Origin of the sequence: Granulicella tundricola MP5ACTX9 (assembly GCF_000178975.2) — a bacterium.
In the GTDB taxonomy this organism is placed as follows: Bacteria; Acidobacteriota; Terriglobia; order Terriglobales; family Acidobacteriaceae; genus Edaphobacter; species Edaphobacter tundricola.
The window spans coordinates 515,859-572,619 of record NC_015064.1 but is presented as its reverse complement, the minus strand read 5'-3'; the positions used below and the strand labels follow the sequence as shown (position 1 = coordinate 572,619).

Below are 56,761 nucleotides of genomic sequence, written 5' to 3'. Positions count from 1 at the left end.
CACTGCTGCCCTCGGGCGAGGTGACGATCTTGTAGCTGAACCAGCGCTCCGGGTCGAACCATCGATCCAGACCAAGGCGCGCCGAAATGCAGCAGATGTCCTGCAGCAGCAGCTTCGGATTAGCGGCTGCGGCCTTGGCAAACTCCACGTTCAGAGCCGTGATGAAACGCACATGCCCACCGCTGACGACGGCGTCGAGATTGCCCAGAATGGCGTAGGGGGGGAACTCGAAATTGTTCTGGATGACGAGACAGCCAAGCTTTTCCTCGAGCGATTTCCATATCTCCCGGAAGCGCCCCAGCTCGGCCTGCACCTGCTCGTCGAACTCACGTTCCGAGCAGCCTACGGGAGCAAATCGCTCAATGTTGATCGCCGACGTATGGACGTACACGATGTCCGGTTTGAACTCGACCAGGGCATCGGTATCGTGGACCGCATCGACATAAAATCGGCCGTATTCAGACTGGTGAATAAAGGGGAGAAAACCGGCTTCGAGCAGCCATAACTCCAGCAGCTCGACCGTTTCATTGGTCGTGCTGCCGCCCAGCACAGCCAGGCGAAGGGGCCGTAAATTCTGGCGTGCACTGAGCCTGCGCTTCAGCGCTTTCCTCTTCATCAGGACGTCGTCCAGAGAGAGGCTTGCAAGATCGATTCCATCTGGTTGAGCCATACTTCAAGAATAACGCAGCAGGCACCAGCTCAGAATTGGAAGTAGAGGAACCGGGTGCTGGCATCCAGCAGCAGGATCGCGATGCAGAAGATCATGGCAAGCCCCAGACTCCAGGACGTTGTCGGTTTCCAGGACAACCGCGGAAGCAGGCTGGGCTTGCGTTTTTGATCAGGCCCCAGCTGGCCCAGAATCTCCTGCGTATTGGGCATTCCCCAAACGATGAAGAAGCATACCCCCAGCGCCAGGAGAGCCGAAGGAAGGCTTCGTAAGAACTTGGAGATGGAGGGAATTTCTGCGAGATAGGGAAAGCTGTTGAACGAAAGGTGGCGGCCATGCGCGCCCGCCATGGTACCCAGGATATAAAGCGCATCATGCACATTGGCCGAACGGAAGAAAACCAGGCTTATGACGAAACACACAAAGCTCAGCAGGATCATCAGCGGCGCCGGCACCCTGCGGTGAAAACGATGTCCTTCCGGGGTGAAAATGCGCCACGCATGATTGATCGTGAGATATGTTCCATGCAGAACGCCGAAGATCAGAAATTGCAGTCCGGCACCATGCCAGATACCGGCAAGGAACATGGTCGTCATCACCGGAAGGGCAACCATGCTGCTGAACCCTTCCAGCGTGGCGGTTGCCTTGCGCGTCACCTTCTTGCCGGCATCCATGCGCCGGCCGTTGATCGAGCGCGAAATCGGCGTGTACAGATATTCGTTCAGGTAGCGCGAAAGCGTCATGTGCCAGCGCTGCCAGAACTCGATAATTCCCTGTGCCTTATAAGGCGAATTGAAGTTCACCGGAAATTCAATCGAGAACATCCGGGCGATGCCGAGCGCCATATCGGAGTAACCCGAAAAGTCGAAATAAAGCTGCATCGCATAGGCCACGGAACCCAGCCAGCCAAGCGAAAACCCGGCGCTGGCCGGGTGCGCGAAAAGAATATCCGCAAGCGGAGAAATCCGGTCGGCGATCAGAACTTTTTTGGCCAGGCCCAGGATGAACCAGCTGAGGCCGAGCGAAAGATCCGCGGCCTTCAGTCCCCGCAGGCGGCCTTCAAGCTGCGGCATCATCTCGCGAGGATGTATGACCGGGCCAGCGATCAGGTGCGGGAAAAAAGTCACGAAAACCGAGTAGGACAGCAAGCCCTGGCGTTTGGCAATCATCTGCCGAAGGTCGATCAGGTACGCGATCTGGGTAAACGTAAAAAAGGAAATTCCCAGCGGCAGCATGACCTCTTGAAAGCCATGGCTCACGATGCCATGTGCGTGGAAGAAGTTCAGCAGCGGAAACAGGTACTTGTAATACATCAGCAATGCGAGGTTGGCGGCGATCGCGGCGACGAGCCACCGGCTCTGGCTGGCGTCCGGGCGGCCTTCCCCAAGCATTCTGGCAAACAGGAAGTTCATGACAATCGAGCCCAGCAGAAGCAACAGATACGCAGGATTCCAATACCCGTAAAAAAACAGCGACGTCATCGCCAGCCAGGAGAGCATCGCGGTGCGGCCGAAGCGGCTGAGAATCTGATATCCGATCAGGCTCGCCGGCAGGAAGAGGAAAATAAACGTTCCGGAGGAAAACAGCATTGCTCAGCGAACTCCTGGCGTAAGGGCGGACATGCGTTGCGAGATCTGGTTCGCGACCATGTTTGAAAGCAGCAGCGAGCCCGCCGCGTTGACGTGCAATCTTCCATCCTGGGTGAAGGAGTCAAGCGGCATGGACTGGATGCCGTTGTCCACAAGGGCCGACAGGTTCGTCTGGAAATAAGCGAACTTGGGGTCGCAGGTCGGCATGGGAGTGGAGTCGATCAGCACGGTCGTTCCATCGCGGCTGTACTTGTCGCGCAGACCGGAGATCCACGCCCGGTCCGGAGTACTGTCGGGCCGATTCATGCCCTCGCAGTTGGTGACGGTGGGTGCGTTGCTGGCGAGCTGGCCACCATGCTGCTCGCGCCAGTGGGCGCGGTCGGGCGAAAACGGCTTCGTAAGGAGGTGCATCGCGGCCAGCCGCAGCCCCGGCCCGGCCCAGCCGAAGAACTGCTCCGGATGCTTCATCATGGAAGCCGCGTAGGCCAGTTTATGGCGGCTGCCCGAAGCGCCACGTCAGACCTTCGAACATGCCCACCATGGCGCGCTGGCTCTCCGGCTGGAAATCTTCAGGGGTGTAAAGAAACACGAGATACTTCGGCCGCTGGTTCTGCGCCAGGTACTGGTCGACGATCATGGTTCCGTTGAGGATCGTCATCCCTTCGAACTCGGCGATATTGCAGGCGCTCAGGCCGGTGCGCTCGCGCAGGACTGCGGGGTCAATCCCTACCATGGCCGTTGAGTCGCCGTACACCACGATCTGGCAGTCCGCATGATGCAGGGTAGCGCCATAGCCCAGGTTGGCCAGATAGGTGTTCCCCGAACGTACCGCAAGCCAGCGGGAAGGAACGAGAAAGAGGGCGATCAACAGCAGCAGATACGGCACAAGGATGAGCGGTAGAAGATAAAGAACAAGAGAACGCCGGCGGGAAGAGGACGCTGGGAAAGCCTCTTCTTTCGCTCCGTGTTTGTTGTCCGAAGTGACCATGAATCTCGTTCCTTAGTCTAGGCAGCAGAAAGTTTCTGAAGGTTGACTCCAGTTTAGATGAAGTGCAAAGAAGCCGTTCTGACGCTGGACGGCTGAATGCTCCGCATCCCATTCCTGAGGCCTAAATCGTAGGTTTCCATGTTCAGCATCCAGCGCCGAAGCAGTCTACCGTCCTTATTGAAAATGAAGGCTGTCCCTACTAAAACTGCGGTTTCCGTGAGTACAACACAGCCTGGACGTCCTCGGGCCGTTCAACAACAGACAGATGCGATGGATCAGAAATAGCTGCTTATCGAAAATTTGTCGCTGTGCAGGCCATACAGGGACTTCCTGAACCGCGACTGCTGAGCCCGATGGCATGTTCCAGAAAAATCAGGTAAGGCACATCTACGTAAGTAAAAGTAAAAACGGCGATAGATAAAGCCCCCTACGAACTCTTCGCTGTTAGAGAGTTTTATTACTTTCCTGACGAGGAAAAATCCACTTATCAGCCGGTAAAGGAGATCTGGGACTACGAAAGTTTGCGGTGCCCAATACCGTGGCCAGCAGTGTGAGCATTCAGCCTTGTGCCGCGGTGAGAGTCAGATCATCTCGCGTGAGCTTCAGGTTACCAAGGCTGGCAGGGATACGGATTTGAAGTTGGTAGGCGAGGCAGGGATCGAACCTGCAACCCCGAGCTTAGAAGGCTCGTGCTCTATCCAATTGAGCTACTCGCCCTTGCGGGCCATGTCCGGCGAACCAGCGTTGGCGAACCACGCCTTATTGTAGCGGTTCAGCGGGCCTTGCTGCGGGGATTGGTGCGATCGCTGTTACGGATGAGCGCTACAGCCGACTCCAGCGCCTCCGCCCAGTTGGCATAAGCCGAGGTGGCGTCCGGGCCGAGAGCCTTGAGGTAGAGGGTGACGGCGAAGCCCTCCTGGGGGCCGGTGAGGTCGACCAGCGCGGGACGTACGATGCACTCGAGGACGGCGTGCGGCAGGTCCAGAGGTTCGGCGCTGCGGATGAGGCTGTCCAGAAGTTGCTCATGACGATGGCGCGAGACGAAGAGCGAGCGCTCACGCCAGATGAGATCGATGTAACTGGCGAAGCCGTGGGCGGATTCGACGGGCTCCGTGGCCAGCGTCAGGGCCAGATGCTCAAGCTCCTCCGGCGACAAGGGCCATGCATCGCACTTCGCGGTAAAGACGGGAGAGCGGCCTGCGTTGAGGGCTCGGAGGGCCTGCAGGAGCGCGGGATGGTGCTCGGCCTCCTGGATCTGGTCGAGGTCGTAGGGGTTCTCACGCAGATCGATGAACTGCAGGGGTTGTGGGTTGGTGGGGTCTGATGAGTCCCCAGACCAGGGCACGACGAGGACTGGATCGTCCGTTCCACACTCTGCCGACCAATCTGCGTCCATCCAGACATTATCTCAGCAATGAGAGTGGATGAAGCGGAGGAGGGTGGACTCTGCCCAGTAGCCGTCGTCGTGATGGGCCGGATCAGGCGTGGCGAGGAAGGCGCAGTGGCCGCCGTGCGCGGGCTCAAGGAAGGTGATGGCGGGGTTGGCGGCGATGGCCGCATTGCTCTCCTGGGTGATGCGAACGAAGGGATCGTCCAGCGCGTGCAGGATGAGCGTGGGCACGGCGATGCGGCTGAGGACGCGGGCCGCGGAGGCTCGGAGGTAGTAGTCATCCGCGCTGCGGAAGCCGGAGTAGAGCGCGGTGATGCGGTCGTCGAAGTCGCGCAGCGAGGTCAGGCCATCGGCGCGGGCGGGGTCGTAGACGTGGGGAAAGAGCTGGGCCTTGCGGCGGAAGCGTTTGGTGAGGGCGCGGAGGAAGCGGCGCTCGTAGATGCGATTGAGCGGCGACTGGAGGGCGTCGGCCGAGGGACCGAGATCGAGCGCAGGGGATACGCCTACGACTGCATGGAGTTGAACTGGCGCCTGGTCGGCGAGATCGCCGGCCAGCTTGAGGACCAGGTTGCCGCCCATGGAATAACCCACGAGGGCGATGCGCTGAAGACCGTGCTGGGCGATGAAGAAGCGCATGACATGATCGACGTCAGCGGAGAGGCCGGAGTGATAAAGGGTGGGGCTGAGGGCCTCCGTACCGCCGCAGTTGCGCATGTTCATGCGGACGACGTTGAAGCCGGCCAGCCACATCTTATTGGCGTTGCCGACGACGTACTGGGAGTTCGCGGAGCCTTCCAGACCGTGCAGGATGATGACGGTCATGCGCTCGGCACGAACCTCCTCCGGCTGCCAGTGGCACTGGCAGAGGACCTGACTGGAGATATAGTCGCGCGTGGCGGGTGAGACCTCTACGAGCTGAGGCTCAGGCGGCGGAAGATGACTCGGACGCGGGAGGAAGTTGCCGACGATGGTCTGGAGGTGGCCGTTCGACAGGAAGCGGCGGGGATGAAAGTCCGTGGGCTCGAAGATCGGCATCAGGCCTTGGCTCCGGATGCGAGAGCAAGAAAAGCAGTGGCGTTGAGGGCTCCGGTGGGCTCGTCCTCATGCTTGAAGTAGGCGTAGACCTGGCGGTCTTTGGCAAGAGCCTTGAAGCGTATTGCGAAGACTGCGAGTTCTTCCGGGCTATAGCCACCGGCGCGGCGAAGACGGAATGACGTGTGGGTGGCGGAGGTGTGGACCTCCGGGGTGTTGAGGTCGTCGGTCTCCGCGATGCAGAGGGCCGCGTTGTGCGCGCGCAGGACGGCGTAGATCTCGTCTGAGAACCAGCTCTCGTGGCGGAACTCGAAGGCGATGGGCGGAGCGCCAATGAGCGCGGGGTCTGCGAGGAAGGTGGCGAGACGGGCTGGATCTGCTTTGAAGTTGGGTGGGAGTTGGAAGAGCAGCAGCCCGAGCTTGCCCGCATCAGCAGCGGGCTTCAGGGCAGCGATGAACTCGGTGAGTTGCTCGTGGCAATCGCGCAGGCGACTGAAGTGGGTGATGCGCTGGGGGGCCTTGAAGCTGAAGCGGAAGCCCTCGCCTGTCTGGGCGAGCCAGCCATTGAGTTGCGCCTCAGTAGGGAGCTTGCGGAAGGTGAAGTTCACCTCAACCGAGTTGAGCTGGGAGGCGTAGAAGCCGAGGAAGTTCTTAGCGGAGGTCTTGGCGGGATAGAACCCGGGCTTCCACGTGGGGTAGGCCCAGCCGGAGGTGCCGGCGAAGAGATTCGGAGTTGTAGGAGGTGTTTCCGGGAAGAGACCCGGCTTCGGGGAGGCAGACTCGGATGATTTGGAACGCGGCACGAGTCTGTCCGGGAGGGTTCTTGCTGGGATGAGGAAGATTTTGGGGCGGCTAGTGGGTTTCGAACCCACGACATCCGCTGCCACAGAGCGGCGTTCTGCCACTGAACTATAGCCGCCGTATTGAGTTCAGTATAGCATCGCACGCGGAAAATGCATCTATTCCCCTAAGAATCCGCTGCGATCCGCACGAAGAAAGGCCTGAAGATGGCCATCACCGCCAAACCCGAAGTGCTCTCTCCCCGGACGAAACGGGGCGGTAAGGCGTTCGACGACGAACACCTGGACCTCCTCTCGCACCTGCTGGATGACTTTATCCGGGTGCCTGGAACGCCCATCCGCTTTGGGCTGGACGGCATCGTCGGGTTCATTCCGGGGGTGGGAGATGTGCTGGGCGGGCTGGCGTCTTCGATCATCATTGTGGCGGCCTGGGTGCGGGGCGTGCCGCGCGTCACGGTGGCCCGAATGGTGCTCAATGTGGCGATCGAGACGGCGGTGGGATCGGTGCCGTTCCTGGGGAACCTCTTCGACATTGGCTGGAAGGCAAACCGGCGGAACTACAAGCTGCTGCGCGGATCGATCGACGCTCCGGAGCGGCATACGGGCATGAGTTGGCTGTTCATCGCGGGCGTGTGCGTGGTGCTTGCGGCACTCATGTTTGTGCCGCTGGTGCTGATCGGGTGGGGCCTGCATACGATCGGGATGGACCTGCACAAGCTAAGTGGACGGTAAGGCTCGGCTTACCGGGGGCGGATGGGGTAAACTTGAGAGAGTCGGGGCGTAGCGCAGTCTGGTAGCGCATCTGGTTTGGGACCAGAGGGTCGGGGGTTCGAATCCCTCCGCCCCGACCATTGATCTTCCCTGCTTCTCTCCCCCCTTTAAAATTTCTCATCATTACGCCTGGGCAAACGGTATACTTCGGCGGCACACCATAGTCCCCCTGCGGGATGACGCTCCACCCGGCCCCCCAAGAAAATCAAAGATGAAGAGGAAAACATGAAGAGCATTGTCCTCTGCGCGGACGGCACTTGGAACACGCCGCACGGCGATACCTCCACCGTCACCGATACCAACGTCCGCAAGCTCTACTGCGCCCTGACCAATGACCCGACTCAGTTGAAGTACTACGACAGCGGCGTGGGGACGGATGGCACGCCGCTCGACCACCTGGCAGGCGGTGCCATGGGCCAGGGACTCTTCCAGAAGGTGCAGGATTGCTACGCCTTCCTGGGCAACGTATACGATCCGGGCGACAGGATCTACCTCTTCGGCTTCAGCCGCGGCGCGTACACGGCGCGGAGCCTGGCGGGAATGATCGCGGCGTTTGGGGTGCCTTCGATCAACCTGGACAACTCCACCGTTCCGCGGATCTTTGCGGCGTACCGCGAGCCGGATGCAACGAAGAAAGCCGCGCTGAAGGCTGCCCTGGTGACGGCCTACGGGTTGGAAGAGGTGAAGATTCAGATGGTGGGGGTCTGGGATACGGTGGGGTCGCTGGGGATTCCGGGCATCTTCTTCAATATGTTCAACCAGAAGCAGTTCGGGTTCCTGGATACGAAGCTACATCCCTCCACGACGCAGGCCTATCACGCAGTCTCGATCGACGAGCGGCGAGCGCAGTTTCAGCCCACGCTGTGGACCAATGCCGACGGCAGCTATCGTCCAAACGACGCGAACCTGGAACAGGTGTTCTTCCCTGGGGTGCACTGCGATGTGGGCGGAAGCTATGAGGACAGCCGTCTCTCTGATATCCCCTTGAGCTGGATGATGCAGAAGGCCAAGGAAAACGGGCTGATCTTCTCCGCCGAAGCTGAGAAAACCTATCTGACTCCAGGGGCAGCCAACGCGACGGGCGATCCGCATGACGAGTGGAAGATCTTGCCATGGGGTCTGCCGGAGCACCGCACCATTCCGCCGAATGCCACGATCTCTAACTCCGTGCAGATGAGACTTGACGGCATAAAGGACTACCGACCGGAGAATGTCACGCTGAAAGATGGCAAGCTTTCGGGATACTCGGTGGCTGCGGTTCTGCCGTACACGAAGCCAGGCTGGGCTTGACCTGACTCGCTGTTGAGCCTGGCTGCGAATGACCCCGCCAGGCTCAAGGCATCCAGGTTTGCTTGTTTGGTGCGACGCATGGATTGTGCGTGCCGTTTTAGGAAAGCACGTTATCTTTGTGGGGACGAGGATTGCAATCCGAGAACTGGCGCGTCGTCGTACGGGTAAGGTGAAGCTGTTGCAAGTCCCACCAGTTGCGTTCTGCAGACTTGTCGTCTTGCGAGTAAGCGGCACGAAGTCCAGCTACTTTTACGCTTTCTAAGAATTATTTTCCGATCCCGGCCATTTACGTGCATTCTGCTCCAGATATGAGCTTCGGATACTGCCTTCCGGGACTCAGATACATCTCACTGTAGACCCCGGTGATATATCTCGCCGCCGCGCCATGTTCCAAGTTGGACATTTTCCCTCTATGGATTACAGAACCCTTTTTCTTGCGAATATTGCGTTCATGACGGTTTACACGGCGTTTGCCGTGCTGCTGGCCTTGCATAACCGCAAGATCAAGGGCCTGTCGCTGCTCTCGGCCGGCTTGGTCGTCGCGTTGTTGGAGACGATTCTGCAAGGGCTGGACGGCAGCATCTCCCCACTCTGGTCGTCGCTGGCGGCCAATGAGCTGTACCTGCTGACGTTCGTGTTGCAGATGCTGGGATTGCGCTGGTTTGTGACCAGGAGCTCGCTGCGGATGCGCTGGCCCATGGTCTGCATCGCCGTGATGATGGTCTCGTACGCGGGACTGTACGCCGCGCGCGTCGCTTATATCGGCAACCTGATCAACATCCCGGTCATCGTGCTGTGCGGCACGACGGCATGGATGCTGCTGCGGCGCGGACGCGGGCTGTACCTGCGTGTCTCACGTTGGACGACGGTCTTTCTGCTGGGCGAGATGGCAGTCGCGTTCTACCGTGCGCTGCTGACGAACCTGCACTACGCACTCCCGTGGGCGGTCGCCGCGGCCCGCCATGATTCACGCTGGCTCGATTCCCTGATTGCGGGGATGTTTGTCTCCAGTTGCGTGGTCATGTGCGACCTCTGGTTCTTTGTCACGGCGCTGGAGAGCGAGTTGATGGAGCAGGCACGGACCGACTCACTGACCGGCGCGCTGAACCGCCGTGCGCTCCGCGTGGAAGGTGCGCGAGAGGTGGCACGTACGCTCCGGTCCGGCCATACGCTCTGCCTGCTGCTGCTGGACGTGGATCACTTCAAGGAGTTGAACGATACCTTCGGTCACTCGGCTGGCGATGCTGCCCTGCAATATATGGTGCAGCAGGTGCGCGGCGTGCTGCGGACCCAGGACCTGCTGGCCCGGTCCGGCGGTGAGGAGTTCACGATCCTGCTTCCGGAAACGCCACTCGACCGCGGCGAACTGGTGGCGGAGCGTCTGCGGCTGGAAGTGGACAGTAAGGACTTTATCTATGAAGGCACCGCAATCCATCTCTCCGTAAGCGTGGGTGTAGCGACGCTGGACCCGCACTGCGCTGACTTTGAGGCCCTCATGCGTCGCGCGGACTCGGCGATGTACATGGCCAAGCGCATGGGACGGAACCGTGTGATGGCCTACGGCGCGGAAGCTTTAGTCGACGACCGGCAGATCAACATCGCCTGATTCAGCAGGAGCCACCCGGCGGGCCGCTGCGACCATAACGACCGCAACCGTGAAGGCGATGAGATAGTTCAGCCCCTTCGCCATGAAGACGGCAGCCAGCGGAAGAATCAGCAGAAGCGACGCGGCAAGCAGAGTCTTGTCGATGGGCCTCCGCGCGGGCAGGGCGATCTGTCCTTGGCGCATGAGCGCGCGGCGTTGAACCAGATCATCCGCCAGAAATGATAGTGGCAGCAGCAGCAGCACCAGATCGTGCGGCTGCATGTGATAGCTGACCAGCATCGCCGCAGGCAAGGCGACGAGCAGCGACGGCCTCTGACGCGCCGCGAAGATCAGGATGAGAACGCTGAGAACGGCATCAAGGATATTGCCCCAGTGCGCTCCGCGGGAAAGGCCGTACGAGAGCCCATGCAAATTGGGCATATCGACCGGAAACATGCCGAACCGCTGCTTGGCGAGGACGGCGTTCGTAGCGGTCTGCGCAGCGATGCCGGTGAGGCTGTTCTTGTAACTGAGCAGCCCGCCCCAACCCACGGTGGCGAAGGAGATCGCGGAGAGTCCGCAGCCCCCGGCGATGAAGCCTGAGACAACGGCCCAGTTTCGCCAGACCAGGAAGAGCAGGAAGACCGGCAGCGCAAGCTGGAACTTCATCAGCGCAAGCGACAGCAGAAGGCCGGCGACGAAGGGCTTCTGACGTTGCAGCATGATCCAGGCGCCGGAGAAGATGAGCAGCAGCAGAAACGAGATCTGCCCCTGCATAAGCGCAACCGACACGGCGAAGAGGCAGCCGTAGACGGTAGGCAGCGTGAGGCGGCCTTGATCGCGGAAGCTCGGCAGCCACGGCCGCAGGAGCTGTGCTGCAAGATACAGACACCCCAGGTTGAGAACGAGCAGCAGAAAGAATGCATTGCGATACGAGAGCAGGCTGAGCGGTACAAAGAGCAGCGCGGCGAAGGGTGGATAGAGAAAAGGCAACGCCGCATCACGCTGGCTCACGACAGCGTTCTGCACCTGCTGCTGGACGTTGTAGTCGTAAAGCTGCGCGGCGTGGCCGGTCCGGATCAGTGTGCCGGAGGCATAGAAAGGGCGGAAATCGACCTTGCCGCCAAGCGATGGTCCAGCTCCGGCGACGCACGCGCAGATCTGGCAGAAGAGCAGCAGCGCGACGATGAGCCGGAAGGCCGGTGGCAGACCTGCCTTGTGACGTGGGCCTACAGTGGGCGAGCCATGGACGTCCACTACCGCACCGCAGCAGCGCCTGGCAGCGCGTTGAGGCTGCCGGAAGAGAGTTCACGGGGGGAGAGCAGGATCGCGGCGCGGGCCGCCTCGACAGGCTTGCTGAACAGGAATCCCTGGAACTGGTCGCAGCCCATCTCCGCCAGCATCTGAAGCTGCTCCTCAGTCTCGACGCCTTCCGCAACCACGCCGAGATGAAGGGCGTGCGCCATGGAGATGATGGTGCGCACGATCGGTAGTGTGCCGTTCTGATCCAGCATCCGCGAGACGAAGGTCCGATCGATCTTGAGGACGGAGACCGGTAGCTTGTGCAGACGATCCAGCGACGAGAACCCCGTGCCGAAGTCGTCGATGGAGAAGCTGAAGCCGTTCGTCGCCAGCTTGACCATGTTCTCCAGCGCGAGCGAGTCGCGCGGCATGACGCTGCTCTCGGTCAGCTCAAAGTGGATGAACGACGGCTTGAGATCGAACTCTTCCAGGGCAACGTCGACATCTGTGCAGAAATTCGTCAGCACGATCTGCAGCGCAGAGACGTTGATGGCAATGGGTACCACCTGCAGGCCGTTAAGCTGCCAGGTCTTGAGCTGACGGCAGACCTCGCGGAGAACCCACCGCCCCAGCGGGATGATGAGCCCCGTGGACTCTGCGATGGGGATGCAGACGGCCGGGCTGACCATGGTGCCGTCCTCCTCGCGCAACCGGAGCAGAGCTTCAAAGGCGCAGAGCTTGCGGTTCGCGTCCAGCACGGGCTGGTAGTAAACCTCAAAGCCGCCGTACTGCAGGGCGCGGCGCATGACCGCTTCAATGCGGCTGTCTTCCTGCGCCTGCAGGCTATGCGTGCGCGAGAGCCGCACAACGCCTTCCACGCCGAGCTGGCGGCTGCGGGCCTGGGCGCGCGCCGCGTCTCGCCACAGGGAGACCGCATCGTCCGAGTCCTCCGGGAAGACCGCCAGGCCCATGTTCATGGCGACCTCGATGCTGTGTTCTTCGATCGTGAGCGGGTCGGCAAAGAGCTCAAGGATGTTCTGCGCGCGTCCTTCCGCATCCGCGCCGTTCAGAATGCCAGCCAGCACGATGGTGAACTCGCGGCCCCCGGTCCGTCCGATGGCATCAGTAGGCTTGAGGGCTGAGGAGAGAAGCTGCGTAACCTGCTTGAGAAGCGCATCGCCGACAGGATGGCCGTAGTTCTCGTTGATCTTCTCAAAGCGGTCGATCTGCAGGATAAGCACCGCGCAGCCCGGCGCGGCGGGCGTAATGGACGTCATCGCGCGGTCCAGCGCCTGAAGCAGTCGGTGGCGATTCGGAAGGCCGGTGAGCAGGTCGTGGTCAGCCTGGTAGATGAGCTGGGAGAGCATCTGCTCGCGCTCGGTCTGGTCTTCACCCAACGAGATGCGGGCCAGGCGTCCGCGGAACCGGACGTTGTAGGAGGTGACGTTCAGCGGGATCAGCGTGCCGTCGCTCCTGGCATGAAGGGAGCGATGGTTGGAACGGGGCTGCCCCGTGCGGATGTCGTCGAGAATCTCAGGAAGCGCGTCGCCTACGACGATGTCCGTCAGCTTCTTGCCGCGGAACTCGTCAGCGCTGTACCCATGCATCCTGGCCGAGGCTGAGTTGACGCTGAGGAAGCGGAGGGTTCTCAGGTCGTAGATATAGAGCGAATTGGGATTGTTGTTGAAGAGAACTTCGTACTCGTGCGCAAGCTCGCGCGATGCGGCGCCGTCCTCTTCAATGACGATCAGCGTCATGCCGATGGCGACGAGGAACTGCGGCAGATAGATGATGGAAGGAAACAGCGTGTCCAGGCTTCCGTTCTCGCGCCACGCAATCGTGAAGAAGGAGCTGCAGGCCCAGAGGATGAAGCCGGTGATCGTTGCCAGGTTGCCGGGGCTCTTGAGGGGGTAGTTCTGCAGGAAGAGCAGCGCATTGATCAGGAAGATCTCCGCCGGGATGCTGGCAAGAATAAGTTCTGACCTTCCGACGGTGAGAGCGCCGAGCATCCAGCCCGCGAAGAGAACGCAAAGGGTCATCAGCGGAACGAAACGCTGCAGCCGTTTGCCAGCGTACTTGTAGACCAGGAAGAATGTGACGGAGTGGGTGGCGACCAGCGAGAAACCGAGCGCCCAGCGATCGGCCGGGGAGAAAAGAATCAGCAGAACGGTGAACAGCGCGGGCAGAGTGCCAAAGACGGCTCCGCGAATCAGGCGTTGTTTGCTATTGATGATTGCCGCGTCAGAGAGGATGAAACACAGCCCGGCAAGGATCTCAAGGTACGCGATATGCGCCTGCCGCAATAGCAGCGAGACGCCCGGGGCCGGATGCCAGAGCAGGCTGATAAAGTGAACCAGTACCAGCAGCCATCCCAAAAACCAGCAACGAAATCGAAGGTCGGATCGGCCGCGGTTCATGGACCACAGCAGGAAAACCAGGAGTTCGGCCAAGATGATTACGAGTACGCCATCCTGCATAAATCGCCGCTCCTTTCTCAGTATGGGTCTGACGCCGGAGCGCTCTTACGTGTGTCTTGCTGAACTCTTGTGATGCGCTCGGTCGCTCTTCCGCATGAGTCCAGACCGGTTTACATGCGCCGGGTAGCGGAAAGACGATAATACTGTTTGCTCAGCACGCTTCAACGACGATCTGGTCGCCGTGCTCGATCTCGCACTCCTGAATGCGGCCCGCAGGCAGCTCCAGGACACTGCGAGTCTTCAGGCCGAGACCGCGAATCTTCCACGCAGGCGTGTTATGAGACAGTCCGACGACCCGCTGATTGCGGTCCAGGCTGACGATGTCGATGGGGAAGGACATTCCAAAGGTGTGAACGCCTGAGGATGGCTCGATGAGCAGCCCGGAGCCGGCGGCAAGACCTTTGCGGCCAAGCAAGCCGAACAGACGCGTCCGAAAAGTATTCGCCATGCTGCCGTTGGTGCAGATGACGTTGCCTTTGGTGCCGTCTTTGATGACAAGAACATTCGACTTCTTCTTGTGCTTCGAGTCCTGAAGTTGCATGGACACTCCTCTATCTACAGAGAAAATCATAGAGGGCGCCGGGGGACCGCCGATATCCCCCAAACTATGTAAATCTGGAACTAAAGTGCATTCGTCAGTGAGCTTCCAACGGAATTGAAGGCGGTCTTGACCTTCGTTGAGAAGCCGTTCATCGCAACGACGGCCCCCAGGCCGATCAGAGCGGCCACCAGCGCATACTCGATCAGGTCCTGGCCAGATTCGTCTTCCAGGAGGTCTGACAGCAGATCCTTACCACGGTTCATGACAAGCTCCATCGTACAAAAGTGAATTGCGGTTGAAGATCCCGCGACCGGTTCTCAATACTCCGAGTCTCTTCAACCGAAGTTCAGGGTCGCTTTCGTTCCGGGTAGCCTGCTCTGTTGCCCAGTGGTTGAATGACACCTTTGAAGGTGTGTTTATACGGCGCTCTTCTTGCGGCGCTTGACGATCACGTACAGCAGGCAGACGAACAGGAAGCCTGCGAAGATGGGAATGATATGTCCGGATACCATGATGAGCTCCTAAATGATCCACGAGCGTGGACCGCTGTGGGGGCCCGAAGGCGTTGGAGGGGTGATGCCGTTCCAGCTTGACCCAATGGTGAAACGGCAGAGGGTTACCGCGACGGGAGCCAGTCACCCGCAAAGAGAAGGAGAGCTGCAACCGAGACGGCGCAGAGTGTTGTTCCGAAAGTGAATTCCATAACGTCTCCTAATTCCTGGCTTGCGAGTGACCGGCGCGGCGGAGCTTAGACGGCGTTGGTGAGGGAGCTGCCGACCGAGTTGAACGAGCTCTGAATCTTGCCGGACAGGCCGGTCATGGCAACCACTGCGCCCAGACCGATGAGGCCTGCAACCAGTGCGTATTCGATAAGGTCCTGACCTGATTCATCCTGCAGCAGGTCGAAGAAGAAGCTCTTTGTCTTGTTCATTGTGATCTCCGTGTAGTTCGATTTTTGAGCACCAGGCGCAAGCGGCTTCACTTGCTCCGACCTCTTGATGCAAGAGTAGCGATTCACGGCAGAAGGGGGAACAAAATCCGCATTTCCCAAGGCACGTTTGTAATAGCTCGATTGTGTTACCCAAACAGCCGCGTCGGGGGAGTTCATTCCCCGGCTGGTGCAGCTTACACTACAGGTCTTGCGACAGGTCCAGCACATCGCCCTGTCGTATGCCTGACCGCTTTTTTACGACCTGCAAGACAGAGCGGCGTTTCGTATCAGAACTTGTTACAAACTCATAAATGAGTCTGTTCCACGCGCCTGAAGCGAAGCTGCTCAACCCAGGGAGCTCATGATTCACAAGGTGATTCTCGCCGACAACCAGTCCGTCTTCCGCACCGGTGCGGCCCGCATCCTCGCCATCGAGGAAGACTTTCGCATCATCGGTCAATGTGACGATCAGGCCCGCCTGTTCAAGGCCATGACCACCTCCAGCAATGCCACGGTCCTGTTTGCGGCCTCGCTGAACGTCGATCTCGCCGCCTTGGTCTCGACCGCTGAAGAGGCCGGAGCCAGGACCGTGGTGATTCTGGAAAACGACACCAGCCCGCAGTCTTACAGCCAGGCCGGCGTACGCGGCATTCTGCACCGCGACGTCTCCAACACCGATCTGCTGCGCTGCATGCGGCTGGTGGGTCGCGGCGAGCGTTACGTACAACAGCGTGCCGCCGTCAAGACCGCAGCCTTTGAGACCGACCTGGTCGCGGAGCGCGTGCGCGAACGGCTGACACCCAAGGAACTGAAGGTCGTCGCACTCATCCTCCAGGGCTACAAGAACCGTGACATCGCCGAAGAGCTGCATAACTCCGAGCAGGTCATCAAAAACTATCTACGGTCGATCTTCGACAAGACCGGCGTCTCCGATCGCCTGGAACTGGCGCTCTTCGCCATGCACCACAAGCTGCTGACGACCGCACCCGCACGCACCCCCATGCATGACGAAAGCGCGGCAAGGGTCGCTGTCTAGACCCTTACCGCGCTCCACCGCCTGGATCTCTCGACAAACCAACCGAGAACTGAGAACTAAAAAGGCGCCTCAAACAACGAGGCGCCTTGATTGCTTAAGCGATGCGACCTACATTGCGCCACTGGCCAGTCCGCGTGCAATGCTGATACCCGCCGGGCCAAGCAGCACGATGAACATGCTGGGAAAGATGAAGAGCACAAGCGGGAAGATGATCTTAACGGTCGTCTTGGCTGCGAGTTCCTCCGCGCGCTGCCTGCGCTTCTGCCGGATGTTATCGCCAAACGTGCTCAGGGCCCGGGCGATCGGCGTACCGAAGCGCTCATTCTGCATGAGCATGTTGACGAAGCCATCGATCTCCGGAAGCTGTGTTCGTTGTGCCATGGCCTGCCAGGACTCCAGCCGAAGCTTGCCCGCGCGTTGCTCGCGGTTGATCTGCATGATCTCTTCATAGATCTGCGGATGCGTGGTGCCAAGCTCCTGCCCGACGCGTAGCATGGCCTGGTCCATACCCAGACCGGCGTCCACGCAGATCACGAGCAGATCGATCATGTCCGGAATGCTGAGGCGGATCTTCTCGCGCCGGCCCTTGACCATGCGGCTGAGGATGATGTCCGGAGCAAGGTAAAGAATGCCGCCGACCATCATCATCCAGAAGACCTTGTTCTGCGGCATGATGATGCCGAAGACGATGGCGGCCGCGGGGCCGATGAGCCGGGCGGCGAAGTAGATATCCCGCGCGCTGGCAGTCCTGAAGCCCGCACCCTGAAAGCGCTCTGACAGCTTGGCGTTCTCGTTCATGCCAAGCCGCGCACGGACGACGTGAACAGCCTCAAAGACCTTCTTCTTGAGCTCTTCCCGTACGGCGTGCTTCGGCTGGATTGCGCCGGTGCCGCCCTGCGTGACCTGCAGCACGCGCTCCGTAATGCCGCGCGAGTTGCGCAACAGCAGGAATGAGCCGGCGAGGCCCATGGCGGAGAACATCAGGACGAGGATGGAGACGAAGAAGATCAGTGTCATTGGGCTAAACCTTAATATCGACGACTCTGCTGATGATGAAACCGCCGATGAGAATCAGGACTCCGCCCGCACCCAGGAGCAACTGCCCGGTGGGGTCGTGGAAGAGGATGTGCGAGTAGCCGGGGGTCGCGACGTTGATCAGGCAAAGCATGACGACGGGAAGCGCGGAAAGAATCCAGCCCGTGAGCCGGCCCTGCGCGGTATACGTGCGGATCTCACCCTGAATGCGGATGCGCTCACGAATGACGCGCGTGGTGCGATCGAGCACATCGGTAAGATCGCCGCCGGTCTCCTTCTGCACAAGGATGGCGGTGATGAGAAAGGAAAGATCCTTGGATGGCACACGGTCGCCCAGTTGCAGCAGCGCATCGCGAAACTGCAGACCGAACTTCTGCTGTTGGAAGACGATGGCGAACTCGCCAGCCAGCGGCTCCGCGGACTCTTCCGCGACGACCTCAATGGCCGAGCTCATGGCATGGCCTGCACGCAGCGCGCGAGCCATCAGATCGATCGCATCCGGCAACGCCTCTTCGAACTTCCCAAGACGGCTCGACTTCTTCCACTTGAGCTGCATCCAGCGAGCCGAACCTCCCACCACAAAGGCAACGGCATCCACAATATAGATGCCCAGGAAGATGTGAGCCAGCAACGCCGCCGCAACCGCAAGCACAGCGCTGATACCGATGACAGAGCCAACGGTAGTCTCCGTACCGGAATGCAGAATGAGCTGCTGCAGATCCTGCGAGAAGTGGTAACGCTCCACCATCTCACCGATCTCAAACAAAATACCCTCCGCCTTCTTGACGGTGAGAGCATAGCCTTCGGTCTCGGCCTGCTCCTTGCGAGCGTCGGACGAGATGACCCTGAGCTTGCGCTCCAGCGCCTTCTCAGCATCGTCCGGCCTCAGAAGGAAGAGAACCAGCCCAAAGCTGAGGATGAGTGCGCCGATAAATATAGTCACCAGCATGATCTAGATCTCCACAGACTGGTCCATCATGTTGAGACCCAGGGGAATACCGGCGGCCTTGAGCTTCTCCGCAAACTTGGGCACGATACCCGTGGCATAGAAGCGGCCCTTGACCTTGTTGGCAGCGCCTAGGCCCTGCTTCTCAAAGAGGAAGATATCCTGCATGCTGACGACCTCGGTCGTAGCGCCGGTGATCTCGCTGATGTGCGTGATGCGGCGTGAGCCATCGCTCATACGCGAAGCCTGCACGATGAGGTGGACGGCGGATGCGATCTGCGCGCGGATAGCCTTCTCCGGCAGCGCAACGCTTCCCATCATGGCCATCGTCTCCAGACGCGCAATGGCGTCGCGAGGGTTGTTGGCGTGGATCGTGGTGATGGAACCATCGTGACCCGTGTTCATGGCCTGCAGCATGTCCAGCGCTTCTTCGCCGCGGATTTCGCCCAGGATGATGCGGTCGGGACGCATACGGAGTGCGTTGATCACAAGCTCACGCTGCTTGATCGCGCCCTTGCCTTCCACGTTCGGCGGACGGCACTCCAGGCGTGCAACGTGCTGCTGCTTGATCTGCAGTTCAGCCGAGTCTTCAATGGTCAGGATGCGCTCATCAGGCGAGATATAGCCCGACAGCACGTTGAGCAACGTCGTCTTACCGGAACCGGTTCCGCCGGAAACCACGATGTTGAGCCGCGCCTTCACCGCGCCTTTGAGGATCTCGAGCATGTGCGGCGTGAGAGCACGATTGCGGAGCAAATCATCCGCCGTAAGAGGCGTAGAGCCGAATTTACGAATGGAGATGAGGGGCCCATCCACAGCGAGCGGTGGGATGACGATATTGACGCGGGAGCCATCGAGCAGACGCGCATCCACCATCGGCGACGACTCATCGATGCGCCGGCCGACAGCCGAAACGATCTTGTCGATGATGTGCATCAGGTGCGCGTTATCGCGGAAGACCACGTCCGTCTTCTCAATGACACCGCGACGTTCCACGTAAACGGTGTCGTAGGTATTGACCAGGATATCGCTGACGGTCGAGTCGTGAAGCAGAGGCTCCAGCGGACCAAGTCCGAAGACCTCGTCCATCACCTCTTTCGCGATGCGCTCGCGATCGCTGCCGGTCAGCGGAATGTTCTGCTCCCCCACCAACTGAGAGATGGTGACCAGCAGCTTCTGCTTGCCGTTGGGGTCGGACGACATGCCGGCCAGCTTCTCAAGATCCATGCGCTTGATGAGCTCATGGTGTACGGCAGTCTTCAACTGATTACTCGCGGCCTCGCCGAGCGCGCCGCTGGCAGTGCGAATTGCAACCTGGGGAATGATGGCCTTGGGGCCGGTCATCTGCAACACGTTTTCTGGCATCGGTGCTCCTTATGCAACCTTCTTATCGCGTTTGGAACGGAAGAGTGTGAAGCCCTTCTTATGGGTCGTGGGTTGATCGAGCGGGGCCGCCATGACGGAGAGGATCTTGTCTGCCCACTTGTTGATCTGCTGCGCAAAGGCCGAGCGATGCTGCGGCGGAATCGGTTCGCCGGCGTTGATTGCACGGACCAGATCCGCATAGTTGTTAGGGATCGCCATCCAGACCGGGAAGCGGACTGCAGCCTCAATCTGCTCGGCCGTCACCGCATCGTCGGACGTGGAACGGTTGATGATGATGCGCAGCTTCTCGCTGGCGGGATCGGTCAACCGCAGGTGCTCTACGCGGCGGGCAAGGTCACGCAAAGAAGCCACGTCCGGTGTCGACACCAGGTAGACCTCGTCGCTGGACTGCTGCATGGTCGGAACGATGTCCTTGTAGTCCATGGAAGAATCCACCACGATGAAGTCATACTGCGTCCGCAGAAACGCGAAGACGGAGTTGATCTCTTCCGGGCTGGACTTGTAATCGGCCGCAACCACGTCAGGCGAGGCAAGCACTTCAAGCCCTCCCGTGTGGCGCGTGACGAAGCCGTTAAGCAGGTTGCCGTCAAGCCGATCCGAGTTACGGATCAACTCGTCAAAGTGATACTGGCCGCCCTTCAGACCGAGATACAACGAGATATGCCCGAGCTCATGGTGGTGATCGATCAGCAGCGTCCGCTTGCGGTGGCGGCGCACAAGATTGTTGGCCAGGTGGACCGCCAGCGTCGTCGTACCGGCACCGCCTTTGGCGCCGAAGAACGAGATCACGCGTCCTGAGTTCGGCTGTCCGCCCGCCTCTGAGATGTGAGCAGCACGAAAGCGGTTGAGCGCTTCCTCCAGGGCATCCGTACTGGCCGGCTTGGTCAGAAACTCATTGCAGCCCACCCGCATAGCCTGCAGCAGATACGTCGCATCAACCTTCGTCGCATAGGCCACAACGCTGAGGTTGCGCAGCATCAGCGCACGCAGGCGCTCCATGGTCTGCAGTGCCTGCTCCGGATCGCGGTCGCAGTCGACCAGCGCCACGCAGCCGGTTGCGGCCTTCAGGGTCTGTGAGATCTGCGGACGACGCTCGCCACTGAAGTAGTCGTTGAACTCGCCCGCAAACACCGAGCCCTGAACCTCAGGGCAAGCGGCCATTGCGGCGCTGGCTACGTCCGGCGAAGCGCATACGCTGAAGACCGCCTGGACCGCGTGATCGAATTGAGAGTTATCTGCCATGAGGTGTGTCCTGTTCCAACCCGGGAGTTAGGGCTTCTTGGGAAGCTTCTGTTCTTTGGAGAGGTCGTTGTCGAAGACGCTCTTGTCGAGGTTCGGCACGGCCATGTCGGGCTGAGTGGTATCGGTCGGCTGCGTCAGCGGATCGACCACGTTGGCGGTCACCAGAACCACAAGTTCGATGACGGAGTGCGTGTAGGACTTGGTCGTCGCAAACAGCTTGCCAAGAATCGGCAGGCGGGAGATGCCGGGGATCTGGCTGAGGCTTTCGGTCGTCCGGTGATCCAGCAGGCCGGTCAGCGCAAACGTCTGGCCGTTGAGGATCTCGACCTCCGTCTCAGCACGCCGCGTGGAGAGCGCCGGAATCGTGAAGCCTGAAATGGTCACCGCGTTTGAGAAGTCCAGCGTACTCACCTCAGGTGCCACCTTCAGATGGATAGACCCATCCTCATTGACGGTCGGGGTGAAGTCCACCTTCACGCCGTAAGGACGGAAGCTGATGGTAATAGCCACGCCCGCGGCGGAACCGCCACCCTGCACGACCGGGAAGGGAAACTCACCGCCGGAGAGAAACTTGGCGGATTGTCCGCTCATCGCAGTCAACGTCGGCTCTGCGAGAACCTGCAGGATCTGCTTCTGCTCGAGATCCTGGATCGTCGCGCCAATCTCGTGCGAGAAGCTGTAGATGAAGAAGTTGAGCGGGTTGTTCACGTTGATCGTGGCAGGAACTGCCGGCGCAGTCGCCGTAGCAGGAGTTCCGGTCGCGTAGGTCGCCAGCGATGGAAACTGTCCGGTCGTCAGGCCCCCCACCGCGTTGCTCGCCGTGGGGCGGAACAGGTTGATGCCGAACTGCTCCATCTTGGTGCGATCCACTTCAACGATGCGAAGCTTCAACTGCACCTGTTTGCCATGGATCGTGACGACGCGAATGGAGTTCACGACATCCTTGCTGTACGAAGAAGCGAGCTTGAACGCATTGTCAGATGCTTCCTGCGTGGGCACCGTGCCCGAAAGGAAGATCCGCCCCTCATGCCCACCGACATCAATCTGGCTCTTGGGGTAGGCATCGTGCATGGAGCGCTGCAGCGTCTCCGGGTCCATATCCGCGGCAATCGTATAGAGGCAGGACTGGCCTTGCGTGTCCCACACGACGAGGCTGCTGACGCCGGTTGCCTTGGCCGTGAGCACAATCTCACTGGGCCCGCCCGTGTAGGACTGCAGCACAGTCGGATTGCCAACGAAGATGCGCTTGATATTGCTGGTAGAGTGCAGCACCATGGAGTGCCCGACCAGCAGGTGCAGGGTCTCATCCCCGCCCATATCATGCATGTCCATGCGCTTGCGCGCTTCATGCGCGGTGGGCGAATCACCCGGAGCCTGCACGGACTGCGCAAACGCGGAGCAAGGATTGAAGGGTAGGGTTCCGGCGAGCAGCAGCAACGCCGGAACAAAGGATGTGAGAGGGATTCGCTTCTTCACGTTCATTTCCCCCCGCCGAAGGATTCGGTGGACTGCTTATCGCCTGAGATGGTTTCAATAACAAAAGCCGGCTTGGACTGTTGCTTCTCCAACTCGCCGAGGTTCTTCGGAGCATGCGTAACCAGCGAGCTCTTCTGAACAACCGGAGCGGTGAGACCAGTCGGGACCGTAGGAGCCGGTGCACCGGAAAGCTGAGACATCGCCATCGCGGACTCTTGCACATGCACCTTGTCCGAGCCGCTGCGCAGGATAAAGTGGATCGCACCCTGCGAGCTTGCCAGCACAGCGCGTTGCGCATCTTCCGGCGTGAGCAACAGCGTGACGACCGTAGCCGTGACGGGCTTGCCATCCGGATCGGGCTGAATCTTCTGCCCGGCAGCGAGCACCTCGGCATCCTGCAGAACAGTCAACGTCACAGGCTCAGGGTTCTTATCGGTCCGGTAGGTCACAAGCACGTCAAGATGAGAGCCCGGAGACAAGAAGCCTGCAACGCCCATAATCTCATCCGACTTCAACGAGATGGCGCGCATGCCCGCCGGAATCCGCGCAGCAAGACCAGGGCCGGAGCCGGCAGTAGAAAGCAGCTTGTCTGTCAGCGGCTGATCCTTCTCCACCGGATAAAGGACGGAGCGCCCAACCAGATCCTCGGGCTTCAGAAATCCGCCGGCGATCGGATTCGATGCGGGCCAGTTCACCAGCTCCATACTGTCCGGTTTGAGCTGCTCGCCGGATTGAAGGGGCCTGGAAGCCGCGACATAATGTTGATCCGCTACGCGTTCCGCCGCGTGGGTACCCATCTTGCGGCTGAGCACCCAGGTGCACAGGCCGGAGATCAGAAGGGCAATGAGAAATGCAGTGGTGAGGCGACGTCCGTTCATCGCACCAGCTCCTTGCCAGATGTCATGAAAAAGGTCAGAAGGCATCCAGCCGCAATGGGCAGCGCATAAGGCAAGCGCAGCGTGGCGACGTTCCTGACGTTAAGTTCGGGGTGCGCGGCCAGGCCTTCCGCACCATGATGCTGTACCAGCGTGATGACGTTGAGCATCGTCTCGCGAAGACGTCCGCGATACAGTGCAAGCGCCACGCCCATGAGGGCACCGATCAATACAGTAGCGATCAGGACTTCCTTGATATAAGCCGTACCTGCCAGGCAGCCTACGGCGGTCATCAGCTTCACGTCACCCGCACCCATACCGCCCGCCACGAAGAAGACCAGAAAGATGCCTCCTGCGATCAGACCCGCCAATGCGGACAAACCCAGCTGTGTCCAACCTCCAAGAGCGAGGTGAAGCAGCAGGCCGCAGAGGATCGCGGGACCCGTAAGACGGTTCGGGATACGACGGCTACGCAGATCGTGCAGACTCCCAATGGAGGCGCAGACCAATGCAGCCGTCAGGTATGTGGTTTGAGGGTTGATGACCATCTTGGAACTCCGTCACTCCGTTTATCGGCTTGAAACAACTTCTCTTCGTCTCACTTCTTTGGCGATGAGCCGCATCCTTGATGCGGCTCATCGCCCCTGAGAGAAACTCCGATGAAGCCTGACGCGGTGAACTAGACTGCGTTGGTGAGGGAGCTGCCGACGCTGTTGAAGGAGGACTGAATCTTGCCGGACAGGCCGGTCATGGCAACCACAGCGCCCAGGCCGATCAGACCGGCAACCAGCGCGTACTCGATAAGATCCTGACCAGACTCGTCGTTCAGTAGTGCAGCGATTACGTTCTTCACATTCTTCATGATGTTTTCTCCAGGTTTGATTTGTGAGTGAGAGACGACTGACTTTCTCTTCCTGCTCAGTCCTATCGGCGGCTCATCTCTTGAAATGAGAGTAGACGCGACGTTTGGGGAGAGACATACCACGAAAGTTCGTTTCATCTACAGGTATTGGCCCATACGCCGCAAGCATCGCAACAAGGCCTTTGAGCAACGAGCAAAGCTCTTGGCGAAAGCCAATAGAGGCTTGAAAACCCAGTAAACTAGCGCTCTTTACTCATCAGCCGCCAAGGAGAATAGCGCCGCCCCACGCCCTGGTACGAGCGCCCGCAGGCTCAGGTCGGACAGAGTCTCGGCGACATCCCGCCTTCACCCGCACCCCAAGCCGTGCATCGCAGCGGGTCACCAGCAGCATCAACCCAGCCACCTGCACCGCATCGTCAATCTTAAAACCCGGCGTGTACTATCACTATGCGCAGACGCGTTCACTGATAGAAGGAGCCATCCCCCGTCGTGTCGGATGATTCGATAGCCTCGATAGATCACGCAGCCAAATCGCCTGTATCCACGCGGTCCAGCCCGTACAGCCTGCTGCTCGCCGCCCTGACCATCGCGGCCATCGTCTTCTATTGCGTGCCGGATTCCATGGCCGATCCCGATATATGGTGGCATCTCCGCGACGCCCAGCTACAACTATCGTGTCATTGCTTTCTCTCCCACGACCTCTTCTCCTTCACCGCCGCAGGCTCGTCCTGGATGAACCATGAGTGGCTTGCCGAGCTGCCCTTCTACGCTGGCTTCCACCTCCTTCAAACCACCGGCCTCTACCTCGTAACGCTCGCCGCCATCGAGATCATCTTCCTCGGCGTCTTGTGGCTCGCCTACCTCGCCTCAGGATCGATCCTCCCCGCATCCATCGCCACCATCGCCGGCGTCCTGCTTTCGACCGTCTCCTTCGGTCCCCGAACGCTGCTCTTCGGCTGGGTCCTGCTGGTCCTTGAGCTGCTCATCTTCGCACTATCAAAGCGACGCACCGCACTCCTCTGGGCGCTTCCCTTCGTCTTCCTCCTCTGGGTCAATACCCACGGCTCATGGCTCATCGGCATCGTGCTCTTCACCCTCTTTGTCGCCTCAAGCTGGATCACATTCCACAACGGCGCCATCGATGCTGCCCCTGACCCACCAGACACACGCATGCGGCTGATCAAGGTATGGGCCGTCAGTGTCCTCGCCCTCTTCGCCAACCCCTACGGCTGGCACCTCGTCTTCTATCCCTTCGATCTCGCCTTCCGCCAGAAGCTCAACATCGCCAATGTAGAAGAGTGGAAGAGCGTCGACTTCCACTCCCCACGCGGGCGCATCCTCTTCGTCTGCCTCGCCGTCCTCTTCCTGTTGCAGCTCCTGCGCGGACGCAAATGGACAGCCTTTGAGCTCGTCCTCCTGGCCGTGGGACTCTACTCCGCCTTCACCTACTCCCGCTTCCTCTTCCTCGCGGCCATCCTCGTTGGTCCGTTGCTTGCGGTCTCCCTGGCCTCCGCGCCTCGCATCTCAAGGCAGAGGTTGAGTCCCATGCTTCGTTTCGCGCTCATCGCCATGATCCTATGCTTTATCGGCGGCAGGATACGTACCCGCATACTAACGGGAACAAAAGAGGATTCACGCTTCCCGGACCAATCTCTTCCCTTCCTCGCAACGTTCCATCCTCAGGGACGCGTCTTCAACGAGTTCCTCTGGGGAGGCTTTCTTGTCTGGCACAAACGAGACACACCCGTCTTCATCGATTCACGCGTCGACATCTTCGAGTACAACGGAACCTTCAAGGACTATCTCGATATCGTCCGCCTCAAAGACTCCCTCGCCCTGCTCGACAGGTACCAGATTCGGTACGTCTTCTTTGAACGAGACTCTCCCTTGATCTATCTTTTAAAGACCACCCATCACTGGAAGGTCGACTACGAGGACAATACGTCTTCGTTACTGGAACGAAGTGAAGCGCAGATCCCATAGGTCTTTGGTTCAGCCGTACAACACCTTTGGGGGATTACTCACAGCCGGGGTCGCACCTAGCCTCAGATGGAACGAATATCTGCCCTGAGTTTCACTGGATGATTCGACCAGCTTGATTGATGTATAAGTCGTACGGTTTGAAACTGGGTTCCCATGGCAGAGCAGGACAATACATTTCGCATGCACCTGTCAGGCCCCGGGCCTCTGGATGTGACGCACTTCTCCGGCACTCGCCGCGACGCGTTGCCCGGAGCGGACTTCCTCTTTGAAGAGAACCCCCTCGCCATGTTCGTCTATGACAAGGCAAGCCTGCGACTCGTCGCCACCAACGCCCGCGCCCTGGACCAGTACGGCTACACGCGCGAAGAGTTCCTCGCCCTCAGCCTGAACCAGTTACTCAACGATCCCGCCCCCATCGTGCATGATCCCTCCGCAGAAAACCTGCTGGCATCCTCAGAGCGCGTCGAGCGCCATCGCACCAAATCCGGCGGAAGCCTGACCGTAGAGGTCCGCGAGCGGCAGGCGCTGGCCGAAGGCCGAACCCTCTGCCTCGTCGTCGCCATGGACATTACGGAGAATAAGAAGGAGCAGGCACGCTGGCAGACCATCGCCATGCAGGACTCGCTCACCGGCCTCGCCAACCGCATCTCGCTGGAGGAGCGCGCCCGCCAGGCGTTGATCACCGCGCGCCGCAACGGTCATCGCGTCGCCATCCTCTGCATCGATCTCGACCGCTTCAAACAGATCAATGACTGGTACGGACACTCCATCGGAGACGAGTGCCTCAAGGAGCTGGGCAGCCGCCTCACCCGCCGTCTGCGCGGCATGGATGTGGTCGCACGCGTCGGCGGAGAGGAGTTCACGGTCGTGCTCGCAGAGGTGGAAAGCGCACAGTCCGCCATGATCGTCGCCAACTTCCTCCTGCAGGCCATCGGCAAGGTCTTTGAAGTCGAGAACCACACCCTCACCATGGGCGCGAGCATCGGCGTCGCCGTCTATCCCGACCACGGCACCGAAAGCGATGAGCTCCAGCGCCTCGCCGACCTCGCCATGTATCGCGCCAAACGTGCAGGCGGCAACCGGGCCTTCATCGCGCAGGAGAGCACAGACCCATACGTCGATGATGGCTCGCACATGGAAGCCTGCATCCGCACCGCACTGGCAGAAGAGACCTTCCAGCTCCACTACCAGCTCGAGTACCGCCCCAACGGCACCGTCCGCGGTATGGAGGCGTTGCTCCGCCTCCCGCGTCAGGGCGGCGGCTTCATTGAGCCGGACCGCTTCATCCCCGTCGCGGAAGAATCCGGCCTCATCTATCCCATCGGCTACTGGGTTCTCGCCCAGGCCTGCCGTCAGTTGAAGATGTGGAACACCCCCGGACGCGAGCCCATGCGCATCGCCGTCAACGTCTCGCCCCTCCAACTCCTGCGGCCCGACTACGCCGTCTCCGTCATGAACGTCGTGCAGGAGTGGGGCATCGAGCCAAGCTGGCTCGAGCTCGAAATCACAGAGCGCGTCGTCGTCAACTTTGACGAGGTCGCCAAGGGCATGCGCCTCCTCCACAGCCAGGGCATCCGCTTCGCCATCGACGACTTCGGCACCGGCTACTCCTCCCTCCAGCACCTCAACCGCCTCCCCATCTCCACCGTCAAAATCGACCGCTCCTTCGTCAATCGCATCTGCGACGCCAACGGCAGCTATCCCATTGTCGAAGCCATCGTCGCAATGGGCCACAGCCTCAAGATGGAGGTCATCGCGGAAGGCGTAGAAAAGCGTGAGCAACGCGCGGCGCTGGAGCGCATCGGCGTAGACGGAATGCAGGGCCACCTGCTCGCCCGCCCAGCCTCCATCGACGAGATCGAAGCGATCCTCGGTCTCTCGGCGCACCCGGACGGAACCGCCTAGTACTGAAGTTCCGCTCCTCTATGCCCTGTCCGTTATGTCCCGCATCCAACCAAAACGATGAGTGAACATTGCAAGCTCTGGTGGCGGGACGGGGTCATCTACCAGATCTACCCCAGGTCGTTTCAGGATTCCAACGGCGATGGCGTCGGCGACCTCGCAGGAATCTCCAGCCGCCTGGACTACGTCGCCACGCTCGGCGTAGACGCCATCTGGATCTCGCCCTTCTATCCCTCGCCCATGGCGGACTTCGGTTACGACGTCGCCGACTACACCGGCGTCGATCCCCTCTTCGGCACCATCGATGACTTCGACGCCCTCCTCGCCGGCGCGCACGCCCGCAACCTCAAGGTCATCCTGGACTTCGTCCCCAATCACACCTCGGATCAGCACCCCTGGTTCCTCGAATCCCGCAGCTCCCGCGATAACCCCAAACGAGACTGGTACCTCTGGCGCGACGGCAACGAAGGCCGCGTCCCCAACAACTGGATGTCCAACTTCGGCGGCACCGCCTGGACCTACGACGAAATCACCCGTCAGTTCTACTACCACTCCTTCCTCACCCAGCAGCCAGACCTCAACTGGCGCAATCCGGAAGTCCGCGCCGCCATCTTCGCCGCCATGCGCTTCTGGCTCGATAAGGGCGTAGACGGCTTCCGCATGGACGTCCTCTGGCTCCTCATCAAGGACGACCAGTTCCGCTCCAACCCGCCCAACCCCGACTTCAACGGCGGCTCGTCCTTCTGGTCCATCCTCCCCACCTACACCGCCGACCAGCCCGAAACCCACGAGATCGTCCGCCAGATGCGCGCCCTCGTCGACGAGTACTCCGAGCGCGTCCTCATCGGCGAGATCTACCTCCCCATCGACGAGCTCGTCCGCTACTACGAACCCGGCGACACCGCCTCCTCCGGCTACCTGGAAACCCCGCACCTTCACGGCGCGCAGCTTCCCTTCAACTTCCACCTCATCCAGACCGCATGGCAGGCAGACCTCATCGCGGAGCTCATCCGCAGCTATGAAGCCGCCCTCCCCCCCGGCGCATGGCCCAACTGGGTCCTCGGCAATCACGATCAGCACCGCCTCGCCACCCGCATCGGCGCAGCCCAGGCCCGCGTCGCCGCCATGCTCATCCTCACCCTGCGCGGCACCCCCACGCTCTACTACGGCGACGAACTCGGCATGACCGACGCCACCATCACCCCCGACCAGGTCCAGGACCCCGCAGAAAAGAACCAGCCAGGTCAAGGCTTCGGCCGCGACCCCGAACGCTCCCCCATGCTCTGGGACGAGACCCCCAACGCCGGCTTCACCTCCGCCCCCACCCCCTGGCTCCCCCTCGTCGACGAACACGTCCGCATCAGCGTCACCGCCGAAGAAGCCGCCCCGCGCTCCTTCCTCCACCTCTACCGAGCCCTGCTCACCCTCCGCAGCGCCACCCCCGCCCTCCACTGCGGCACCGTCACTGAAGTCATCTCCCCCAGCGAAGTCCTCACCTACACCCGAGCCGGTGAAGCCGAACGCTACCAGATCCACCTCAACTTCACCAACGAAACCAAATGGATCGACTCCCCCAAAGGCACCCTCATCCTAAGCACCTACCTCGACCAGCAGGACCGCCCCTGGATCGAATGGATGCAACTCCGCCCCAACGAAGGAGTAGTCATCAAACTGAACGAGTCGCCTCAATAAGAAAAAGCCTGAGTTGATAAGTATTGATAAAAGCGATCAAAGCTAATCAAGCGAAAACCCGGCAGTTGCTTCTATCAGTCTTGATCGCCTTTATCAATCTTGATCAACTCAGGCCGTTCGCCTGGTGTGGCCACAACTTCACCCCAGCCGTTTTTCATAGCAAAGCACCCGAAGCCCCGGCCTGAAGCTAAGCCCAATCTCCCCATCCAGCCGATACCCCAGCTTAGGAAACAGCCGCTGCGTCACCGCATTATCCTTACTCGTATCCACCCTTAGCACTCCAATCCCACGCTCCCGAGCCACCGTCTCCCCAAGCTCCATCAGCGCCCTCGCGATCCCCCGCCCCTGAAACGCCGGGTCCACCGCCAGCCGATGCACCACGATCGCCGTCTCCGTAATATCCCACCCCACCTCCGCATACTCATGCTCCTGGTCGGTCGTAATCGCGGCAACTCCCGCAATCACCCCATCGATCTCCGCCACCCAAAGCTGCCCCAACTCCACATCCCGCCCAAACACCTCGGCGTTCGGATAAACATCATCCCACTGCGTGTTGCCGCCCGCCCGCATCCCCGGCACCACCCGCCGAACCAGCCCCATGACCGCCGAAACATCCTCCATCGTCGCCAACCGTACCGTCATCTTCAGTTCCCCGCACTCTTTCGTATCCGTTCCTTATTCTCCCGCACCAGCTTCAAAAACGACTTCACCACCGGCCCCTCATTCAGCGGGTTCCACACCAGAGAGAGCCCCACCTTCGTGATATTCGGCTCCAGTTCACAGAACACCAGCCCCGGCGGACGGATATACCGCGCCCCGGAAGGCACCAGCCCGATCCCCTCGCCCGCCTCCACCAGCGTCATCACCCCGGACCACGTCGAAGAACCGTTCACGATATTCGGTGAAAACCCATGCGACGTACACAGCGCAATGATGCTGTCGAACAGTGCCGGAATAAACGGCCGCTCGCACAGCACCCACCGCTCCGCCGCCAGATCCTGGATCGTCACCGGCCCCTTCGCCAGCGGATGCTCCTTCGGCATCACCACCACGATCGGATCGTTGTAAAGCGGCTCAGACCGGAAGAGCTTGTCATACGGAGCCACCAGCGGGCGCGTAAACCCAATGTCGAGCTGCCCACTCTCCATCGCGGCCATCTGGTCGTGTGCGTGCATATCCATCAGCGACAGCTTGATGTTCGGATGAAGCTTCCGGTAGTCGCGAATGATCCGCGTAAAGAATCCGCCCGCCCCCCACAGAAAGAACCCGATCGCCAGCGTCCCTTCCTGCCCCAGCAGCGACCGCCGCGTTAGATCCACCGTCCGCTCCGCCGCCAGCAGTGTCTTCTTCGCCTCTTCCAGAAAGATCTCGCCCTGCCGCGTCAGCCTGGTCGAGCGTTGACTACGCTCCAGCAGCGCCCCGCCGATCTCGTGTTCCAGGTCCGCCACCTGCTCGCTGATAGCTGATTGCGAGACATGAAGGTGTCGTCCAGCCTCGCGAAAAGTCCCATACTCCGCAACTGCACAGAAGTAACGTAAGTGGCGTAGTTCCATAACAGGATTGTCTCCTGATCGGTCTTTCCGTTCAATAGCGCCGGAAATTCCTGTGAAACCTTACGTCATTCTGTGGTGTCCTATAACTACGGCTTATCAGGCCCCAACCCGGCGGTTTCTCGCGCTGGGAGAGGAACGAGGAATAGCCACTCATGTGGATTGTCAAAATAGCGCTTAGCCGACCGTACACCTTCATCGTGCTTGCAATTCTGATCTTGATCGCTGCCCCGGTCATCATCCTCAATACCCCCACGGACATCTTCCCGGCCATCAACATCCCGGTCGTCTCCGTGGCCTGGCAGTACACCGGCCTCAACCCGGAAGAGCTCGAAGGCCGCCTCACCACGCCGTACGAGAAGGCGCTCACCGTGCTCGTCGATAACATCCAGCACATTGAGTCCACCACCGTAAACGGCCAGGTCGTCGTCAAGATCTACCTGCAGCCCGGCGCGTCGCTCGATACCGCCAACGCCCAGGTCACCAGCTCCGCCCAGTTTGAGCTCCGCCAACTGCCTCCCGGCACCCTGCCTCCGCAGATCATCAACTTCTCCGCCTCGTCGGTGCCCATCCTTCAGCTCGGACTCTCCGGCGCAGGGCTCTCAGAGCAGATCCTCAACGATACCGGCCTCAACTTCGTCCGGCCCGCACTCGTCACCGTCCCTGGCGCCGTCGTGCCCAACGTCTATGGCGGCAAGCAGCGCTCCATCATGGTCAACCTGGACCCCAAGAAGCTCCAGGCCCAGGGCTTGAGCCCGCAGGACGTACTCAGCGCGATGGCCACCCAGAACGTCACGCAGCCCTCCGGTACCGCCAAGATCGGCATGGATGAGTACGACGTCAAGCTCAACTCCGCGCCCGTCTCCATCGCCGGCCTCAACGATCTACCCCTCAAACAGGTCAACGGCACCACCATCTACGTGCACGACGTCGCCAACGTCTCCGACGGCTCCATCCCGCAGACCAACATCGTTCGCCAGGACGGCAAGCGCGGCGTGCTCATCACCATCCTCAAATCCGGCAGCGCCTCCACTCTTTCAGTCGTCAGCCAGATTCGCGGACTGCTGCCTCAGTTGAAGCTCACCCTGCCGCCCGCACTCGTCATCACCCCCATCAGCGATCAGTCCGTCTTCGTACGCGCCTCGGTCGTCGGCGTCATCCGCGAAGCCATCATCGCCGCCATCCTCACCGGCCTCATGATCCTGCTCTTCCTCGGCTCATGGCGTTCCACTATCATCATCGCCATCTCCATCCCACTCTCCATCCTCTCCTCCATCATCGTCCTCGGCCTCATCGGCGAGACCATCAACATCATGACCCTCAGCGGTCTCGCCCTCGCCGTCGGCATCCTGGTCGACGACGCCACCGTCACCATCGAGAACATCGAGCGCTACCTCGAAGAGGGTAACGAGCTCGAAACCTCCATCGTTGAGGGTGCCGCACAGATCTCCGTCCCCGCCCTCGTCTCCACCCTTTGCATCTGCATCGTCTTCACGCCCATGTTCTTCCTCTCCGGCGTAGCCCGTTACCTCTTCGTGCCTCTGGCCGAGTCCGTCGTCTTCGCCATGCTCGCCAGCTACATCCTCTCCCGTACCCTGGTCCCCACCATGGCGATGTACCTGCTCAAAAAGCACGATCATCATGCCGTCCCTTCGCGCAACCCTCTCGCCCGCTTCCAGCGCGGCTTCGAGCGCAACTTTGAAAAGCTTCGCGCCGGCTATCAGAACCTCCTCAACAGCCTCATCGTCTCCCGCAAGGTCTTCGTTCCGGCCTTCCTGCTCCTTTGCCTCTGCGCCTTCCTGCTGATCCCGTTCCTCGGCCAGAACTTCTTCCCCGCCACGGACACCGGCTCCTTCATCCTGCATCTGCGCGCACCCTCCGGAACCCGTATTGAAGAGACCGCCAGGCTCTGCGATCTCGTCGAGCAGCAGATCCGCAAGACCATCCCCTCCGCCCAGGTCGATAACATCCTCGACAACATCGGCCTCCCCTACTCCACCCTCAACTTCCAGCACGCCACCTCCGGCCTCATCGGCGCGGGTGACGCGGACATCCTGGTCTCGCTGAAGGAAGATCACACCGCCACCGCCGACTTCGTTCGCACCCTCCGCTCCAATCTCCCCAAGGAGTTCCAGGGCACCACCTTTTACTTCCTGCCCTCGGACATCGTCACCCAGATCCTCAACTTCGGCCTGCCCTCGCCCATCGATGTCCAGATTGAAGGCGCGGACATCCGCGGCAATCGCAAGGTTCTCGATAAGATCCTCGGCGAAATGCGCACCGTTCCCGGCCTCGTCGATCTCCGCGTCCAGCAGCCCGACGACTACCCCACCTACGACATCAACGTAGACCGCACCAAGGCCTCACAGGGCGGTTACAACGAGAAGGATGTAGGCGGCTCCGTCGTCAACATGCTCTCCGGCAGCACCCAGCTTGCGCCGCAGTTCTACTGGAACACCAAGAACGGCGTCGTCTATCCGCTCGTGGCCCTGACCCCGCAGTATCAGATTCAGAGCCTCAACGATCTCCGCAACATCCCGCTCTCCTCCGCCAACGCCAAAAAGCCGGAGATCCTGGCGGATGTCGCCTCCATCCAGCGCGGCACGGAGATGGAGGTCGTCAACCACTACAACATCCATCGCGTCGTCGATATCTACGGCAACGTCCAGGATCGCGACCTCGGCTCCGTCTCCAAGGAGATTGAGACCATCGTCGATCGTAACCGGAAGCTCCTCCCCAAGGGCAGCCTCATCCGCGTTCGCGGTCAGGTCGATACCATGCGCAGCTCTTACTTCGGACTCATCTCCGGACTAGGCTTCGCCATCGTCCTCGTCTACCTGCTCATCGTCGTCAACTTCCAGTCCTGGCTGGATCCCTTCATCATCATCACCGCGCTCCCCGCCGCGCTCGCAGGCATCGTGATGTTCCTCTTCATCACGGGAACTACACTCTCCGTCCCCGCGCTCATGGGAGCCATCATGTGTATGGGTGTCGCCACCGCCAACTCCATCCTTGTCGTCTCCTTCGCCAAGGAACGTTTCGAGCATCACGGCGACGCACTCGCCGCCGCGCTCGAATCCGGAGCCACGCGCTTCCGTCCCGTCATGATGACCGCACTCGCCATGATCATCGGAATGATCCCCATGGCGCTCGGGGCTGGTGAAGGCGGTGAACAGAACGCGCCGCTCGGACGTGCCGTCATCGGCGGTCTCAGCGCCGCCACCCTCGCCACCCTGGTCTTCGTTCCGTCCGTCTTCGCCCTGCTCCACGGTCGCCGCAAATCCAGCGCCGTAGCCACAGCCACCCAGGACGCAAACCCGCATCACGCAGCCGCCGGAGCCTAAAACTATGAACGCCATCAACGAAACTGCCCCGCCCCTCGATCCTCAAAACGCGCACCAGACCCACGTCGCAGACTCCCACGGAGATCGCCTCGACACCCAGCCTGAGACCAGCCCCGCGCCCAACCAGCCCAACCTCAAGGTTGATAACAGCAAAGGTCTCGGCGGCTCCATCTGGGCCACGCTCGCTGTCGTAGCCATCATCGTCATCGTCGTCATCGCCTACGGCATCCTGCATCGCAAGGCCGAAGAGCGAAAGCTCGAGCACACGACCGTCGAAGCCTCCGTTCCCATCGTCGCCGTCATCCATCCCTCCGGCAACCGCCTCGCCAACGAGCTCTCACTCCCCGGCGCGACCCAGGCCTACGTCGACACCCCCATCTACTCCCGCACCAACGGCTACCTCAAGCAGTGGTTCTTTGACATCGGCGCGCACGTCCATCGCGGCCAGCTCATGGCCACCATCGAGACCCCGGAGGTCGACCAGCAACTCCAGGTCGCACAGGCCGATCTCAAGAGCGCCCAGGCCAACCTCGATCTCGCCAACACCACCCAGACCCGCTACCAGAACCTCCTCAAGTCCAACTCCGTCTCCAAGCAGGAGACAGACGAAGCCATCGGCAACGCGCTCGCCAAGAACGCCGCCGTCGAAGCCTCCCAGGCCGCCGTCCGCCGCCTCCAGCAGCTTCAGTCCTTTGAGAAGATCTACGCTCCCTTCGACGGCATCGTCACCGCCCGCAACACGGACGTCGGTGCCCTCATCGTCGCAGGCCAGGAAGGCAACGGAGCCAACGCACGCGAGCTCTTCCACCTCGCCGCCATCGACCGCATCCGCGTCTTCGTCTCCGTCCCTGAAGCCGACACCGCCGCCATCGTCGACGGCGAACACGTCTCCCTCACCAGCGACCAGTTCCCCGGCCGCAGCTTCGACGGCGTCGTCACCCGCAACGCAAACGCAGTCGACCCCTCCACCCGCACCCTCAACGTGGAAGTCGACGTCCCCAACTCGGCCGGAACCCTCCTCCCCGGGGCCTACGTCTTCGCCCACTTCAAACTCTCCAGCCACGGCCAGTACCTGACCCTGCCCTCCAACACCCTCATCTTCCGCTCGCAGGGCCTCCAGGTCGCTCTCGTACGCGATGGCCGCGTCCATCTCGTTCCCGTCACCATCGCCAGCGACGGCGGCGAGATCGTCGAAATCTCCTCCGGTGTCACCGCCACCGACCAGGTCATCACAGACCCCTCCGACTCCATCGCAGACGGTCAGCAGGTCACCATCGCCGGCCAGCAGGGACCCCAGGAAAACGGAGCAGCAAAGTGAACGCCACAAGCAGTCGCCAAACCGCAGCACGAGCAGTCCTCCTCGCAGCCGGCCTCTCCCTCACCACCGGCTGCATGGTCGGGCCAAAGTACGTCAAGCCCACCGTCCCCACCTACCAGGCACCCGAGACCTTCAAGGACGCCTATAAAGAGTCGGACCCCAACTGGCACCCCGCCACCCCCGCAGACGCTGTCCTCCGTGGCGACTGGTGGAACATCTTCCAGGACCCCGAACTCAACAAGCTCGAAGTCGAAGCCGGCATCCAGAACCAGTCCCTGAAGTCCGCCGCAGCCCGTTACGACGGCGCACGCGCCCAGATCGGCATCAACCGCGCCGACCTCTTCCCCACCATCGGCACCGGACCCAGCGCCGGCGGCATCCGTTACTCGGACCAGCGTCCCTTCTACACCCCCAGCGGCTCTACGCCCGGTCAGGGCACGGTCGCCCTGCCCCTCACGTTCAACTATGAAGTCGACCTCTGGGGACGCATCCGCCGCACCGTCAACATCGCCAAAGAAGAAACCCAGGCCTCCGCCGCCGACCTTCAGGGAGCCCAGCTCTCCATCCAATCAGACCTGGCCGTCGATTACTTCGAAGTCCGCAGCTCCGATGCCCAGTACAAGCTCCTCGCCGAAACCATCAAGGACTACCAGGAAGCCCTCCGCATCACCACCAACCGCTTTGAAGGCGGCGTAGTCCCGGAGTCCGACGTCTTCCAGGCAAAGACCCAGCTCCAGGCCGCCATCGTCCAACAGCACGACGTCCTCGTCCAGCGCGCCAACTACGAGCACGCCATCGCCGTCCTCGTCGGCCAACCGCCTAACAGCTTCTCCGTCCCCGTAGCCCCGCTCGAAACCAAGCCGCCCTTCATCCCCTACGGTCTCCCCTCGCAGCTCCTCGAGCGCCGCCCCGACATCGCCGCAGCCGAGCGCCGCGCCCATGAAGCCAACGAGCGCATCGGCATCGCACGCGCAGCCTACTTCCCTACCCTCTCCTTCAACAACAGCTTCGGCCTCCAGGCCAACACCCTCGGAAGCTTCTTCTCCGCCGGCAATCTCGCCTATACCCTCGGACCCGAACTCGACGAGACCCTCCTCGACTTCGGTCGTCGCCGCGGCATCTCCAACCAGGCCATCGCCGGCTACCAGCAGTCCTCAGCCGACTATCGCCAGACCGTCCTCACCGCCTTCCAGCAGGTCGAAGACAATCTCTCCGCCCTCCGCATCCTCACAGACGAGCAGGAGCAGCAGCGCCAGGCCACTGAAGCCGCCCAGGGCGCACAGAACATCTTCAACAACCGCTACGTCGGAGGCCTGGACACCTACCTCCAGGTCGTCACCGCCCAGCAAACCGCCCTCCTCAACGAACGCAACGACATCGACATCATGCGCCGCCGCATGGACGCAAGCGTCCTGCTCATCAAGGCCCTCGGCGGAGGCTGGTCCACCGCCAACCTCCCGCCACTCTAAAGCAGCCCAACACGGGTGCCCCATCCTCAGACGACGGTCTCATCGTCGGATAGGGTGGGGTATCGTTTGCGGAAGCAAACGACGCCCTTAACCCCTCCCAGCCCAACCATCTCCGTGTCCCATTCATCGCAGCACTATCGCGATGAGTGGGAAAGCACGCTCTCACCCAGCCAAGCAGTTGCCAAGCAGTTGCCGCTGCCGTTGCCGCTGCCGTTGCCGCTGCCGCTGCCGTTGCCGCTGCCGTTGCCGTTGCCGTTGCCGTTGCCGTTGCCGTTGCCGTTGCCGTTGCCGTTCGGATTAGAGGGGGCCTTTAGGCCCCCGTCAAAGGCCCACACACAAAAGGGGGCTTTAGCCCCGGGCCGTTGCCTCTCCCCACCCTCCTATCCGCATTACGCCCTCCCTCATCCAGAAACAATTCCCCCATCGCTCTGGTAGCATGGCTGCCTATGAACTCCGCCCGCCGCGACCTCCTCAAACTCTCCCCGTTAGCTCTCGCCGCCCTGGCCCCCGCAACCTCGTTCGCCGCACCCCGCACCCCCACGAACTCCCCCCTCTTCTTCGACATCCGCACCTTCGGCGCAACCGGCTCCGGCAAGTCACTCGACACCCCCGCCGTCAACGCCGCCATTGAAGCCGCGGCCGCAGCCGGCGGAGGCACCGTCGTCTTCCCTGCCGGCACCTGGCTCTGCTTCTCCATCCGCCTCAAAAGCAACGTAGCCCTCTTCCTCTCGCAGGGCGCAATCCTCCTCGCCGCCGAATCCCCCAAACCCGGCGAAACTACCGGCCAGCTAGGCGGCACCTACGACCCCGCCGAGCCGCAGGGCGACTTCGAGCCATTCCAGGACTACGGCCACAACCACTGGCACAACTCCCTCATCTGGGGCGAAAACATCCACAACGTCTCCATCTCCGGTCCCGGCCTCATCTACGGCAAGGGCCTCAGCTACGGTGCCGGACCCGGCCGCCCACCCGGGACCATGCCCCGCCCCGGCTTCGGCCCTGAATCCGGCCTCGGCCCCGACGGCAAACCGCGCGGCCAGCTCTCCGCCCAGCCCGTCAACCAGGCCCCCCGTCCCCCACGTGGCGACTACCCCATGTACCAGGCCGAGCAGCCCGGCGTCGGCAACAAGGCCATCGCCCTCAAAAACTGCCGCAACGTCCAGTTCCGCGACTTCTCCCTCCTCAAAGGCGGACACTTCGGCCTCCTCCTCACCGGCGTCGACAACCTCGTCATCGACAATCTCACCATCGACACCGACCGTGACGGCATGGACATCGACTGCTGCAAAAACGTTGTCGTCTCCAACTGCTCCGTCAACGCCCCCTGGGACGACGCCATCTGCCCCAAGTCCTCCTTCGCCCTCGGCTTCAATAAACCCACCGAGAACATGACCATCACCAACTGCATCGTCACCGGTTGGTACCAGCTCGGCTCCGTCCTCGATGGCACCTTCAAAAAGATCCCCGCCGACGCACCCCGCGTCACCCGCAACGGCCGCATCAAGTGCGGTACCGAGTCCAACGGCGGCTTCCGCAACATCACCATCTCCAACTGCGTCTTCGAAGGCTGCTACGGCCTCGCCCTTGAATCCGACGACGGTGCCCTCTGCGAAGACATCGCCATCACCAACATCACCATGCGCGATTGCGTCAGCGGCTCCCTCTTCTTCCGTCTCGGCAACCGCCTCCGCGGCCCCAAAGACTCGACCAAGGTCGGCACCATGCGCCGCATCCTCGTCTCCAACGTCACCAGCTACAACACCCTGCCCAAGTTCTGCAACATCCTCTCCGGCATCCCCGGCTACCCCATTGAGGACGTCAAGATCGCCAACGTCTACGCCCACTCGCTCGGCGGAGGCACTTCCGAAGACGCCGCGCTCGTCCCCCCGGAAGCAGCCGACAAGTACCCCGACCCCGGCATGTTCGGACCCATGCCCACCCAGGGCTTCTTCCTCCGCCACATGAAGAACCTTGAAATGTCGCACATCGAGATCGCCTCCGCCACCCCGGACGCCCGCCCGTCCTTCTACCTGGATGACGTAACCCGCGCCGATTTTCTAGCCATCACAGCCCCCACCGCCACCCCGGCCTTCGCCCTCCACAACGTAACCGACCTCCGCATCCACCTGAGCCGCGCCGCAAAAGACACCATCCTCCCCACCGCCAACAACCAAACCCTCTAACCCCTCCGACGAAACCCTTCAAGGGGTCATTCAGAGCGCAGCGGAGGAACCTGCCGTTGCCGTTCGGATTAGAGGGGGGCTTCAGCCCCCCGTCAACGAGCCGAAGAAACCCCGGGCTTTAGCCCCGGGCCGTCTCTCCCCCGCCCAGAAGAGGGGTGCCCCATGTCCCGATTCTGGGACGTGGGTTCCACAAATCTCCATTCGCCCCTCATTGGTTGTCATCCCGAAGGGGATCTGCTTTTACACGCGCCCCTCACCCCATTCAAAAAACAAAATTGCCTCAACCCGCCCCCCCGTGTTTTCATCGGTGACGTACCCCCAACCCATCCCCGCCCGCATCCAGGAGCTCGTCCATGCATTATCAGATCTCCCGTAACGGCCAGATGTACGGTCCTTACACCCTTGAAGACCTGCAGCGCTACGTCGTCAGCGGCAACGTCCTTCCCACCGACCTCGCCAAAAGCGAAGAAATGTCGGAATGGCTCCCCGTCTCCGAGATCCTGGCCGGCCGCACCACTGGCTTCAGTTCCGGAGCCCCCGCCCCCGCCTACTCCGCCCCCGTCTTCACCCCGGCCTTCACCCCCAACCCCGGCGCACCCCAGTTCAACCCCGCCGCAGCCGCCTCCCAGTACCCCGACGCCCCCAACCTACACTGGGGCCTCGTCCTCCTCTTCGGCTTCCTTACCTGTTCCTTCTTCATGATCATCTGGAACCTCGTCGTTGCCGCCTGGCTCAAGCGCGTCCAGCCCAACGCGACCTCCATGATGTACTACATCGGCTTCGTCGTCCTGACGGTCCTCCAGATCTTCTTTGGCGGCTTCAACGGCTTCCACGACGCCATGATGATGCGCCACAGCGGCGTCCACTCCAGCTTCCACCCCGTCGCAGGCCTCATCGGCCTCTCCGCCTGGGTCGTCAAGCTCATCGCCCGTTACAGCCAGCGAGCCTCCCTCGAAGAGCACTTCAACGGCCCCGAACCCGTCGGTCTCCGCCTCAACCCCGTCATGACCTTCTTCTTCGGCGGCGTCTACTTCCAGTACCACCTCAACCGCATCAACCAGATCAAAACCGCCGCCCGCTACGGAGCCCCCGGCCCCCTCTAACCACAACGGGTGCCCCATCCTCGGACGACGGTCTTCTCGTCGGACAGGCCGGGGCCCGGCAGACGCTTTTGTCTGTTGGGGTGGAGGGTGGTGCAGTCGATTCCGGCAGCAATCGACTGCACCTAACCTCCCGCCCCACCGCTCCTGGATTTGGTTTGTCATTCCGCAGCGAAGCGAAGGAACCTGCTTCTGCCGTTGCATTTGCATTTGCCGCTGCCGTTGCTTTTGCCGCTGCCGTTGCATTTGCCGCTGCCGTTGCATTTGCCGCTGCCGTTGCATTTGCCGCTGCCGTTGTATTTGCCGCTGCCGTTGCTGTTGCATTTGCCGCTGCCGTTGCATTTGCATTTGCCGCTGCTGTTGCATTTGCCGCTGCTGTTGCATTTGCGTTTGCCGTTGCTTTTGCGTTGCCGTTGCCGTTGTTTTTGTTTTTGTTTTTGTTTTACGGTCGTCATTCTGAGCGAAGCTCAGAACCTCCGTATTGGTTTTGGCTGTTGCCGTTGCAGTTGTCGCTGCCGTTCTCGGACCGCCCGAACCTCTTCCGCGCCCCATTCATCGCAGCCTCACCGCGATAAGTGGGAAGTAATCTCTCAGACGCCCACCGAAATGACCCGCCCCCTCACCATCGCGGCCACCCTCCTCACAACCGCAACCCTCTACGCCTACCCCCCAGAAACCACCTCGTTCTACCCCGTCTGCCCCATCCACGCCTTAACCGGCCTCCTCTGCCCCGGCTGCGGAGCCACCCGAGCCCTCTCCGCCCTCCTCCACGCCCACCTCACCCAGGCCTGGCACCTCAACCCCCTCATCATCGCCCTGCTCCCCTTAGCCCTCGCCTACGCCACCCTCATCCTCATAAAAAACCACCCCCCCAAAATCCCCCCACCCCTCATCTACACCCTCCTGGCAATCACCACAATCTTCACCATCACCCGCAACTAGCCGTATACAACCAATAAAAAAATCAGCTTTGATCGCTTTTATCAATCCTGATCATTTCAATCTTTTCGCCAGGAACCAGCACACTCCCCACGCGCCAAACGCAGAAAAGCCCCGGCAAAGATCACCGGGGCCAGTCCAAATTTAGAGCGATTTAGCTGCTGACAGCCACAGGCTCCGGCTTCTCAGCCGCAGCGGGGGTTGCAGCGGGCTTCGCATCACCGGCACCCGGCTTACGGATGTCGATGCCGCCCTTGAAGAACGCGCCGTCTTCGATCGAAATACGCGCCGCAATGACATCGCCGGTCAGCGAGCCTTCGCTGCGGATATCCACACGGTCGGACGCATGGCAGTTGCCGCGCACCTTACCGAGCACGACGATCTCGCGTGCCATGATGTTCGCCGCCACCTGGCCGTTACGGCCCACGGTCACGCGGTTTCCGGGCAGGTTGATCGCGCCTTCGACCTTACCGTCGATGTACAACGACTCCGAACCCGAAAGCTCACCCTTGACGATCAGGCTCTTGCCGATCGTCGCCTGCTCGCCCGATGCCGGCGCGTTCGACGCAGCCGAGACGCTCGGGGCCGCGGGACGTGCTGGGGCAAGAGGGCTGTTGTCAAAGCTGGCCACTGGAGGGGTCGACGGGCGCTGCGGCTCCGGCGTCTGAGGGGTGCCGGGCTGATTGGGCTTCCACATAGTTCTTAATTCCTTCCTTTGCTACGAATGTGTCCGCTCGCCTGGGACTGAGCCACGCGCGGTTCGCGTTGCCGTATTGCGGCATCCGCGCTAAGACCACAATACTACTTTGGTGGTGTGCGTTTCGTGCAAATCTGCGACGTTCACAGCCTTCCGCACCAACAATCTTCCAGGGGGTGCCAGAGTTGCCATCAACCCGCGAATTTCTTGCCCCCTCCCCTTCCAAACCCCGGAATTTTCTTCTTGCACACGCCCACCGACGCGAATACCGTCGCCCCATGCAGATCCTCCCTTCCGCTCTCGTGCCTCTGCTGCTCGCCATCCCTTTCGCAGCCCAACCCGCCCCCGCCAAGCTCGCCAAACCCCCAAAGCTCCACGTCGTCACCCTCGGCCCCCTCCGCAAGGTCCCCTACACCCCACCCGACACCACCCCCGACGAAAAAAACGAAGACACCACCACCCTCAAAATCCGTCCCCTCATCGTCGACGAGCGCCAGCGCGAGTGGACCATCGGCGAGCCCCACGACGTCACCGACCGTTCCTTCACCATCCGCCGAGCCCTCCGCCTCAACGACGCCCTCCCCGCCGACCGCGAGCCCCGCTGGGTCTGGCAGCCCGGCCCCTGGCTCCTCGTAGACCGCCAGACCGGCCACATCACCGCCCTCCACCTCCCGGACTTCGACCCCCTCGTCTCCAACGCCGTCTGGTTCCGCGACTACGCCGCCTACTGCGGCACCTCCACCGCCGTCAAAGGCGGCCTCTTCGCCGTGGTCGCCCAGCTCGGATCACGCCGAGCCATCGTCCAGCGCCTCATCGGCCCCTGGCCCCAGCCCAACCACTTCATCCCCGTCTGCCAACCCGCCACCTGGCAACGCCTCCCCGTCCGCGTCACCCTCAAACCCACCGGCGGAGACCCCATGACCTTCGACGTAGTTGGCCTAAGCTCCCTCATAGAAGAAGCCGACACCCCAGACCAATAGCCTTTGCCTTTCCTCCGCGTTCTCGCCTTTCTCTCCGTGCCCTCCGTGATTCGCTTTCCTTTCCAGCGATAAAAAGCCCCACCGGACTGGTTGGTCCGGCAGGGCATCTGGGAGAGAACTGGGCTAAAGCAGTGGTTCAGCGGCCATAGTAGCCATAGTGACGATCACGGTCGAAGTCCCGTCCACGACGCCAGTCATCATGCCGCACAATCACCTCGCGACGCCCATAGTAGCCCGGGTATCCATAGCCGTAGCCATACCCATACCCACGCCCATAAACCGGAGCGGCATACACAGGTCCGCCATAGGCAGGTCCACCATAAACCGGCCCACGAACACCAATGCCGATCCCAACCCGTACCTGGGCCTGTGCCGCAGGAGCCGCCATCACAACCGCGCCTGCCAGTAAGCCAACCGTCATTACCTTTGCGACCATCGCTTTTACGTTTGTGATTTTCATGACATCCTCCGTGCTGCACTTGTAGGAACACGCCCTTTCCCGCACCTGTTGCGCGCAACCTTTCCCCACAGCCGGGTTGCGCCTATATCCTTAGCGCAGCGAAGTTTTCATGCCCCAGCCCAGCGTCCTCATCCTCAAATTCGGTGCCATCGGTGACGTCATCATGGCGATCCCCGCCGCCCATGCCCTCCACCTTCAGGGCTTCCGCATCGACTGGATCTGCAGCCCCACCGTAGCCCCCATCCTGGCTCTCTATCCCTGGATCAACCCAATCCTCATCGACGACCGAGCCCTCCTCAAAGGCAGCCCCCTTGCCAAGCTCAAAGTCATCGCAAAGATGTGGCGCACCCTCGCAGGCCGCCATTACGATCTCGTCGCCAACCTCTACTACGACCCCCGCTACCGCATCCTCACCTTGCCCGTCCGCGCCACGCGCCGCCTCATGCTCTCCACCACCGACCGCCGCTTCCAGCTCCTCCCCGGCCGCCACCACACAGACGAGTACGCCCGCATCCTCCTCAACCTCCCCGACCACGTCCGCCCCACGCAGCTAGCCCCCATCCCCGCCCCCAACCTCCCACCATCCCCCCACCCCCGCACCCCCGGCCACGCCCGCGTCATCCTGGCCCCCGCCGGCGCCCGCAACCTCCTCCGCGACGACCTCCTCCGCCGCTGGCCCCCCGAGCTCTACGTAGAACTAACCCGCCAACTCCTCGCCCAAAACATAGAGGTAGTCCTCATAGGAGGCCCAGACGACGCCTGGATCACAGAGTCGTTCGCCTCGCTCCAAGTCACCAATCTCATAGGCAAACTCAAACTCCCGGAAACCCTCGCCCTCCTCGACGATTCAGACGTGATGGTCACCCACGACACCGGCCCCCTGCACCTGGCAGGCATCACCCGCGTCGCCATCGTCACCCTCTTCGGCCCCACCGACCCCCACGGCCGCCTCCCCCAGCGCCCCGGCACGCTAGCCCTCTGGGGAGGAGAACACTTCGCCTGCCGCCCCTGCTACGACGGCCGAGACTTCGCCCCCTGCCCCAGCAACGACTGCATGCGCCAGATCACCCCCACCGCCGTCACCCACCAGATCCTTCAACTCCTCCAAACCCAACCCAACAAGCCCTCTCTCTTTTCCTCCGTGCCCTCTGTGATTCGCTTTCCTCCCTATGCCCAATAAAACCAAATCCAAAGCCCTCTTCCTGGACCGCGACGGCGTCATCAACGAAGAGATCGGCTACCTCCACCGCCCTGAAGACGTAGTCTTCCTGCCAGGCATCTTCGCCCTAACCCAAACAGCCCAGCGCCTGGGCTACAAACTAGTCATCGTCACCAACCAATCCGGCATAGCCCGGGGCCTCTACACCACCACCCAGTTCGAGACCCTCATGACCTGGATGCGCACCGAATTCCTGCGCCACGAAGTCACCCTGGACGCCGTCTACCACTGCCCCTACCACCCCACCCACGGCATAGGCGACTTCAAGCGCGAACACGAAGACCGCAAGCCCAGCCCCGGCATGATCCACCGCGCCGCCCGAGACCTGAACCTCGACCTCTCCCAATCCATCCTCATCGGCGACCGCTGCTCCGACATAGCCGCCGCCACCGCCGCAGGCCTCCACCAAGCCTTCCTCATAGCAGGCACCGAGCAAACCCCCTGCCCCCACCCCCACAAAAAAATCGCCTCTCTGTCCGAACTAGAAACCTGGCTCAAGCTCAATCCATAAAGTTTTTACCCAAAGACACCCTCTTCCCCACCTCGGCGCTCAACAAGAAACCCCACCACCCCACCCTCCTCTCTTATCCCGCTTTTATCGTTTTTATCCGCGTTACGCCTTGCTTTTTCTACCGCGCCCGCTTCCCCAGCCAGACCTTCAAATTCCCCTCCTGCGACTCCCGCAGGTGCACACAATCATCGATCGAATCCAGCGCCTTAGCCACCGATCTCTCCGAAGCCTCCACCGGATGCGCCGCAAAGAAGCTCTCCACCTCATCCCTCTGCCCCACCGTACAAAACGCCCCGGTAGCCGAAATCAACTGCCCCCCGCTCGCCGTAGTCAACTGCCCCTGCACCCGATCCCAGTTCTTCTGCACCCACTGCCACGCAATCCCCTGCGTCTGCGCCTGGCTCAACTCCACCGCAATCAGCACCCACGCATCCTGGTTCCGCACCTTAGCCGACACCGCATACTCCAGCGTCCGGATCACCAGCAGCGGGTTCCTGAACTGCGCCAGCGTCTCCCGAGCCTCACTCTGCAGCCCCGGATCGTCCGCCTTCTCCGCCACAATCTGCAGCTTGTCATAAAAAGCCTCATCGCCGGTCGAGGCAGACAGGACCACCGAAGCATCCACCAAATCGTCATCCCCCGGCCGATGCCCGCTCAGCAGCTCCGCCGTCAACTGGTGCGCCTGCGCCAAGACCTTCGGATCGCCCGCAGCCCCCAGAGCCTGAAAAAGCTCCGCCCGGATCGACTGCCGCTCAAAGTCCTCCTGCTTCCCCGGCTTCGCATACTCCTGCCACACCGACCCCAACTGGTTCAGCACCACATTGTCGAATTTTGTCCGGTCATCCTCCGTAGCAATCCGCGCCCGAATCACACCCAGCGTATCCAGCGCCGTCTCCAGCACCTGCGCGCTCGGGTCCTTCTTCACCGCCAGCACCAGATCCAGATAGTCCCCCACCGACCCCTGCCCCGCCCGCGTCAGCGCCCAACGGTCCCCCAGAAAGCCCACCCGCTCCGCCACCGTCAGCGACCCCACCGCCCCCGTAATCGCCCTCACCTGCGCCTCCGTATAAGCCGTCCGATAGTACCCCTTACCCCCCGCATTCGCATAAAACAAACTACCCGCCGGAGCCGCCACCACCGCCTGACTCCCCGAAGCCAGCTCACACCCGCTCTTCAAGCAAACCGGCACCGTCCAATCCCCATCCACCGCCCCACCAAACAAGAACCGCCCCTGCCGCACCGGATACCCACCCGGACCACGCTCCCCAAACGTCAGCAGCGGAACCCCCGGCTTGTCGATATACCCCCTCATCACCCGATCCACCGGCTTCCCCGACACAGAGGTCTGCGTACCCCAAAAGTCCTCCGCCGTAGCATTCCCATAAAGATGCGCCGTCAGGTACTCATGCACGCCGCGCCGGAAAACCTCCGGCCCAACGTACTCCTCCACCATCCCGATCACCGCCCCCGCCTTCCCATACGCAATCCCGTCGAACGCCTCCGCAATCTCCGCCGGCGTATCCGCCTTCGCCCTGATCGCCCGCGTCGTCCTGTCCGAGTCATAGTTCAGCGTGCTGTTCAGCTCATCCGCCGCGTCCTCGTCATAGTGCCACTCCGGGTGCCACTCGCCCGCCGCCTTGCTCTCCATCCACGTCGCAAACCCTTCATTCAGCCACAGATTGTCCCACCAATCCATCGTCACCATGTCCCCGAACCACTGGTGCGCCATCTCATGCGCCACCACCTGCGCCACCCGTTTCCTGGACGTGATCGTGCTCTCCTTCTCGTCCACCAGCAGCTCCGTCTCGCGATACGTGATGGCTCCAAAGTTCTCCATCGCCCCCGCCTCAAAGTCCGGAATCCCAATCAAATCCAGCTTCGGCATCGGATACTTGATCCCAAAATAACGGTCGTAGTAAGTCAAAAAGTGTTCCGCCGCAGCCAGCGCAAACGGCGTCAGCTTGACCTTATCCGGCGTACTGCAAACCCGGATCGGCACCCCCTCCGCCTTACCCTTAGAGCAAGCAAAGTCCCCCACCAGAAACGCCACAAGATAAGTCGACATCTTCGGCGTAGTCGCAAACGTCAGCGTATGTTTCCCACCCGCAGCCGGCACATCGGACACGATATTCGTATTCGAGATCGCCGTATCCCCCCCATCCACCGTCAACGCCACATCGAACGCAGCCTTCAGCGCAGGCTCATCGAAACTAGGAAAAGCCCGTCGCGCATCGGTCGATTCGAACTGCGTCACCGCATAGCTCCGCGTCTTCGACTTCGAAAGATAGAACCCCCGCAGCTTATCGTTCAGCACCCCCGCATACGCAATCTCCAAAGCCACCCACCCCGCAGGAAGCGCCTTCGCAAACGTAAACGTAGCCTGCTCCTTGCCCACGTCATAGCTCACCACCCCACTCTGCCCCCCGGCAGTCACCGCCCCAATCTTCAACTCCGCCGCATTCAAAGTAATCGTCGCGCCAGGCTGCGCCAGCACCACATCGATCGTCTCCGACCCCGTAAAAGTAGCCCCCGCAATATCCGGCGCAAGCCGCAGCGAATAATGCTCAGCCCGCACATTCCCCGGCAACCGCTGCCCCCAGGCACCCGCCACAACCACCGCACCACCAACCACACCCGCAACCGCAACCCACCACTTCATCCAAAACCACCAATCCCTGATCTAGGCCCTAATCCCTATTCCCTGTTCCCTGTTCCCTGTTCCCTGTTCCCTGTTCCCTGTTCCCTGTTCCCTAGGCTCTAGGCTCTAGGCCCTAGTTCTTTCATCCTCGCCACACACAATCGCGCCGGCTTGTACTCCTTCACCGCATACGTCTTCTCCGGCACCTTAGCCGCCTCAATCAACTCCAGCCAATCCTCCCGCCTGAAACTCCGCAGAATTGAAACCGGCCCATCGTGTTTGACGAAGCGATGCCACGTTGTAAACCAGGTCAGCGCACGAAATAAACGATAAGGCACCGCCTGCCGATGCAGATCGTTGATAAACCACCCAATCCGCGTCTTCGCATCCATCCACCGGATGAACTCGACGATCTCCGCGTCCTCCATATGGTGCGTCATCAGCGAGCTCACTACGATATCGATCCCCCCGGCAGGCTCGAAGCTATACGCATCCCCCGCCAGATAAGTCACCCGTCCCGGATGCGTCACCTCCCGCGCCGCCCGGATCGCATCCTTGTTCAGGTCGATCCCCGTCAGCACCACCGGCACCCTTCGCCACTCCGCCCACTCATAGATGCGCCGCAGCATATCCCCATACCCGCACCCCACGTCGACGATGTGCAGAGGCTTCTCCTGCCGCGGCATGACCGAATAAACATAGTCCAGCCAGTGCAGCGTAGGCCGATACGCAAACGTAAGCCGGTTCACCTGCGAGATATCCCGCAGGCACCCACGCAGCTCTTCAAAGCTGCAAGGCTGATCCATCAGTTCAGGGTTTTCAACGAGATTGGCGCGGTGCGAGAGATCGAGAGAGATAAGCGGAACTCTTCCTACAGAAGTAAGCCAAGGCTACGTCATATCGACGCACGCAAGCAAGACACACTCACCCACAGCACGCCGCAGAAGGAGGCCCCCACCTCCCCACGCCGTCATTCTGAGCGCAGCGAAGAACCTCCGTAGCTGCAGTTGCTGTTGCTGTTGCTATTGCTATTGCCGTTGCCGTTGCCGTTGCCGTTGCCGTTGCCGTTGCCGTTCGGATTAGAGGGGGGCTTTAGCCCCCCGTCAAAGGGCACAAACAAAACCGGGCTTTAGCCCCGGGTTCTTGCCGTTGCCTGTTCTCCCAATCACAAACTCCACTGCGACTACCCGGGACCTGATCTCCCACACCCAATCCACACGCCTTTACCGCTACCCCGCATGATAAGAAGCCACCCGCTCAGAGTGCCCGGTAAGTTCAGAAGCCCGACTCTCCGCATAAGCAGCCGCCCCCAGAAGCGCACAAGTATCATCCAGAATCACCCTTACCGGAATCGCCTCCAGCACCGGAGACAGCCGCCCCTTATCCAGGTAAGCCTCCATGAACTTCCCACTCTGCAGCGTCTTCAAAATCTTTGGCGCAACGCCACCCCCCAGGTACATCCCACCCGCAGCCAGCACCTTCAACGCGATATTCCCCGTCTCAGCCCCATAAGCCGCCGCAAAGATCTGCATCGTCTCATAGCAGATCTCGCTGGACCCATCCTCCGCACACGTGCCGATCACCGCATTCGGATCTTCCTTCTCCATCCGTTCCTTCAGCCACGCCGGCTCTTCCATGCCCTCCTCATCCCGCAGGAACGCATACACATTCTTGATCCCAATCCCCGACACCACCCGCTCAAACGAAACCCGTCCCTTCAGCGTCTTCCGCAGATACTGCAGCAGCCGAATATCCTGATCCGTCCTCGGCGCATAGTCCGTATGCCCGCCCTCTGAAGGCAGCGGCTGATGCTTCTTGCCGTCCCACACCAGCAGCGCCTCGCCCAGCCCGGTCCCTGCGGCAATCAGCCCACGATGCCCGATCGCCGTCACATCCCCCGGATGCAGCGTAAAGATCGCGCTCGGCGCAAGCTCGGCGATGCCGTACCCGTTCGCCTCGAGATCGTTGACCAGAAAAATATGCTCGATCCCCAGCGACTTCCGCAGGTCCCTTACATCCAGCGACCAGGGCAGGTTCGTCAGCTTGATCCGCCCATCCCGCACCGGCCCCGGGCACCCAAAGCAAGCCGCCACAACGTCCTTGACCTCGGCGGCCGCCTTATCCCCATCCACCGCCAGGAAAGCATGCACCACCTCATCCAGCGACCCGAACTCCGTCGCCGGATACTTCTGGTCGCGAATCAGCTTCGGCTGACCGCCGACAAAGTTATACAGCGCCAGATGAACCTTGGTCCCACCGACATCACCAGCCAGAATCATGAAAGCTCCATTGTTGTCACGCCATTCACCACAGGGGGAAGCTCAAGCTTCGCCGCTGAAGCCGTATCCAGCATCAACGTCAGCCGCCCACTCGCCGGCCGGATCAACTGCGATGGATACGTCTCCGGATCATACTTGCCCTGCATCACCGTGTGCAGAATCTCTGCCTTCGCCGCACCCTCAATCAAAAACGCAACCTCGCGACCCTGCGTAATCACCGGCCACGTCAGCGTCATGCGCCACGTATCCTTCTGCGGCACATGGTTCGCAATGACGATGCGCGCCAGCTCGTCCAGCCCTTCCGTATGCGGAAACAGGCTCGCCGTATGCCCGTCATCGCCCATCCCCAGCAGGATCAGGTCGAACGTCGGCGTCTGCGCCCCTTCCAGCTTGAACGTGTTCCGAATCTCCGCCTCGTACCGGCTCGCAGCCTCCGCCGGGTCCATCTCGCCTTCCATCCGGTGGACGTTCGCCGCAGGCAGCGGCACACTGTCCAGCATCGCCTTCTTCGTCATGCCGTAGTTCGAATCCGGATCGTCCGGCCCCACACACCGCTCATCCACCCAGAACAACTGAATCTGCGCCCAGGGAATCTGTCCCACATAAGGCTCGCTCGCCAGCAGCGCAAACACCGCCTTCGGAGTACTCCCACCCGAAATCGCAATCCTCGCCACACCCCGAGTCTTCACCGCATCCGCCGCAGCCTTCGCGAACAAATCAGCAGTAGCCTTCGCCACCTCACCCGCACCCGATGACACCCTGACCGAAACCTCAACCCGACGCGGCATAGCTCTCAACCCTCTTTCTTTCTCTTGCGCTTATAACGAAACAAGGGCCGCACAATCAAGTGCGGCCCTTATTTGTACTAACCGACTACAGTTTGCGCCACTTCCGGCCATCGGCCTTCAGCATCGCATCAGACGCCGGCGGACCCCACGTACCCGCGGGATAGTTCGGCAGGTCCTTGATCGGGTTCTTCGCCCAATCCTCAAGGATCGGCGTAATCAGAGCCCAGGTCGCCTCAACACCGTCACGATGCGCAAACAGCGTCGCATCGCCCAGCATCGCATCCAGCAGCAGCCGCTCATACCCGTTGGCCGAGGAAGCGCCAAACGACTCCGCATAGCTGAAGTTCATGTTCACCGGGCTGATGCTCATGTTCGGCCCCGGCAGCTTCGCGCCAAAGCGCAGCGTGATCCCCTCATCCGGCTGAATCCGCATGGAAACCACGTTGCTCCTGATCCCCTCAGCGCCCTTACCCTCGGCATCCTTGAAGATGCTCAACGGCGGCTGCTTGAACGTGATCGTAATCTCCGTCACACGCTTCGCCATCCGCTTGCCCGCGCGGATATAGAACGGAACACCCGCCCAGCGCCAGTTCTCGATCTCCAGCCGCAAAGCCGCATACGTCTCCGTCTGCGAGCGCGGATGAACCCGATCCTCCTGCCTGTAACCAACAACCTGCTTCCCATCCACAGTCGACGGGCCATACTGCCCGCGAACCGTATCCGCAGGGTGAATCGGCTGGATCGACTTCCAGACCTTCACCTTCTCCGCACGCACCGCAGAAGCCTCAAACGACACCGGCGGCTCCATCGCCACAAAGCTCAGCAGCTCCATCACATGGTTCTGCACCACGTCACGCAGCGCCCCGGCCGTCTCGTAGAACGGTCCACGCCCTTCAATGCCAATCGACTCCGCCGCCGTAATCTCAACATGGTCGATGTAGTTCCGGTTCCAGACATTCTCAAAGATCCCGTTCGCAAACCGGAACACCAGAATGTTCTGCACCGTCTCCTTACCCAGATAGTGGTCGATGCGGAAGACCTGATCCTCGTCGAACACCTTGTTCACGTCATCATTCAGCTTGCGAGCGCTCTCGAGATCATGCCCAAACGGCTTCTCCACGATCGTCCGAACCCAGCTACCCGGCTTATCCTTCGCCGGCTTGTTCATCTCGTGCTTGCCCAGCGCATTGATAATGTCGGCAAAGTACTCCGGAGCAGTCGCCAGGTAGAACAGCCGGTTGCCCTTCGTCCCATTCTTCTTATCGATCGAGCTCAAAAGCTCGTTCAGCCCCGCGTAACCCGCGTCATCGTCGAAGTTCATCGCGTGATACTGCACATGCTCGATGAACGGTGCGAGTGCCGCTTCCTTCTCATCCACGCCACCGCCGGCGATAATGCCTTCCTTCATATCCGGCGCAAACGTCGCCTCAAGCGGACGCCGAGCCACGCCCACAACAGAAATCTCCTTCGGCAGCAGACCCGCCTGCTCCAGGTGATACAGAGCCGGTAGCAGCTTGCGCTTGGTCAGGTCTCCGGACGCGCCAAAGATCACCACGATGCATGGGTCCGGCTTGCGTTCCGGCTTCTGCGTCTTCACAGGAGCCGCAGGTGCTGCTTTTACTTCAGGAATAGCCATATCAGTCCTCGTAACTTCTTCAATTGGATGCAAGCGCAAACCGCACGCTTCATGCTTTAGCGTTTCTTGCTCGCGTCGCCGCTGAACTCATACACATCATTAAGATCATACGATCCATCACACTTTGAGCGGTACTCAGGTGCAGAGCAGCCACGAAAGAAAATCGTCGTAAAGAAAGTCGTCATTCTGGCGAAGCCAGAACCTCCGTATTTGCTGTTGCGGTTGCTTGTTCTTAAACCATCTCCAGCGAACTCACATGCACGTCATAGTCCGCCAGCGCCAAACACAACTGCTGCGGACTCTCAAACCGGATCGCATTCATCCCCACCGCCCGAGCCGCCTCGCAGTTCTCTTCCTTATCGTCGATAAACAGCGCCGTCCGAGCCTCGAACCCCGAAATATCCACCGCCGACCGGTAGATCCCCGGCATCGGCTTCATCTCATGCACCGACCCCGAACAAATAAAGTAATCGAACAGCGACCGCATCTTGAACGCATCCAGCCGATAACCGTTCAGCTCCCGCGACTCGTTATTCAGCGTAGCGATCCGGTACCGACCCTGCCCCTTCAACTCCGCCAGCATATCCAGGCACTCCGGATGCAGCACCTTGCTCTCCGCACACACCTGCGGCCACACAATCTCGAACGTCAGATCCAGCTCCGGGTTCGGCGTCAGTACCGTCTGCGCGAAGAACTCCTTCGCCGTAATCAGCCCACGTTCCCAGTAATAGTTCGCCCGTTCGTGGGCCTCTTCATACGCCTCCATGTCCACGCCCAGCCGCGAAAGCACGCGCTTCCGCTGATTCCGATCCCACCCATTCGTGAGAATCACTCCGCCAATGTCCCAGAACAACGTCCGTATGGAACCGTTCACTGACCCTCCTAGGCCTTTCCAGCCTGACGAGTATCAGCATAAGCCGCCTGACCCGCCGCCGCATCCGCCTTGTCAAAATCAGCGCCCAAAGACGTCGTCTCCCACGCCGCCAGATCCTTCTTCCAAACCTCCAGCCGAGCCTGCATCCGGTCGAACGCCAGCTTACCCAGCACCAGGTGCTTCGGCGGTTCAGCCGCATTCACCGCGTCGATGATCGCCTTCACAGCCTTCACCGGATCGCCCGGCTGCTTACCGGACTGCTCCTGAAAGTACTGCCGAGTCTTCCCCGCAGTCTCGTCATAGTCCGCAATCCGCTCTTCCGCTTCCTTACCCGAACTCCCCAAAAACTCCGTCCTGAAAGGTCCCGGCTCGACGATCATCACATGCACGCCCAGCAGCGCCATCTCCGCCGCCAGCGCCTCAGAAAATCCATTCACCGCAAACTTGCTCGCGTTGTAGTACCCCCACCCCGGCGACCCGATCAGTCCGCCGATCGAAGAAAGGTTCACAATGCTCCCACTCTTCTGCTTCCGAAACTGCGGCAAAAACGCCCGCGTGGTCCGGATCAACCCAAACACATTCGTCTCGAACACCGGCATAAACTCCGCCTCGGTCGCCTCTTCCACCGCCCCGGCCAACCCATACCCGGCATTGTTGACGAGCACATCCACCCGCCCAAACTTATCCAGCGCCGCCTTCAGCGCAGCCTCAATGGTCTCTTCCTTCGTCACATCGAGAGCCACCACCAGCGCCGTATCGGGATGCGTCTCCGCCAGATCAGCAATCGTCTCCGTCTTCCGAGCCGTAGCCACAACCTTCTCCCCCGCCCCCAGCAACTGCTCCGCAAGCTCTCTACCGAACCCCGACGAGGTCCCCGTAATCAACCAAACCTTCGCATTCGTACTAATCGATTGAGTCATAAGTATTCAGACGTCCGTCAAGCGCCATTCGATGCAGCCCTGTTGGCCATTCCCGGGGCCTGCGCTTTGTTGTCATCCCTTTTGCTCTCATTCCCGAAGGGAATCTGCCGTTGCCATTTGCCGTTGCCGTTGCCATTACCATTTGCTGTTGTTGTTGTTGTTGCCGTTGTTGTTGCCGTTGCCGTTGCCGTTGCCGTTGCCGTTGCCGTTGCCGTTGCCGTTCGGATTAGAGGGGGGCTTCAGCCCCCCGTCAAGGGCCACAAACAAGAAAGGGCTTTAGCCCCGGGCCGTTGCCGTTGTCCGTTCTGCGCCGTCATCCTGAGCGAAGCGAAGAACCCCGCATCGGCATTTGTTATTGCACTTGCTTCAACTCAAAACTGACAACTCAAAACTGTTCAATACACGCCGTTGCCCGTTCCTATCTCTCTTTGTACTCCGCGCCCTCTGTGATTCGCTTTCACCCCAACCACTCCGTAACCCCATCCTCCCCCGCCACCAGAGCAACCTGAGCCATCCCCAAAAACAACCCATGCTCCACCACCCCAACAATTGCCCGAACCTCCGCCGCAACCATGACGGGATCGGCAATCTTCCCCACAAAACAATCCACAATAAAATTCCCCTCATCCGTCAGATAAGGCCCGTCGCCACTCTTGGCCCGTCTCTGCTTAGGCTCCAGCCCCAAAGCCTCCAGCTTAGGCAGCACCAGCGGCAGCGCCATCTTGATCACCTCAATCGGCAAAGGAAACTTTCCTAAACACTCCACCACCTTGCTCGAATCGACGACAACCACAAACCGCTTCGCCGCACTGGCAACAATCTTCTCCCGCAGCAGAGCCCCACCCCCGCCCTTGATCAGCGCCAACCCAGGCCCCACCTCATCCGCCCCGTCGATATACACATCGATCTCCGGCAGCTCGTTCAGCGTCATCATATCCAGCCCCAGCTCCGCCCCCAGGTTGAAGCTCGCATCGGAAGAAGCCACGCACCGAATCTTCGGCTTCCGCTCCGCCAGCGCCCGGATAAACATCGTCGCCGTCGTCCCGGTCCCCAACCCCACCCGCATCCCGTCTTCGACGAACTCCACCGCCCGCCGCGCAACCGCTGCCTTCGCCTCATCCTGCGTCATCATTAGTCCTCATACTCCCAGTCGTTCTCCGGATCGGGCGGAACGCTGTCCTCATACGTCGGCTGCAGGGAGGTAAAGCTCTCCTCGGCCGGCTTCTCCGCCGTCTTCCGCACCATCTCCCGCTCGCTCTCAACCATACTCATCCCAAAAACCTTCTGTACTGCACTGCATGGCAGTGTGTGGTGATTTGTGGTGCAGTCACCACGTTTTGCATGTCATATTTCGCTGGTGAAGCCGTCAGCCGGCCGGACAAAACAGCAGCAAATCCCCAAGAGACACCCATCAAAACCAGAAATCAACCACAAACCCCGAACTCCCAAAATGGAACCCCGGATTGGTCCAGCCAATAACGAGGTCATCCCGACCGAAACAAAGCGAAGGATGCCCCGAACTGGCCGTTGCTGATCCCTGAGCCCTGAGCCCTGACACCTGATCCCTGATCCCTGATCCCTGATCCCTGAGCCCTGTCCCAACCAGCCAAAAAAACAAAGGCGGAGCCCGTAGGCCCCGCCCTCTATTTCCCTTACTTCTTCAGCAGCTTCTTAGCCGCAGTGACCACAGCAGAAGCCGAGATCCCCAGCTTATCCTGCACCTCAGGTGCAGAAGCCGAAGCCCCAAACCGATCCACTCCAATGGCAATGCCGTCGCGTCCGACGTACTTGTACCAGCCCATCGTCGCACCCGCCTCGAGCGAGATCGTCGGCGCTCCATGCGGGAAGATCGAGAGCTTATACGCCTCGTCCTGCTCCTCGAAGATCTTGAAGCTCGGCATGGAAACCACCGTCGCCAGGATGCCTTCTTCCTTCAGCGTCAGTGCCGCCTTCATGATCATCTCCACCTCGGAGCCCGTCGCGACCAGGATCAGATCCTTGCCGTACGCCTCGAGCACATAAGCGCCCTTGCGAACGCCTTCAGCGGTCTTGTACTTCGCCGCATCCAGCACCGGCAGGTCCTGGCGAGAAAGCACCAGCACGCTCGCCGACTGGCGT

The 56,761-nt window shown here is 60.9% G+C and carries 56 protein-coding genes and 3 tRNA genes (2 of these 59 only partly in view); 18 read left to right on the top strand and 41 right to left on the bottom strand.

Annotated features, from left to right (window positions below; genetic code table 11):
- The 9 genes from ACIX9_RS02420 to ACIX9_RS02380 all read right to left on the bottom strand — a co-directional run.
- Positions 1–670: the 5' end (the start) of an HAD-IIIC family phosphatase gene (locus ACIX9_RS02420; RefSeq protein WP_013578885.1), read on the bottom strand. The gene continues 1,130 nt to the left of window position 1, outside the view; the window shows 670 of its 1,800 coding nt (coding positions 1–670); it begins with the start codon at positions 668–670; its stop codon lies off the left edge, out of view.
- A 29-nt stretch (positions 671–699) separates the two neighbouring features.
- Positions 700–2,256 (bottom strand): MBOAT family O-acyltransferase, encoded by a 1,557-nt coding sequence (locus tag ACIX9_RS02415; RefSeq protein WP_013578884.1) that lies wholly within the window; start codon positions 2,254–2,256, stop codon positions 700–702.
- A 3-nt stretch (positions 2,257–2,259) separates the two neighbouring features.
- Positions 2,260–2,727 carry a hypothetical protein gene (locus ACIX9_RS02410; protein ID WP_013578883.1) on the bottom strand — a complete coding sequence of 156 codons (468 nt, stop codon included), beginning with the start codon at positions 2,725–2,727 and terminating at the stop codon, positions 2,260–2,262.
- Positions 2,728–2,746: 19 nt separating this feature from the next.
- On the bottom strand, positions 2,747–3,244 hold the full coding sequence (locus tag ACIX9_RS02405; RefSeq protein ID WP_013578882.1) for a hypothetical protein: 498 nt from the start codon (positions 3,242–3,244) through the stop codon (positions 2,747–2,749).
- Between the two features lie 640 nt (positions 3,245–3,884).
- Positions 3,885–3,961, bottom strand: a tRNA-Arg gene (locus ACIX9_RS02400).
- A gap of 55 nt (positions 3,962–4,016) precedes the next feature.
- Positions 4,017–4,640 carry a hypothetical protein gene (locus tag ACIX9_RS02395; protein WP_013578881.1) on the bottom strand — a complete coding sequence of 208 codons (624 nt, stop codon included), beginning with the start codon at positions 4,638–4,640 and terminating at the stop codon, positions 4,017–4,019.
- 12 nt (positions 4,641–4,652) lie between these two features.
- A complete protein-coding gene (locus tag ACIX9_RS02390; protein WP_013578880.1) occupies positions 4,653–5,669 on the bottom strand; it encodes a YheT family hydrolase in 1,017 nt (338 codons plus the stop codon).
- Positions 5,669–6,469, bottom strand: coding sequence for a DUF72 domain-containing protein (locus ACIX9_RS02385; RefSeq protein WP_013578879.1), 801 nt, complete (start codon positions 6,467–6,469; stop codon positions 5,669–5,671). Before ACIX9_RS02385 ends, ACIX9_RS02390 begins: the two co-directional genes overlap by 1 nt.
- A gap of 41 nt (positions 6,470–6,510) precedes the next feature.
- Positions 6,511–6,585 (bottom strand) — tRNA-His (locus ACIX9_RS02380).
- Positions 6,586–6,673: 88 nt separating this feature from the next.
- Between ACIX9_RS02380 and ACIX9_RS02375 the strand changes: the two genes are divergently transcribed.
- From ACIX9_RS02375 to ACIX9_RS23410, 4 genes are all read left to right on the top strand, one after another.
- On the top strand, positions 6,674–7,198 hold the full coding sequence (locus ACIX9_RS02375) for a DUF4112 domain-containing protein (protein WP_013578878.1): 525 nt from the start codon (positions 6,674–6,676) through the stop codon (positions 7,196–7,198).
- A 42-nt stretch (positions 7,199–7,240) separates the two neighbouring features.
- Positions 7,241–7,317: transfer RNA gene (locus ACIX9_RS02370), tRNA-Pro, on the top strand.
- A gap of 145 nt (positions 7,318–7,462) precedes the next feature.
- Complete coding sequence (locus ACIX9_RS02365; protein ID WP_013578877.1) at positions 7,463–8,527, top strand: DUF2235 domain-containing protein; 1,065 nt, start codon at positions 7,463–7,465, stop codon at positions 8,525–8,527.
- Positions 8,528–8,978: 451 nt separating this feature from the next.
- Positions 8,979–10,133, top strand: coding sequence for a GGDEF domain-containing protein (locus tag ACIX9_RS23410; protein ID WP_198152138.1), 1,155 nt, complete (start codon positions 8,979–8,981; stop codon positions 10,131–10,133).
- Here the strand turns inward: ACIX9_RS23410 and ACIX9_RS02355 are convergent.
- The 6 genes from ACIX9_RS02355 to ACIX9_RS02335 form a co-directional block, all read right to left on the bottom strand.
- Positions 10,101–11,369 (bottom strand): glycosyltransferase family 87 protein, encoded by a 1,269-nt coding sequence (locus ACIX9_RS02355; RefSeq protein ID WP_013578875.1) that lies wholly within the window; start codon positions 11,367–11,369, stop codon positions 10,101–10,103. The two genes, ACIX9_RS23410 and ACIX9_RS02355, sit on opposite strands and share 33 nt — an antisense overlap.
- Positions 11,369–13,831 carry a putative bifunctional diguanylate cyclase/phosphodiesterase gene (locus tag ACIX9_RS02350; protein ID WP_013578874.1) on the bottom strand — a complete coding sequence of 821 codons (2,463 nt, stop codon included), beginning with the start codon at positions 13,829–13,831 and terminating at the stop codon, positions 11,369–11,371. The genes ACIX9_RS02355 and ACIX9_RS02350 overlap by 1 nt, the downstream gene beginning before the upstream one ends.
- 151 nt (positions 13,832–13,982) lie before the next feature.
- On the bottom strand, positions 13,983–14,372 hold the full coding sequence (locus ACIX9_RS02345) for a DUF192 domain-containing protein (RefSeq protein WP_013578873.1): 390 nt from the start codon (positions 14,370–14,372) through the stop codon (positions 13,983–13,985).
- Positions 14,373–14,452: 80 nt separating this feature from the next.
- Positions 14,453–14,635 carry a Flp family type IVb pilin gene (locus tag ACIX9_RS02340; RefSeq protein WP_013578872.1) on the bottom strand — a complete coding sequence of 61 codons (183 nt, stop codon included), beginning with the start codon at positions 14,633–14,635 and terminating at the stop codon, positions 14,453–14,455.
- Positions 14,636–14,788: 153 nt separating this feature from the next.
- The gene (locus tag ACIX9_RS25550; RefSeq protein ID WP_013578871.1) at positions 14,789–14,884 is read right to left on the bottom strand and encodes an LPXTG cell wall anchor domain-containing protein; all 96 of its coding nucleotides are present in this window, start codon (positions 14,882–14,884) and stop codon (positions 14,789–14,791) included.
- 236 nt (positions 14,885–15,120) lie between these two features.
- Positions 15,121–15,303 (bottom strand): Flp family type IVb pilin, encoded by a 183-nt coding sequence (locus tag ACIX9_RS02335; protein ID WP_013578870.1) that lies wholly within the window; start codon positions 15,301–15,303, stop codon positions 15,121–15,123.
- A gap of 361 nt (positions 15,304–15,664) precedes the next feature.
- Between ACIX9_RS02335 and ACIX9_RS02330 the strand changes: the two genes are divergently transcribed.
- Positions 15,665–16,339, top strand: a complete 675-nt coding sequence (locus tag ACIX9_RS02330) for a response regulator transcription factor (protein ID WP_013578869.1) — start codon at positions 15,665–15,667, stop codon at positions 16,337–16,339.
- Between the two features lie 108 nt (positions 16,340–16,447).
- Here ACIX9_RS02330 and ACIX9_RS02325 read toward each other — a convergent pair whose 3' ends face one another.
- The 8 genes from ACIX9_RS02325 to ACIX9_RS02290 form a co-directional block, all read right to left on the bottom strand.
- The gene (locus ACIX9_RS02325; RefSeq protein ID WP_013578868.1) at positions 16,448–17,356 is read right to left on the bottom strand and encodes a type II secretion system F family protein; all 909 of its coding nucleotides are present in this window, start codon (positions 17,354–17,356) and stop codon (positions 16,448–16,450) included.
- A gap of 4 nt (positions 17,357–17,360) precedes the next feature.
- Entirely contained in the window at positions 17,361–18,323 is a 963-nt protein-coding gene (locus tag ACIX9_RS02320) for a type II secretion system F family protein (RefSeq protein ID WP_013578867.1), read from the bottom strand.
- A 3-nt stretch (positions 18,324–18,326) separates the two neighbouring features.
- A complete protein-coding gene (locus tag ACIX9_RS02315; protein WP_013578866.1) occupies positions 18,327–19,685 on the bottom strand; it encodes a CpaF family protein in 1,359 nt (452 codons plus the stop codon).
- A 9-nt stretch (positions 19,686–19,694) separates the two neighbouring features.
- Entirely contained in the window at positions 19,695–20,948 is a 1,254-nt protein-coding gene (locus ACIX9_RS02310) for an AAA family ATPase (RefSeq protein WP_013578865.1), read from the bottom strand.
- 27 nt (positions 20,949–20,975) lie between these two features.
- Complete coding sequence (locus ACIX9_RS23405; protein WP_198152137.1) at positions 20,976–22,424, bottom strand: type II and III secretion system protein family protein; 1,449 nt, start codon at positions 22,422–22,424, stop codon at positions 20,976–20,978.
- Positions 22,425–22,426: 2 nt separating this feature from the next.
- Positions 22,427–23,302 (bottom strand): Flp pilus assembly protein CpaB, encoded by an 876-nt coding sequence (gene cpaB / locus ACIX9_RS02300; RefSeq protein ID WP_013578863.1) that lies wholly within the window; start codon positions 23,300–23,302, stop codon positions 22,427–22,429.
- Entirely contained in the window at positions 23,299–23,847 is a 549-nt protein-coding gene (locus ACIX9_RS23400; protein WP_013578862.1) for an A24 family peptidase, read from the bottom strand. Before ACIX9_RS23400 ends, cpaB begins: the two co-directional genes overlap by 4 nt.
- A 131-nt stretch (positions 23,848–23,978) precedes the next feature.
- The gene (locus tag ACIX9_RS02290; RefSeq protein WP_013578861.1) at positions 23,979–24,161 is read right to left on the bottom strand and encodes a Flp family type IVb pilin; all 183 of its coding nucleotides are present in this window, start codon (positions 24,159–24,161) and stop codon (positions 23,979–23,981) included.
- Positions 24,162–24,650: 489 nt separating this feature from the next.
- Here ACIX9_RS02290 and ACIX9_RS02285 point away from each other — a divergent pair, with 489 nt between their 5' ends.
- The 3 genes from ACIX9_RS02285 to ACIX9_RS02275 all read left to right on the top strand — a co-directional run bounded on the left by ACIX9_RS02285 (position 24,651) and on the right by ACIX9_RS02275 (position 29,738).
- Positions 24,651–26,144 carry a hypothetical protein gene (locus ACIX9_RS02285; protein WP_013578860.1) on the top strand — a complete coding sequence of 498 codons (1,494 nt, stop codon included), beginning with the start codon at positions 24,651–24,653 and terminating at the stop codon, positions 26,142–26,144.
- A gap of 153 nt (positions 26,145–26,297) precedes the next feature.
- Positions 26,298–28,049, top strand: a complete 1,752-nt coding sequence (locus ACIX9_RS02280; protein ID WP_013578859.1) for a putative bifunctional diguanylate cyclase/phosphodiesterase — start codon at positions 26,298–26,300, stop codon at positions 28,047–28,049.
- 57 nt (positions 28,050–28,106) lie between these two features.
- A complete protein-coding gene (locus ACIX9_RS02275; protein ID WP_013578858.1) occupies positions 28,107–29,738 on the top strand; it encodes an alpha-amylase family glycosyl hydrolase in 1,632 nt (543 codons plus the stop codon).
- A gap of 138 nt (positions 29,739–29,876) precedes the next feature.
- On the opposite strand, the gene ACIX9_RS02270 is transcribed toward ACIX9_RS02275, so the two are convergent.
- The gene (locus ACIX9_RS02270; protein WP_013578857.1) at positions 29,877–30,380 is read right to left on the bottom strand and encodes a GNAT family N-acetyltransferase; all 504 of its coding nucleotides are present in this window, start codon (positions 30,378–30,380) and stop codon (positions 29,877–29,879) included.
- Positions 30,381–30,382: 2 nt separating this feature from the next.
- Entirely contained in the window at positions 30,383–31,291 is a 909-nt protein-coding gene (locus ACIX9_RS02265) for a LysR family transcriptional regulator (protein ID WP_013578856.1), read from the bottom strand.
- Positions 31,292–31,443: 152 nt separating this feature from the next.
- Here ACIX9_RS02265 and ACIX9_RS02260 point away from each other — a divergent pair, with 152 nt between their 5' ends.
- From ACIX9_RS02260 to ACIX9_RS02250, 3 genes are read left to right on the top strand one after another with little or no spacing between them, the layout of a single operon-like run.
- Entirely contained in the window at positions 31,444–34,632 is a 3,189-nt protein-coding gene (locus ACIX9_RS02260; protein ID WP_013578855.1) for an efflux RND transporter permease subunit, read from the top strand.
- Positions 34,633–34,636: 4 nt separating this feature from the next.
- The gene (locus ACIX9_RS02255; RefSeq protein ID WP_013578854.1) at positions 34,637–35,950 is read left to right on the top strand and encodes an efflux RND transporter periplasmic adaptor subunit; all 1,314 of its coding nucleotides are present in this window, start codon (positions 34,637–34,639) and stop codon (positions 35,948–35,950) included.
- On the top strand, positions 35,947–37,419 hold the full coding sequence (locus ACIX9_RS02250) for an efflux transporter outer membrane subunit (protein ID WP_013578853.1): 1,473 nt from the start codon (positions 35,947–35,949) through the stop codon (positions 37,417–37,419). The genes ACIX9_RS02255 and ACIX9_RS02250 overlap by 4 nt, the downstream gene beginning before the upstream one ends.
- A 134-nt stretch (positions 37,420–37,553) precedes the next feature.
- Here ACIX9_RS02250 and ACIX9_RS26235 read toward each other — a convergent pair whose 3' ends face one another.
- Positions 37,554–37,754 (bottom strand): hypothetical protein, encoded by a 201-nt coding sequence (locus tag ACIX9_RS26235; RefSeq protein WP_013578852.1) that lies wholly within the window; start codon positions 37,752–37,754, stop codon positions 37,554–37,556.
- 111 nt (positions 37,755–37,865) lie between these two features.
- Here ACIX9_RS26235 and ACIX9_RS02240 point away from each other — a divergent pair, with 111 nt between their 5' ends.
- Positions 37,866–39,602, top strand: coding sequence for a rhamnogalacturonidase (locus tag ACIX9_RS02240; RefSeq protein WP_013578851.1), 1,737 nt, complete (start codon positions 37,866–37,868; stop codon positions 39,600–39,602).
- A 353-nt stretch (positions 39,603–39,955) separates the two neighbouring features.
- On the top strand, positions 39,956–40,705 hold the full coding sequence (locus ACIX9_RS23395) for a DUF4339 domain-containing protein (protein WP_013578849.1): 750 nt from the start codon (positions 39,956–39,958) through the stop codon (positions 40,703–40,705).
- Here the strand turns inward: ACIX9_RS23395 and ACIX9_RS27265 are convergent.
- Positions 40,702–40,827: a hypothetical protein gene (locus ACIX9_RS27265; protein WP_269744686.1), complete on the bottom strand. Its 126-nt coding sequence runs from the start codon at positions 40,825–40,827 to the stop codon at positions 40,702–40,704. The genes ACIX9_RS23395 and ACIX9_RS27265 overlap by 4 nt on opposite strands.
- 33 nt (positions 40,828–40,860) lie before the next feature.
- On the opposite strand from ACIX9_RS27265, the gene ACIX9_RS24440 reads away from it, so the two are divergent.
- The gene (locus tag ACIX9_RS24440; RefSeq protein ID WP_083808362.1) at positions 40,861–41,277 is read left to right on the top strand and encodes a hypothetical protein; all 417 of its coding nucleotides are present in this window, start codon (positions 40,861–40,863) and stop codon (positions 41,275–41,277) included.
- 31 nt (positions 41,278–41,308) lie between these two features.
- A complete protein-coding gene (locus tag ACIX9_RS02225; RefSeq protein WP_013578847.1) occupies positions 41,309–41,644 on the top strand; it encodes a DUF2752 domain-containing protein in 336 nt (111 codons plus the stop codon).
- A gap of 151 nt (positions 41,645–41,795) precedes the next feature.
- Here the strand turns inward: ACIX9_RS02225 and ACIX9_RS02220 are convergent, their stop codons facing one another.
- Positions 41,796–42,338, bottom strand: a complete 543-nt coding sequence (locus ACIX9_RS02220) for a bactofilin family protein (RefSeq protein WP_013578846.1) — start codon at positions 42,336–42,338, stop codon at positions 41,796–41,798.
- Between the two features lie 278 nt (positions 42,339–42,616).
- Between ACIX9_RS02220 and ACIX9_RS02215 the strand changes: the two genes are divergently transcribed.
- On the top strand, positions 42,617–43,318 hold the full coding sequence (locus tag ACIX9_RS02215; RefSeq protein WP_013578845.1) for a hypothetical protein: 702 nt from the start codon (positions 42,617–42,619) through the stop codon (positions 43,316–43,318).
- A gap of 136 nt (positions 43,319–43,454) precedes the next feature.
- Here ACIX9_RS02215 and ACIX9_RS02210 read toward each other — a convergent pair whose 3' ends face one another.
- On the bottom strand, positions 43,455–43,778 hold the full coding sequence (locus ACIX9_RS02210) for a hypothetical protein (RefSeq protein ID WP_013578844.1): 324 nt from the start codon (positions 43,776–43,778) through the stop codon (positions 43,455–43,457).
- Positions 43,779–43,887: 109 nt separating this feature from the next.
- Here ACIX9_RS02210 and ACIX9_RS02205 point away from each other — a divergent pair, with 109 nt between their 5' ends.
- Both ACIX9_RS02205 and ACIX9_RS02200 read left to right on the top strand, forming a co-directional pair.
- Complete coding sequence (locus ACIX9_RS02205; protein ID WP_013578843.1) at positions 43,888–44,958, top strand: glycosyltransferase family 9 protein; 1,071 nt, start codon at positions 43,888–43,890, stop codon at positions 44,956–44,958.
- Positions 44,948–45,508: a D-glycero-alpha-D-manno-heptose-1,7-bisphosphate 7-phosphatase gene (locus ACIX9_RS02200; RefSeq protein ID WP_013578842.1), complete on the top strand. Its 561-nt coding sequence runs from the start codon at positions 44,948–44,950 to the stop codon at positions 45,506–45,508. Before ACIX9_RS02205 ends, ACIX9_RS02200 begins: the two co-directional genes overlap by 11 nt.
- 118 nt (positions 45,509–45,626) lie before the next feature.
- On the opposite strand, the gene ACIX9_RS02195 is transcribed toward ACIX9_RS02200, so the two are convergent.
- From ACIX9_RS02195 to tkt, 12 genes are all read right to left on the bottom strand, one after another.
- Positions 45,627–48,167, bottom strand: coding sequence for a M1 family metallopeptidase (locus ACIX9_RS02195; protein ID WP_013578841.1), 2,541 nt, complete (start codon positions 48,165–48,167; stop codon positions 45,627–45,629).
- Positions 48,168–48,265: 98 nt separating this feature from the next.
- A complete protein-coding gene (locus tag ACIX9_RS02190) occupies positions 48,266–48,952 on the bottom strand; it encodes a methyltransferase domain-containing protein (RefSeq protein ID WP_013578840.1) in 687 nt (228 codons plus the stop codon).
- Between the two features lie 164 nt (positions 48,953–49,116).
- A complete protein-coding gene (locus ACIX9_RS24435; RefSeq protein WP_083808497.1) occupies positions 49,117–49,260 on the bottom strand; it encodes a peptidase in 144 nt (47 codons plus the stop codon).
- 115 nt (positions 49,261–49,375) lie between these two features.
- A complete protein-coding gene (gene glk / locus ACIX9_RS02185; RefSeq protein ID WP_013578839.1) occupies positions 49,376–50,425 on the bottom strand; it encodes a glucokinase in 1,050 nt (349 codons plus the stop codon).
- Positions 50,422–51,213, bottom strand: coding sequence for a 6-phosphogluconolactonase (gene pgl, locus ACIX9_RS02180; RefSeq protein ID WP_013578838.1), 792 nt, complete (start codon positions 51,211–51,213; stop codon positions 50,422–50,424). The genes glk and pgl overlap by 4 nt, the downstream gene beginning before the upstream one ends.
- Positions 51,214–51,298: 85 nt before the next feature.
- The gene (gene zwf / locus ACIX9_RS02175; RefSeq protein ID WP_013578837.1) at positions 51,299–52,849 is read right to left on the bottom strand and encodes a glucose-6-phosphate dehydrogenase; all 1,551 of its coding nucleotides are present in this window, start codon (positions 52,847–52,849) and stop codon (positions 51,299–51,301) included.
- A gap of 232 nt (positions 52,850–53,081) precedes the next feature.
- Positions 53,082–53,723 (bottom strand): HAD family hydrolase, encoded by a 642-nt coding sequence (locus tag ACIX9_RS02170; protein ID WP_013578836.1) that lies wholly within the window; start codon positions 53,721–53,723, stop codon positions 53,082–53,084.
- A gap of 8 nt (positions 53,724–53,731) precedes the next feature.
- Positions 53,732–54,643, bottom strand: a complete 912-nt coding sequence (locus ACIX9_RS02165) for an oxidoreductase (protein ID WP_013578835.1) — start codon at positions 54,641–54,643, stop codon at positions 53,732–53,734.
- A 135-nt stretch (positions 54,644–54,778) separates the two neighbouring features.
- Positions 54,779–54,904, bottom strand: a complete 126-nt coding sequence (locus tag ACIX9_RS24430; RefSeq protein ID WP_013578834.1) for a hypothetical protein — start codon at positions 54,902–54,904, stop codon at positions 54,779–54,781.
- Between the two features lie 196 nt (positions 54,905–55,100).
- Positions 55,101–55,775 (bottom strand): ribose-5-phosphate isomerase RpiA, encoded by a 675-nt coding sequence (gene rpiA / locus ACIX9_RS02160; protein ID WP_232298773.1) that lies wholly within the window; start codon positions 55,773–55,775, stop codon positions 55,101–55,103.
- Positions 55,775–55,915 carry a hypothetical protein gene (locus ACIX9_RS25545; RefSeq protein WP_013578832.1) on the bottom strand — a complete coding sequence of 47 codons (141 nt, stop codon included), beginning with the start codon at positions 55,913–55,915 and terminating at the stop codon, positions 55,775–55,777. The genes rpiA and ACIX9_RS25545 overlap by 1 nt, the downstream gene beginning before the upstream one ends.
- Positions 55,916–56,295: 380 nt before the next feature.
- Positions 56,296–56,761, bottom strand: partial view of a transketolase gene (gene tkt, locus ACIX9_RS02155; RefSeq protein ID WP_013578831.1) — the final stretch only. It continues 1,532 nt past the right edge of the window; the window shows 466 of its 1,998 coding nt (coding positions 1,533–1,998); the start codon falls outside the window, past its right edge; its stop codon occupies positions 56,296–56,298.

Bases quoted from the DNA above. Each gene is read 5' to 3' on its own strand.
- ACIX9_RS02415 (WP_013578884.1), bottom strand. From the start codon at position 2,256: ATGCTGTTTTCCTCCGGAACGTTTATTTTCCTCTTCCTGCCGGCGAGC.
- ACIX9_RS02410 (WP_013578883.1), bottom strand. From the start codon at position 2,727: ATGATGAAGCATCCGGAGCAGTTCTTCGGCTGGGCCGGGCCGGGGCTG.
- ACIX9_RS02405 (WP_013578882.1), bottom strand. From the start codon at position 3,244: ATGGTCACTTCGGACAACAAACACGGAGCGAAAGAAGAGGCTTTCCCA.
- ACIX9_RS02395 (WP_013578881.1), bottom strand. From the start codon at position 4,640: ATGGACGCAGATTGGTCGGCAGAGTGTGGAACGGACGATCCAGTCCTC.
- ACIX9_RS02390 (WP_013578880.1), bottom strand. From the start codon at position 5,669: ATGCCGATCTTCGAGCCCACGGACTTTCATCCCCGCCGCTTCCTGTCG.
- ACIX9_RS02375 (WP_013578878.1), top strand. From the start codon at position 6,674: ATGGCCATCACCGCCAAACCCGAAGTGCTCTCTCCCCGGACGAAACGG.
- ACIX9_RS02365 (WP_013578877.1), top strand. From the start codon at position 7,463: ATGAAGAGCATTGTCCTCTGCGCGGACGGCACTTGGAACACGCCGCAC.
- ACIX9_RS23410 (WP_198152138.1), top strand. From the start codon at position 8,979: ATGACGGTTTACACGGCGTTTGCCGTGCTGCTGGCCTTGCATAACCGC.
- ACIX9_RS02350 (WP_013578874.1), bottom strand. From the start codon at position 13,831: ATGCAGGATGGCGTACTCGTAATCATCTTGGCCGAACTCCTGGTTTTC.
- ACIX9_RS02345 (WP_013578873.1), bottom strand. From the start codon at position 14,372: ATGCAACTTCAGGACTCGAAGCACAAGAAGAAGTCGAATGTTCTTGTC.
- ACIX9_RS02340 (WP_013578872.1), bottom strand. From the start codon at position 14,635: ATGAACCGTGGTAAGGATCTGCTGTCAGACCTCCTGGAAGACGAATCT.
- ACIX9_RS25550 (WP_013578871.1), bottom strand. From the start codon at position 14,884: ATGGTATCCGGACATATCATTCCCATCTTCGCAGGCTTCCTGTTCGTC.
- ACIX9_RS02335 (WP_013578870.1), bottom strand. From the start codon at position 15,303: ATGAACAAGACAAAGAGCTTCTTCTTCGACCTGCTGCAGGATGAATCA.
- ACIX9_RS02330 (WP_013578869.1), top strand. From the start codon at position 15,665: ATGATTCACAAGGTGATTCTCGCCGACAACCAGTCCGTCTTCCGCACC.
- ACIX9_RS02325 (WP_013578868.1), bottom strand. From the start codon at position 17,356: ATGACACTGATCTTCTTCGTCTCCATCCTCGTCCTGATGTTCTCCGCC.
- ACIX9_RS02320 (WP_013578867.1), bottom strand. From the start codon at position 18,323: ATGCTGGTGACTATATTTATCGGCGCACTCATCCTCAGCTTTGGGCTG.
- ACIX9_RS02315 (WP_013578866.1), bottom strand. From the start codon at position 19,685: ATGCCAGAAAACGTGTTGCAGATGACCGGCCCCAAGGCCATCATTCCC.
- ACIX9_RS02310 (WP_013578865.1), bottom strand. From the start codon at position 20,948: ATGGCAGATAACTCTCAATTCGATCACGCGGTCCAGGCGGTCTTCAGC.
- cpaB (WP_013578863.1), bottom strand. From the start codon at position 23,302: ATGAACGGACGTCGCCTCACCACTGCATTTCTCATTGCCCTTCTGATC.
- ACIX9_RS23400 (WP_013578862.1), bottom strand. From the start codon at position 23,847: ATGGTCATCAACCCTCAAACCACATACCTGACGGCTGCATTGGTCTGC.
- ACIX9_RS02290 (WP_013578861.1), bottom strand. From the start codon at position 24,161: ATGAAGAATGTGAAGAACGTAATCGCTGCACTACTGAACGACGAGTCT.
- ACIX9_RS02280 (WP_013578859.1), top strand. From the start codon at position 26,298: ATGGCAGAGCAGGACAATACATTTCGCATGCACCTGTCAGGCCCCGGG.
- ACIX9_RS02275 (WP_013578858.1), top strand. From the start codon at position 28,107: ATGAGTGAACATTGCAAGCTCTGGTGGCGGGACGGGGTCATCTACCAG.
- ACIX9_RS02270 (WP_013578857.1), bottom strand. From the start codon at position 30,380: ATGACGGTACGGTTGGCGACGATGGAGGATGTTTCGGCGGTCATGGGG.
- ACIX9_RS02265 (WP_013578856.1), bottom strand. From the start codon at position 31,291: ATGGAACTACGCCACTTACGTTACTTCTGTGCAGTTGCGGAGTATGGG.
- ACIX9_RS02260 (WP_013578855.1), top strand. From the start codon at position 31,444: ATGTGGATTGTCAAAATAGCGCTTAGCCGACCGTACACCTTCATCGTG.
- ACIX9_RS02255 (WP_013578854.1), top strand. From the start codon at position 34,637: ATGAACGCCATCAACGAAACTGCCCCGCCCCTCGATCCTCAAAACGCG.
- ACIX9_RS02240 (WP_013578851.1), top strand. From the start codon at position 37,866: ATGAACTCCGCCCGCCGCGACCTCCTCAAACTCTCCCCGTTAGCTCTC.
- ACIX9_RS23395 (WP_013578849.1), top strand. From the start codon at position 39,956: ATGCATTATCAGATCTCCCGTAACGGCCAGATGTACGGTCCTTACACC.
- ACIX9_RS02225 (WP_013578847.1), top strand. From the start codon at position 41,309: ATGACCCGCCCCCTCACCATCGCGGCCACCCTCCTCACAACCGCAACC.
- ACIX9_RS02220 (WP_013578846.1), bottom strand. From the start codon at position 42,338: ATGTGGAAGCCCAATCAGCCCGGCACCCCTCAGACGCCGGAGCCGCAG.
- ACIX9_RS02215 (WP_013578845.1), top strand. From the start codon at position 42,617: ATGCAGATCCTCCCTTCCGCTCTCGTGCCTCTGCTGCTCGCCATCCCT.
- ACIX9_RS02210 (WP_013578844.1), bottom strand. From the start codon at position 43,778: ATGAAAATCACAAACGTAAAAGCGATGGTCGCAAAGGTAATGACGGTT.
- ACIX9_RS02205 (WP_013578843.1), top strand. From the start codon at position 43,888: ATGCCCCAGCCCAGCGTCCTCATCCTCAAATTCGGTGCCATCGGTGAC.
- ACIX9_RS02200 (WP_013578842.1), top strand. From the start codon at position 44,948: ATGCCCAATAAAACCAAATCCAAAGCCCTCTTCCTGGACCGCGACGGC.
- ACIX9_RS02195 (WP_013578841.1), bottom strand. From the start codon at position 48,167: ATGAAGTGGTGGGTTGCGGTTGCGGGTGTGGTTGGTGGTGCGGTGGTT.
- ACIX9_RS02190 (WP_013578840.1), bottom strand. From the start codon at position 48,952: ATGGATCAGCCTTGCAGCTTTGAAGAGCTGCGTGGGTGCCTGCGGGAT.
- glk (WP_013578839.1), bottom strand. From the start codon at position 50,425: ATGATTCTGGCTGGTGATGTCGGTGGGACCAAGGTTCATCTGGCGCTG.
- pgl (WP_013578838.1), bottom strand. From the start codon at position 51,213: ATGCCGCGTCGGGTTGAGGTTTCGGTCAGGGTGTCATCGGGTGCGGGT.
- zwf (WP_013578837.1), bottom strand. From the start codon at position 52,849: ATGGCTATTCCTGAAGTAAAAGCAGCACCTGCGGCTCCTGTGAAGACG.
- ACIX9_RS02165 (WP_013578835.1), bottom strand. From the start codon at position 54,643: ATGACTCAATCGATTAGTACGAATGCGAAGGTTTGGTTGATTACGGGG.
- rpiA (WP_232298773.1), bottom strand. From the start codon at position 55,775: ATGATGACGCAGGATGAGGCGAAGGCAGCGGTTGCGCGGCGGGCGGTG.
- ACIX9_RS25545 (WP_013578832.1), bottom strand. From the start codon at position 55,915: ATGAGTATGGTTGAGAGCGAGCGGGAGATGGTGCGGAAGACGGCGGAG.